Below are 57,671 nucleotides of genomic sequence, written 5' to 3'. Positions count from 1 at the left end.
TTCGTGTATAGCCGCATGATCATCGGCTGTCGCCCGTAGCTACAGAACATGATTGTCATCCGTCCGTTCTCGGTGACATGGGCTGCTGTTTCATTTCCGCTACCGGTCAAATCAAGATAGATCACTTGGTTTGGGTTGAGTACGCGAAATGTGTCCATGCCCTTTGGAGAAACATTTACGCGTCCGTTAGCCGGCGCGGTGGCAGTAAAAAAAAGTTGTTGGTCTTCGATAAATTCACGAAACTGACCATCGATCGCTGGATAGAATTTAGACATCTCGACTCCTCGCTGTGTGGATGTAATGGAATTATTCAACGAAAAGAGATGCTTCCGTTCGCATATTTCTCAACCACCCTTGAAATTTCCAGAAGGCTAAACGCGAGTTGAATTTAATTCTATGCACTTGCAATTTTTTGATTTGCTAGAGGTTTTTTGATCCTCTATAGTCATCTCATCGGGTTCTATGTGATGCCAATCGTGAGTTCAGGGGGGAATTAAATGACTATCAGATGTACCAAAAAAATCAGTATCACCATGTTTGCCGCACTATCACTTATCGTCAGTGCAACGGCGATCTCTGCTCCTGCAGAAGTACGTCTTGGTATTGTCCAGGTCCTCAGCGGCCCGAATGCCAAATTCGGAGGGCAGACCTACAAAGGCATTCAACTGGCGGCCGAGCAGGTCAACGCCCGGGGAGGTGTAAAAGGTATCGGTCCTTTAAAACTCGTTGTAGAGGATTCGGCCGGTAATCGGGATCAGGCGGTTAATGCCTTCCGACGCCTTATTGCGCAAGAAAAAGTGACGGCTATCATCGGACCTACCTTAAGTAGCGAGGCCCTTGCTACTGGCCGAATTGCTTGTGAGCGAGAAGTGCCGATGTTGACGGTCAATGCGACTGCAAAGGGTATCCCTGATGTTTGTTCTTATGTGTTCCGCACGTCGCTGGCCGAGCAACTTTTGATTCCGCTTTCGGTGAGCAGGGCCAAGGCGAAGTACAACATCAAGCGCGCTGCCATCTTCTACGCCAACGATGATCCCAATATGGTGCAATCGCTAGAAATCTATAAAGCCATTGCCGCCAAGGAAAAAATCGACATTGTCGATATTGAGTCCTTTTCTACGAAAGACACTGATTTCTCAGCCCAACTTACAAAAGTGAAATCGATGGACGTTGATGCAATCTTCACCGGCGCTTATCCTGATACCGGTGCATCCATTCTGACGCAGGCCGCCAAGCTCGGGTTGCCGAAGAAAACGGTCTTTGTGGGTGGAAATGGCTTCAACTCGCCAAAAATTATTGAGCTGGCCGGCGCGAGCGCAGAGGGTCTGGTGGTCTCAAGTCCATGGTTTATCGACCGCAAAGATCCCGAAAATGTCGAATTCATATCCCTCTATCGGAAAAAATTCAAAGAAGATCCAGATACGTATGCGGCACAGGGCTACCAAGGCTTGATGCTCATGGTGACGGCAATCGAAACTTCTCCTTTAAAGACGCCAGCCAGCATTCGCGATACCTTGGCCAAGTCGCGCATTCATGGACTATTCGGGGATTTTTCTTTTGCCCCTAATCGGGATCCGAGTGGTGTGGGTAACGCAGTAACGCTGCAAGTCAAAGATGGCAAATTTGCACCGATGTAGCAGGGTTGGGCGATGTCTTTGGCATCGTCAAAGTATTTCTATCCAGACAAAAAATGAAGAGGGCCAACTGCACGGGTCGTGATATTTCGGATTTGTTCGCGCCAGTGTATTGATATGTTGTGGGGAAAGAGGAGCCGCGCAGGTTGCCGCTTTGCTCTTTCCCATAATGTTCGATTTGTTCGTTGGCTGCAATGCTTTACAGGGCTGCATTTTGCCCTGTGCAAAAAGGAGATAACGTGTTCGCACAACAATTGGCAAATGGTCTCGTACTCGGTGCTGTATATGCCTTGTTTTCCCTAGGTTTTACAATTATTTTTGGTGTTCTGCACGTCATTAATCTGACTTACGGTGTTTATTTTGCCGTAGGCGCTTACGTTTCCTTGTGGGCTGCCAAAGCATTGGGCGTCAATCTGTTCGGTGCGCTGCTGATATCGGCCGTTACAACTGGCGTCTTTGCAATCTTGCTCGATAGTATTATCGTGACACCGCTGCGCCGCCGCACGGATCGATATCTCGCATCGCTACTGGCAACAACAGGGTTGTCCTTATTCGCTTATTCACTATTAACACGCTTAGTCGGCGCGGAACCGCTTCGGTTTCCGCCAAACTTTGGTGGAAACACTATCGTGAATCTGGGAGCGATCACGCTCAGCCAGCTGCAAATCAGTATTGTCGGGATTGTCCTCGTGATCGTCATAGCCTTGTTTTGGTTTCTGAAAAAGTCGAGATGGGGTATTGCTGCGCGAGCGGTCGGCGATCTTGAAATCGCGGCGCTGCTGGTTGGTTTGTCGCCATTTCGGATCACGGCCCTTATTTCCTGTATGGCAGGCGTTTTGGCTGCAGTGGCCGGTACGCTTATCGGCATGAACACCAACGCTGTGGAACCGTTTATGGGCGAAGGAATGATGCTTCATGGTTTTGCCGTCGTGATCATTGGCGGCCTGGGTAGCATCCCTGGAGCGCTGGTCGCAGGCTTGCTGCTCGGTGTTGTCGAAATCATGACTAGCGCCTATATCAGTTCTGCATATCGGGATGCCGTGACATTTTCGTTACTACTTGCCACCTTATGGTTCTTGCCTACCGGCCTGATTCCATTGAAATCAGCGAAAAGGGTCTGACATGAACGTGTTTTTTGATAACCTTTTATGGACCTACCAGACCCTGCTTACCCAAGTTGGTATCGGCTGTTTGCTGGCATTGTCGCTTTATTGGGTAATAGCAACCGGGCAATTGTTTCTTGGGCAGGTCGCATTCATGGCGATGGGCGCCTATACCAGTGCCACGTTGTCGATGCAGTTTGGCTTACCTCTGTGGATGTCGGTGTTGATGGCGATCGCCTTTGCCACGGCAGTCGCTGCATTGATTGTTTATCCAATGCTGCGTCTGTCCGGGGTTCATATGGCCATCGGTACTATCGCATTTGTTGCCGTCGTCAGGTCGGTGGTAATCAATATGGAATTTCTCGGTGGTGCGTTAGGCATTTCCGGCGTTCCGCACCCTGTTTCTTTAGCTACTCTGTATCTCATCGTGTGTTTGGTTGCCGCGGGAATGCTGTGGATCTCAAAATCACGCATTGGACGCAACATGGAGGCGGTGCGGACGGATGAAGTTGCGGCAGCAGTCATGGGAATCAATGTAGGGAAAGTGAAACTGACCTGTGTATTGATTTCTTCCGCCTTAGCAGGCCTGGCGGGAGCCCTCAATGCGCATGCGATGGGTAGTATTTCTCCCAATGAGTTTACTTTCCAATCGTGTGTCACGGTATTGAGCTATGTCGTGCTAGGTGGAATCGCCTCGCCACTGGGTGGAATTCTCGGCGCCATCGTCTTGATCGCCTTGCCGGAAATGCTCAGTGGGCTGGCCGAATACCGCACCATGTTTAACGGCCTAGTGATTGTCGTCGTCGTCATGCTCCTGCCATCGGGACTGTTTCCAATCAAAACTCTTAGGATACGTGGATATGTTAATCGTCGATAAAATCACGATGAAATTTATGGGGCTAACTGCGCTGAACGAGGTTTCCTTTACGGTCAAGCAAGGTCACATCCATGCATTGATAGGGCCGAACGGTGCAGGTAAAACTTCCCTGTTCAACATCATATCCGGAGTGCAGCGGCCGACGTCTGGAACTATTCACATGGACGGTGTGGGCGATTTAAGTGCCATACCTCTTCGCGACCGAGCCGGAATCGGCATGATGCGCACCTTCCAGAATATTCGACTTTTCAGTTCGATGTCGGTCCTCGAAAACGTCATGCTTGGTGCCACCGCGCTCGCTTCTACAAGCGTATTCTCGGCTGCACTGGGATGGGGACGGGGACGCGATGAGGAAAAGAGTGTGGTCGCCGAGGCACTGTCGCTGCTTGATCGGGTGGGATTAGCCGATCATGCACACACGCAAGCAGCCAGTTTGCCCTACGGCGCGCAACGCCGACTGGAGATTGCGCGGGCGCTAGCCGCCCGGCCCCGTCTGCTGTTGCTGGATGAGCCGGTGGCAGGGATGAACGACGTAGAACGCGATACGTTAACCACATTGATCAGGGATATTAATGACCAAGGCGTCACCATCCTGATCGTGGAGCACGACATGCCTTTCATCAAATGCTTGAGCGACCGGGTTACAGTGCTCAATTTTGGTCGACTAGTGACCTCCGGTATTCCAGACGAGGTCACCAGCGACCCTGCGGTCATCGCCGCCTACCTGGGAACAGAAGTAGAGGACGCCCATGCTTGATATCAATGAACTTTATGTGTCATATGGCGCAGTTGAGGCGTTGCGCGGCATCTCCCTGTCCGTCAAGGCTGGCCAGACTGTGGCGGTCATTGGCGCCAACGGAGCGGGAAAATCAACACTGATGCGCAGCTTGTCTGGATTGGTCCAGCCCCGGTCCGGTACGTTGAATTACCAAGGGAAGCCGCTCAGTGGGCGGTCCGCCGCCGCAATCGCTCGCATGGGTATTTCTCAGGTGCCTGAAGGTCGGCAAATTTTTCCAAGCCTGTCCGTGGATGAAAACATGAGACTCGGTGGCTTTTGGCTACCGACTTCACGCTACAAAGCAACGCGTGCGCGTGTTCTATCTTTGTTTCCGCGTTTGCAGGAGCGCCTCCGGCAACAAGCAGGTTTGCTCTCTGGAGGTGAGCAGCAGATGCTTGCCATGGCGCGCGCAATGATGGCGGAGCCGAAACTGTTGCTGTTGGATGAACCAAGTATGGGTTTGGCACCACTGATCGTTGACGAAATTTTCAAAGTGATCGCCGAACTGAAATCCGCCGGTACGACGATTCTCCTGGTCGAACAAAGCGTCCAGCGGGCGTTGAAGGCGGCGGACTATGCCTACGTCGTCGAGTTGGGAAAGATCGTCGCGCATGATCAGCCCGCAAAGTTAATCCAGAGGACGGATATCGTCGACGCCTATCTTGGACAGAAATCCGAACAACCACGAAAGGTATCAAATGGCTAAATCAGTTCTAGTAACGGGGGCTACCCGTGGTATCGGACGGGCCATCGCGGAACAAATGGCTGCGGACGGTTACGAGGTCATCGGTATCGCGCGCAACCCGGTCCCCGATTTTCGAGGACATCTTTATCAGTGCGACCTGGACGATCCGATAGAAACTCAGGTAATTCTTGAAAAAATCTGTCGCCTTCATGAGATAACTATCGTTGTTAATAACGTTGGTGCGGTTGCTGTCGAGACCGTCGGAACGATCACGTCAACTGCACTGAGCCAGCAGTGGCGGGTCAACGTTGAAGCTTCTGTGATGACCATCCAGGCGGCCTTGCCAGCCATGAAGAAAAATCAATGGGGCCGTATTGTTAATATCGCGAGTGGTGCGGTCTTGGGTAAGGCTGGCAGAGCTGGCTATTCAGCTTCGAAGGCGGCGCTCCTTGGATTGACGCGCACCCTCGCGATAGAACTTGGGCCGTTTGGCATTAGCGCTAACTGTATCGCACCCGGCCAGATCCTGACCGAGTTGTGGGCGTCGAACAACCAACCGGACAGTCAACAAACTCGCGCTATGGTCGCTTCCATTCCCAGACGAAGGCTGGGAAAGCCCGAAGACGTCGCAAGCGCGGTAAGTTATTTGGTGTCAGAGCAAGCAGACTACGTGACCGGGCAGACCTTGTATGTTTGTGGCGGCCTGACGGTTGGTCGCAATTACGGCTAGTTGCTGTTCGTCGGTAAATTTTTAATGAATAGGGAAAAATTATGGAATCATCGGCAGTTTTTCAATTATTGTCCTACATCATCGATGAGGGTGACGCAAAAGACGTGCTCAATCATGTCTATGTCATCCCCACGCTGACAAATCGCCCGGCGCTCGGTACTGTTGACCGCGCGTCGATTGCACAGACGCTCGCTCTGGTCCTGTTCCATGACTTATTGAGGCGTGTACCTGCTGCCAAACGATACGTCTATGAATTCAAGAGCGAGGACACAAAAATTGTATTGGATCATGGTGCAGCGCGTACCGTCTTAATTGACGGAATCGACGGGTTTCCTTCGGGCGAAGCTGCGTTGACGCGGCTCTTGATTCCGTTGGGTTATCAGCTTAACGGAGAATATCCTCTACCGCGCCTGAAGATGATGGGGCGCTCATATGCGCACCAGGATTTCCCCGAGGACATCCCGCAATTTTTTATTAGTGAGATATTTACCGACCAGCTTTCTGATGAATGCCAACAAGCGGTCTACAGAACGATCGCTACAAGTCGTGATCCGGTCACATCCGCTCTTCAAGGTACTCTGGATCGACTGGAAAGAGATATGTCGCTGCCCTTTCATGACGCAGCCAATGTCGTATTAGGCATTGCTGCCTGCTTTGGTCGTCAACACGAGCTGCCCTGCATCGAGGATTATCGTACGATCGTCGCGGAATCGGCGGAGATGGGTTGGATTACGACTGAAGGAAATGCCTTTAACCATGCTACTGCGCGGGTCGGCAATTTGTATGAGCTGCATGCTTCCTTGAAAGCCGCTGGCTTTTCAATCAAGCCGGAAGTGGAAGTATCGAAGAACGGCAGGGTTCGCCAGACGGCCTTTCTTGCGGATTCAGTATCAAGACGGTTCAAAGGTGCTGTCAGCAGTTTCGAGCAAATTGATGTGCCTGGTTCGTTCTATGAATTCATTGAACGCGACCAGATAGTTCATGGAGACGGCGATGAAAAGCTCGATTTAAGCTTCGATAGCAATAATGCGACCGCTATTTTCAAGATGACGGCATAACCACGGGCCTCAATAGTCAACCATGATTCCACGACTTTTAGAATCGTTGCCGGTAGAGTCTATCTACCTCGACTTCATTTCAGAGCTTCAAGTGCGCGGGTTTGAAGGAGAGGTTAGTGCCCGCTTCGCGGACCGTACAGTGTTTTCCACGGATAACTCGATCTATCAGCGCTTGCCAAATCTGGTCGTATTTCCTAAAACCGTGGATGATGTCGTGCGTATTACCAGCTCATCGGCAGATCCTCGGTTTTCTGCGTTAGCGCTTACGCCGCGAGGTGGTGGCACGGGTACGAACGGGCAAGCCCTGAGCGATGGCATCGTAGTAGATATCTCACGCAACATGAACCGCATACTTGAGATAAACGTGGCAGAACGCTGGGTTCGTGTTGAAGCGGGTGTTGTTAAAGACCAGTTGAATGCGGCATTAAAACCGCACGGCCTTTTCTTTGCTCCAGAGTTGTCCACCTCGAACCGCGCTACGATTGGCGGCATGATCAGCACTGATGCCAGTGGCCAGGGATCTTGTCTGTATGGAAAAACAAGAAATCATGTGCTTGAATTGTCGACAGTGCTGCTTGACGGCACGCTGTGGCATTCGCGGGCGCTGAGGCCGACTGAACTGGAGATATTGAAGTGTCGCACCGACAGAGTGGGAGCAATACATCGGGTGATCGATGCGATCTACCGTAACAAGAAAGATCTCATTGCTTCCATTTTCCCAAAACTGAATCGCTGTTTGACCGGCTATGACCTTGCGCACATCAGGGATGAAAACGGACTATTTAACCTCAATAATATTCTTTGTGGCTCTGAAGGTACGCTCGGTATGGTGGTGGAAGCCAAGCTCAATGTCTTGCCGATACCCCGATGCAGTGCGTTGGTTAACATCCGTTATAAAACTTTCGATAACGCATTGCGTGATGCTCCGAATTTGATGGCACTTAGTGCTTCATCAATCGAAACCATTGATTCCAAGGTGTTGGGACTGGCAAGACAGGATGTTATCTGGCTGGGCGTTAAGGATTTTTTTCCTGAAGATGAAGTGCCGGCGATGGGAATCAATCTGGTCGAATTCCTTGCAGACTCCGTAGAAGAATTAAATGTAATACTCAATCGTGTCGAAGCTTATTTTCAGGACGATACGCGCAGCACAGGCAGATGCGGATTTACGATGGCGAAGGACAACGCTTCTGTGGAGCGTATCTGGGGAATGAGAAAAAAGGCGGTAGGTCTGCTTGGAAACACGAAGGGTGAAAAGCGACCTATACCGTTTGTAGAAGATACAGTCGTTCCACCGGAACATCTTGCCGATTACATTGCGGAATTCCGTGCTTTGTTAGATAGCCATAAGGTGGACTACGGTATGTTTGGTCATGTCGACGCAGGAGTACTGCACGTTCGGCCGTTCATAGATATGAAGGACCTTCAGCAGGAAAAACTGATCAGGCTGATCTCTGAAGAGGTTGTCGTGTTGACGAAGAAGTATAAGGGTCTATTGTGGGGAGAACACGGGAAGGGAATTCGCTCAGAATTTTCACCGGATTTTTTTGGACCACTTTACGCGTGTCTTCAGGAGATCAAGGCTGTTTTCGATCCCGAAAATCGCCTTAATCCAGGCAAAATCGTCGCGCCTGATGATGCCCGGCTACTGCGGATAGATTCGGTCCCGACACGTGGGCAATTGGATCGGGTTGTACCCCCGCACGTCCGCGCGGCTTTTACGGAGGCGCTTCATTGCAATGGCAACGGCGCATGTTTCAATTACAACCAGGACGACGCGATGTGCCCCTCCTGGAAAGCGACGCGTGACCGCAGGCATTCTCCAAAGGGAAGGGCGTCATTGCTGCGGGAGTGGTTGCGCCAGCTTGCTATGCACGGTGTCGATCCTTTGGCAGAAACTGCAAGACTTCGTAAAGAGAGCGTGATCGCCAAGCTACCAATTCGACTCGCCAACTCCGTTACGAAACGATTTGGACGCTACGATTTCTCGAATGAGGTTTTTGAAGCCATGGACGGGTGCCTGGCATGCAAATCATGCGCCGGGCAATGTCCTGTCAAGGTGGATGTCCCGGAATTCAGGGCCAAGTTTCTTGAACTATATTACAGCCGCTACCTAAGATCGCCAAAAGATTATCTTATTGCTTCACTGGAGAGCATGCTGCCGGCTGTCTCAAAGATTTCGACGCTTTACAACGCACTAATTGGGAGTCGCGTTGGTAGGAAAGTATTGCGTGTATTCAATTTGGTGGAGACGCCGGTCTTGACTGGTATCGACTTGCAAACAGAATTACGGCGTAGGGGTTTTTCCAACGCAATAGCCAGTGATCTGAACCAACTGTCTCCCCTCGAAAAATCCAAATCTGTTATTGTTGTTCAAGACGCGTTTACCAGTTATTTTGAGACGCGACTTGTACTCGATCTATTTGAGCTTCTCCGCGAGCTTGGATTCACACCATTTCTCGCTCCCTATGCCGAGAATGGCAAGCCACTGCACGTAAATGGGTTCTTAAAGCGCTTTCAGCGTGTAGCAGCACGTACTGCGGATAAACTCGTCCAGCTTGAAAAGAGTGGAATTAATCTGGTGGGAATCGATCCTTCGATGACACTTGCATATCGTGCGGAGTACGTAAAAGTACTGGGAGAAAATGCCGGGCCTTCCGTGCAGCTGGTGCAGGAATGGTTAGCAAATCATGTCGCCGATTTGAGAAGAGTTCCCGCGACGCGATCTCCCGATTTTTTTCTGCTTCCACACTGCAGCGAAAAAACTAACGTTCCTTCAGCGATCACAGACTGGCAAAAGGTTTTTGAAGCGTTGGGTCTGCGGCTAGAAATCAAAGCAAGCGGTTGTTGCGGAATGGCCGGCACATATGGCCATGAAGCTAAAAAAAGATCTATTTCTGAAACGATTTATGGTCAAAGCTGGGGACCCATCGTACGCGCTCAAAAAAAGGATGAGGTGTTGCTGGCAACGGGTTATTCGTGCAGATGTCAGGCTAAGCTTATCGATGGGATTGAAATTCAACATCCTGTGACAGCACTATTAACATTTTTCTCAGCCCGGTGATTGTTGTCGTGATCTAATAAAAACAGACAGCTCAATAGGAGATGACGCAACTATTGAGCGACATTTAAAATATGACAGGGAAATGCAGAGCGTTTGAGCCTGGTTTAAAGCTGGAAGAGACTGAGCAAGCGTACACGAAGCACCAACCGTTTCAGTGGTCGATGAATCAAGCGATATCAGAGGTCTGCACCAAACTCTTTGCACGCCTGCGACTAATTCCACTTTTGGCCTATGTCTGGCCTAAGTTTTCTAAGTCATGCTCTGGGTTATATCCATTCGGTTTCGGAGCGTACCTTGAATACTCTTGCCACACGATCAACATCCCATTGGGCTAATAAAGTGCCAGCCGTCACGCTAATTTTCTGGGTGATCAAAGTGATGTCTACGACGGTGGGCGAGACTGCCGCCGATTATCTTAATGTCGATCTGCATTTTGGATTAATCGGCACGTCCGTTTGTACGGGAGTATTGCTTGCCATCGCGTTGGCTTTGCAAATTCGCGCAAAGCGTTATATCCCTTCGCTATATTGGGCAGCCGTCGTATTAATTAGCGTATTTGGCACACTCGTTACCGATAACCTGAGTGATAACTTCGGAGTGCCGTTGGCTGTCTCGACCGGCGCATTCAGCGCGGTACTGATCGCGACGTTTGCCGTGTGGTATTTCAAAGAGAAAACGCTATCGATTCATTCCATTAATACCGTTAAACGTGAGTTTTTTTACTGGACGGCTATTTTATTCACGTTTGCTTTAGGCACTGCCGCAGGTGACTGGATCGCTGAAGGTTTGAGGCTTGGTTATCCTAAAGCGACGCTATTATTCGGCACACTTATTGCTGTTGTAGCGCTGGCCCGTTACGCTTTCAAAGCCAACGCTGTTGCATGCTTCTGGATCGTTTTTATACTCACTCGTCCGTTTGGCGCATCTTGCGGCGATCTGTTATCTCAGCCAATAGTAAATGGCGGTCTTGGTTTGGGAACGGCTGGCATCAGTGCCTTATTTTTAGTGATCATTACGAGTTTGGTGATCTATCTGTCGATCTCCCGGAATAACGACATAATTGGCAAACTTAATAAGGATCAGACGCATGGTTAACCCACTAAATAATACTAATTCACATACCTTAAGTAAGGTTCCTGAGGTGACTTTAGTTTTCTGGATTATAAAAATAGCCGCGACCACACTTGGGGAAACCGGTGGCGATGCGGTGTCCATGTCGATGAATCTTGGTTATCTTGTCGGAACGATTATTTTTGCGGCTGTATTTTTGATTGCTGTAACCGCTCAGATTAAGGCAAAGAGCTTTCACCCATTTCTCTACTGGATAACGATTATTGCTACGACAACGGTCGGCACGACGTTGGCAGATTTTGCTGACCGTTCGCTTGGAGTTGGATATGCAGGCGGATCATCCTTATTATTTGCGTTATTGATCGCTTCGCTGTTTTTCTGGTACCGCACGTTTGGGTCTGTATCGGTCAACGCCATCAGTTCTCCAAAAGCCGAGATGTTTTATTGGGTGACTATTATGTTTTCTCAAACGCTAGGAACTGCGCTTGGTGACTGGACGGCAGATACGGCAGGATTCGGCTACGGCGGGGCTGCGTTAATATTCTCCGGTCTGCTGGCGCTTGTTGTCGCGGCATACTACGGGACAAAAATAAGTCGCACCATCTTGTTCTGGGCAGCATTTATTTTGACACGTCCACTTGGCGCTGTGGTCGGTGATTTTTTGGATAAGCCGCTCCATGCCGGTGGTTTGGCTTTAAGCCGCTACACGGCGTCGGCTTCGTTGTTCGCTTTCATGCTGATCGCAATGTTGGTTTTTCAGCAAAGACCGGCTAAAAGGGCGCACTAATCGGGGCGCTAGAATGGATCGTCATGCGTTATGACAAATCATTCTCATGTTTCATTTTTTATGGATACGCTCGGCTTCGGCGCTTTCGACAGAATAAAAGTTAACTTATTTCATGACCGGGCATTAGGCAAAAAAAGTCTCGGCTACAAAACGTAGTCGAGACTTTTTTAATTCAAATAAGAACCAAATTATTCAGCTTACTTGTTGTTAGCCAACAAACTCAATGCCTTCGCAACACCAGCGCCGTACGCAGGATCAGCTTTGGTGCAATTGCCAATATGACGCGCCTGAATTTCTTTAGATGCACCACCAACAGAACGTGCTGTGTTATCGAACAACACCTGCTGTTGAGCTGGCGTCATTAATTGAAACAATGCCCGCGGTTGGGAATAATAATCGTCATCAACGCGATGATTCCAATGATCCGCTGCACCTTCTAGTGCCAATGGCGGTTCGGAGAAATCTGGCTGCTCTTGCCATGCGCCTTTGCTGTTTGGCTCATAGCCGATTGTGCTACCAGCGTTACTATCGACGCGCATAGAACCATCACGGTGATAGCTATTGACCGGACATCTTGGCGCGTTCACCGGAATCTGGTGGTGATTGACGCCCAGGCGATAGCGTTGCGCATCGCCGTAAGAGAATAAACGGCCTTGCAGCATTTTGTCTGGCGAGAAGCTGATACCCGGCACAACGTTGGCCGGAGAAAACGCCGCTTGCTCAACATCGGCAAAATAGTTCTCTGGATTGCGATTCAATTCCATCACGCCGACTTCAATCAGCGGATAGTCCTTACGTGGCCATACCTTGGTCAGATCGAAAGGGTTAATGTGATAAGTACCAGCATCTTTTTCCGGCATGATCTGAACAAATAATTTCCAGGTAGGGAAATCTTTTTTGTCGATACTTTCGAGTAAATCGCGCTGTGCGCTTTCGCGATCGTTACCGACTAATTCAGACGCTTCGGCGTCGGTCATGTTCTCAATGCCCTGCATCGTCTTGAATGTGAATTTGACCCAATTACGTTCATTTTTTGCATTGATAAAACTGAAGGTGTGGCTGCCGAAACCATGCATATGGCGATATGACCTTGGCAGTCCACGGTCACTCATCACAATGGTCACCTGATGCAGTGCTTCAGGCAGCAAGGTCCAGAAGTCCCAATTATTATCAGCGCTACGCATGTTGGTTTTTGGATCGCGCTTGACAGCACGATTCAAGTCAGGAAACTTCATCGGATCGCGCAAAAAGAACACAGGCGTGTTATTGCCGACCAAATCCCAGTTACCTTCTTCCGTATAAAACTTCAACGAGAAACCGCGGATATCGCGTTCTGCATCAGCCGCACCGCGTTCGCCTGCCACGGTCGAGAAGCGTGCAAACATCTCAGTTTTTTTGCCGACTTCAGAGAAGATCTTTGCTTTCGTGTACTGCGTAATGTCATGCGTGACGGTAAATGTGCCGAAAGCGCCCGATCCCTTAGCATGCATACGGCGCTCAGGGATGACTTCACGGTCAAAATGGGCAAGTTTTTCGAGAAACCATACGTCTTGCAATAGAGCAGGACCACGTGGACCAGCCGTCTGGATATTTTGATTGTCCGGTACTGGTGCGCCGGCTGCAGTTGTAAGCTTATTCATACGATTCCTTTTAATGTTCGGGAAGAGTGAAGCCTCTGAAACAGAGTATTGCAGAAATTTAATGATAGTAAAAATTAATTTATTTTACTAACTCAATAGTTTTTATGATTTTAGTTATTTTTTGACTAAGGGCATTTCACGAGGAAAACGGGATCGCTTCCTCAAAGCCTTAATGGTGGACATTTTGGTAATAGATGTCACTAGTGCATCAGTGCCCAAAGTAAATGTTTCCGCTTGGTACCAATAATGTACATCATCCGGGAGGAATATGTAGCGCACTGGGGGCCAACTTCTATACCGATTTTGTGGGCTCGGCATCTGGCTTACACGAATTGGCCCGTGTGGGTAATAAATCTTAATAAAGTTATAGAAAAGTCTCTCTTATTTTGAGCGTTATCTGATATCTATTGGAGGTTATTGCTTTGTAGAATGATGTCATTGAATCATTTTCAAAAAGGCAATCTTGAAACAATACGCCATCATTCCCAGCATTGCTTACCTTCAACGGCCTGCTGCCTTTAGCTTAACGGCAAGCTTGTTATTCACCTTTAGTATTGTGGTCTTTGGTTCCCAGACGGCGCAAGCGGAGGCACTTCAAACTTCCTCTACAGAAGAGCAACGGCGTCGCAGTCAGGCCGAAGCCCTATCACGTCAGCGCGCCTTGCAACTTCCCAAAGTTGACCTGGACGCGTTAGCGCCCTTTGTCTCTGGCGCTGTGGAAAATAATAATGACCCGAACCTATTGTCGCTGCCGGTAGAGTCGCCGTGTTTCACAGTTGCGCAATTTGTACTTCGCGTTCCGCAATCGCTTTCACCCGTTATGCAATTGGCTGGCGCGAGTAATTTATTGTTTGACCCGTTCCATTTTGCGCATGATTATCTGCGCCGTTACGCTGGCGCATGCCTTGGCAAAGACGGTGTGAACCTGATTGTAGAACGTTTGACCAACCGAATTCTGCAGCAAGGCTATAGCACAACCCGTATCGGCATTCCGGTCCAAGATTTATCCACTGGAACTCTTACCCTCGCCTTGGTGCCGGGCCTTATTCGAACGTTGCGTTTTTCTGATCCGGCGACTTATGGAACCGTCAGAAATGCTTTTCCTACCAGCCCGGGGCGGCTGCTTAATTTGCGCGATCTGGAACAGGGACTGGAACAGATGAAGCGCGTCCCAAGTCAGGATGTGACGTTGGAAATCGTACCCGGTGACGTCTCCGGTGAAAGCGACGTTGTCATCGCTGTTGATCGTGACAAGTCGTGGAAATTAAGCGCACACATGGACGATAGTGGCGCGCAGGGCACTGGCAAATTGCAAACGGGCTTCAACCTTGGCGTCGACAATCCATTAGGCTTAAGCGATATGGTGAACATCGGCATCAATACCGATGCCGATCGCAAATCAGGGCAGCACGGCACCAGCGGCAATAGCCTTTATTATGCCGTTCCGGTTGGGTACTGGCGTTACGCGCTCAGTGCCAGCAGCCTTGACTATCATCAGCAAATTGCAGGCGCTTATCAGAACTTCGTGTCAGCTGGGAAGTCGCGTAATTTGGAATTTAACGTGACGCAGTTATTTCAGCGAAATCAGTTCCAAAAAAATAGCTGGCAATTTAAAGTCGGCAAACGTTGGAGTCATACCTATATCGACGCCACCGAAATCGACGGTCAAAAGCGTAATACCACCTTTGCTGAACTAGCCTGGGTACACCAGCACTATTTCGGCAATGCCCAACTTGATCTGACTTTCGCCAACCGCTGGGGCGTGTCATGGTTTAACGGTCAGGCAGACGAGGATTGGCGTAGCGATAGCGATCCTACGTTCCGTTATTCACTGCAAAGTATCGACGCCACTTTGGTTGTGCCTTTCAGTATTGCGCTGCAACCGTTGACATACATCGGCACGTTACGTGCTCAAAATACGCGTTCCCCGTTGTATATGACAGACCAACTGTCGCTCGGCAATCGCTATACCGTACGCGGTTTTGACGGCGAGTTGACCCTGGCGGGTGAACGCGGTTTCTTCTTCCGTAATGAACTCGATATTCCGCTGACGCAGAGCGGCCAGTCGGCTTATCTCGGCATCGATGTTGGCAAGGTATTCGGCCCGAGCGTGCAGTATCTGTTGGGCGACAAGATGGTCGGGGCCACTGTCGGTTTGCGTGGCGGCTATCGGGGGATCAGTGTCGATCTTTTCTCCAGTTGGCCGCTTTATAAGCCCGCAGGTTTTGTCACTGCGACGCCAGCGGTTGGTTTCAATCTCAGCTATCAATATTAAAAAAGGCGTTCGCATGTCGTCCGGTACAAAACGTCACTGGATCATTTCGCGCACGCTTCAACACCTTGACCGACATTTTTTCTCTGGTCATGCTTTTCCTGAATCGGATACTTTATGAACAAACAAGCCTACCGCATCATCTTTAATCACGCTCGTGGCGAACGCATGGTCGTTGCAGAGAATGTGTCGGGAGGCGGTGGAAAGTCCAAACGATCTTCCGGTCCGGTTCGGGTAACTCAGTGGTCTGGTTTGCGCTTTATTCCTTTGAGCCTGATCATTGCTGCTTTATTTGGAAGCGTCACCGTGGTGCAGGCCCAGATTATCGCCGACCCTAACGCTGGTGCGCACCGTCCCACGGTCGACCAGACCGCCAACGGGCGGCCACTAGTCCAGATCACCGCGCCGAACGCATCAGGACTCAGTCACAATCAATACCGCCAGTTCGATGTCAATAATCACGGGGCGATTCTCAATAATGCACGCGGTATTACCGGTACTCAGCAAGGCGGTTTGGTCGATGGCAATCCTGCATTACGCCGTGGCAGTGCGCGCATTATTCTTAATGAAGTACGCGGTGGTGGACGTAGCCAACTGTCGGGTTTTACCGAAGTTGCCGGTCAGCGCGCCGAGGTAATTATCGCCAATCCGAACGGGATCACGTGCAGTGGGTGCGGCTTCATCAACACGACGCGCGGCGTGCTGACCACTGGCACGCCGATGTTTGGTGGCGATAGTAGTTTGCAGGCATTTCGCGTCACCGGTGGCGATATCCGCATTGATGATTTGCAGGGTACAAATACCAGTCAGCTTGATCTTATAAGCCGTAGTGTTCAGGTGAACGGGCAATTATGGGCTGACCGCCTCAACGTCGTCGCGGGTACTAATCACGTCAATTATGCCGATCTGGGCGTGCAGGTGATGCAGGGCGATGATCACAAGCCAACCGTCAGTATCGACGTGGCCTTGTTGGGCGGTATGTATGCCAACAAGATCCATTTGATCGGTACCGAAGCCGGTGTCGGCGTGGTCAGCATGGGCACGCTAGCCGCGCAAGCGGGAGATATCAGCATCGACAGCCATGGCAAGATTACGCTTAACGGCCAGACGAATGCCAGCGGTCAGATTACCCTGCGCAGTGATGACGATGTGACCAACACCGGCACGCTGTATGGTCAGCACAGCGTCCACCTCGCCAGTGCCGGTAACGTCAGCAATACCGGCACACTAGCGGCCCAACATGATATGACGATCCACGCAACCAGTCTTGATTCGACTGGCATTCTAGCTGCGGGGATTGACGCTAATGGCCACGCTACGCTAGCTGGAAATCTCCATCTAAGCGCCAGCGGGATGCTATCGGCGACCGGTCAGAACAGCGCTGGCACCAACATCGCCATGAGCGGTGGCAGCTTGTATTTGGCGAATGCACAAACCAGTGCCGCGGGCAACATCACGCTGACCGCCAGTGCCGGTGATATCGATCACACGGGCGGCAATCTGCAATCAAGCGGTGTGGCAACGCTGAGCGCCACTGGTGCGCTGATCAACGACCACGGTGTTTTTAGTAGTGGGCAATGGCGCAGTCAATCGGCGCGCCTCTCCAATCGGGGCGGCACGCTTACCCAGTCGGGCGCTGGTGAGGGAACCCTCGCCACCATCAGCACGAACGCGGACATTGATAACAGCGGCGGCGTACTATCATTCAATGCCGACCACCTCACACTGCAAGCCGGTAGTCTGCGTAACGATGCTGGTACGATTCAGCATGCCGGTTCAGGCGTCATGCGCCTAGATAGCGGCGCATTGCGCAACGTCAACGGCAGCATCGGCAGCAATGGGCAACTGACACTCACCGCAGCCGGTATCGATAATCGGGGTGGCATGCTGTTTGCACAAGGGCGCACCCGCATCACCACCACCCAAGGCGGGTTTGACAACCGCGCTGGCTATCTCGGCGGTAGTCAGTTGGCACTCCACATAGCCGCACAACTGAACAATACCGCTGGCAAGATTGAAGCCACCCAAAATGGTCTTAACATTACCGCGCAGAGTCTGCAAAACGCGGGCGGTACTCTCCAAAGCCTGGCTCAGGGAACAGGTTCGGCGGCCCTGTCACTTTGGGTGACGCAAGGTATTGACAATGGCATCGCCAACAATACTGGCGGCTTTATCGGCAGCGCCGGAATGCTCGATCTGCATGCCGCTAACTTCGATAACAGCGGTGGTACGTTGTACGCCAACGACGACTTGACGTTGGTAGTAGATGGTGGCGGAGCCGACGATGCCGACGCGCAAATCACCGGCCAAGTCGACAATACCGATGGCGTCATCCAAAGTGGCGGCAACGTCAACGTCCAGACTAGCGGCGGGCTTACCAACCGGAATGGCCGTATCGAAGCCAACGGCAGCGCCGCCACACTGCGCATAGCGAGTAGTAATCTGGATAATAGCGCCGGACGCATCGCCAACAGCGGAACCGGAGCGACGCAGATCGATGGTAGCGACCAAATTATCAATGCCCATGCCGGTACTATCGGCGGCAATGGCGACGTGATACTCACTAGCGCACATCTCGATAACAGCGCGGACGGCCAAATCGTCGCGGCTGGCAACCTGACCCTCGCCACGCGGGGGCTGTTCAATAACAATGCCGGTTCCGTCTACGCAGGCCGCGACCTGCGCGTAAGTGATAGCCATCACAACACCGCCTTGACCAACATTGGGGGCCAACTCGGCGCGGCTGACACGATCGCGCTTGCCGTTGCTAGTCTCGATAATAGCGCTGGCGTGATCGCCAACACGGGCGGTAACAAGGCAAAAGAAGGGTCAACCAGTGACATTCTGTTGTCCACCAGCGGAAGCCTGACCAATAACGGCGGGACCATCGCAAGCGGGCGTGATGTGACAATTGATGCGGCGACCCTGACCGGCGAAGGCACGCTCATTGCAGGACAGGACGCGACATTACATTTGCAGAGCGATTACCGTCATACCGCAGGCAATACGTTTCTGGTCAATCGTGATCTGACACTGACCACGACCGGTACGCTGACAAATAGTGGTGATATCACCGCAGTACGCCACTTGCACCTGCGTGCTGACATGATCGACAACCAGCACAACGGCCTGATCAACAGTGGCGAGGGCAGCGCCATCCTGCACGCAGTCCACACTCTCCACAATACCGGACGTATTTACGGCAACGATATCGTGATCGGCGCGCACACGCTGATCAATGCGTCGGACCCCAGCAGCCAGCAGGCCGGTGTAATTGCCTCGCGTAATACGTTGCAGATCGGCGCTGACACGATCATCAATCGTGAGCACGCTTTACTTCAGAGCATGGGCGACATGGTGCTGGGCGGCGGACTCGATGCCGATGGGCACGTCACTGGCAACGCCACAGTAATCCGCAACAGCTCCGCCACCATCGACGCCGGTGGCGCTTTAAGTCTTTCCACCGCCGCATTGATCAATGAAAATAATCACTTCAGCACCGGTTTGCAGAACGATCCCGCGTTGACCCGTCACGTTACAGAATACCGCTCCTGGAACAGCGACATCTGGTATCGCGCCGATCAGATCAGTTTGACCGAAACGGGTAAAGGCGGCATCGTGCTGGTGGTCCCGGGTGGTGCGCGTTTTGAGAAGTTCTACAAGCGCGACTACCAACAGACCGTGCAGCACACAGTGGTAACGCATAGCGATCCCGGCATGATCACGTCCGGCGGCAATATGCTGTTATCTGGCACGATTATCAACGATAAAAGCACCATCATTGCCGGTGGTACGCTCAGTGGCAATGCCGAAGCGATCCACAATCTTGGCGCAGCCGGAGAAATCCGTACCACGCAGACGATGACCGCCGGCCAAAACTACTATCATTGGGTCAGCGGCAGCCATCACGACAACCACTATCAGTACGACAATGACGGAGCCGCCTACGATGTCGTTCTGCCTTCGGTGCCGCTGGCGTTAGCGGTATGGACCCAACAAGATCATACGCAACCGGTAACTGGTCCCAACCATGCCGTTGGCAACGGCGTTGATAGCGGTGATGTCCCCCTCATCGACGGCAGCGAGTTAGACGCTAATGCCGCCGATAAGACACTCGACGACGGCGCACGCCATACAGTGGGCACGGCTACTACGCCGCTACCCAATTTGGTGCTACCCAACAATGGTTTGTTTATTGTCCATCCACAACCGGGGCAGCCGTATCTGATTGAAACCGATCCGGCGTTTACCAACTACAAACAATTTATTTCCAGCGACTATCTTTTGCGTCGCCTCTCATTTGATCCGCAACGGCTGCAAAAGCGCTTGGGTGATGGCTATTATGAGCAGAAGCTGATCAACGACCAGATCGCCGAACTGACCGGCAAGCGTTTTCTAGGTGACTACACTAACAACGAAACCCAATATCAGGCCTTGATGGAGGCCGGAGTCGCCAGCGCTGATGCCTTCCAGCTGACACCCGGCATTGCATTAAGCGCCGCACAAATGGCCGCGCTCACTACCGACATGGTGTGGCTGGTCAGTCAAACAGTTACCTTGGCAGATGGCAGTCAGACCCAGGTATTGGCGCCCGTGGTCTACCTCAGTCGCGCGAGCGCTGGCGACATTGCGCCCACTGGCAGCCTGATCGCCGCCCACGATATCGACCTGACGGTAAACGGCAGTCTCAACAACGGCGGCACGCTGCAAGCGGCAAATAATCTGGTCGTCCATGCCGCCGACATCGCTAATAGCGGCAAGCTACGCAGTACCGGAAAAACCGGCAGCACATTATTAATTGCCCAAAATGACATCCTTAACAGCGGCGGCAGCATCAGCGGTCACCGCGTCGGACTTCTCGCCGGTCACGATGTCACGCTGCGTACAGACACCACAACCAGCAACAGCAAAAACGGCACGACGATCGGCATAGGAAGCATCGCCAGCATCACTGCCGATCAACTATCGATACAAGCCGGACGTGACATTAATCTGGTAGCGGCTACGCTCAACACAACCGGCGACGCGGCACTGGTAGCTGGTCGTGACCTGAACCTCGATACCGTCACCACGCAAGCCACCAGCAATGTCCGTTACAACGATCAAAATCACCTCAATGAACGTCAGACGCAAGTCAATGGCAGCGCGATCAATGCGGGTGGTAATCTGGCCTTGATTGCCGGTCAGGATATTCACGCCAGCGCCGCCACCGTCAATGCTGCGGATCAATTGACTGCCGTTGCAGGACGTGATATCACGATCGGTACGGGGCAACAAAGCGGCAGTCTCGATCAGGCCATCCACACCACATCCAAAGGCCTGTTGTCGTCTTCCAGTAGCCGTTCGCAAGCGAATGCCCAGACCACAGAGGCGATCGGCAGCAGCTTCACCGGCAAGACAATTGCCATGCAATCAGGGCGCGACACCACCATCCACGGCAGTCAGATGATCGCCGAGAACGATCTGACCTTGAATGCAGGACGCGATGTCAACATCACCAGTGCGCAACAAACCAGCCAAAACAGTTTCTCTGCCGAGGAAACCAGCAACGGCCTCTCTGCCAACTTCATGTCAGGACTTAGTTATAGCAAGACTGCGCAGGATCAGGCCCAGACCGATACAAGCATCTATCAGATTGGCAGCGATATCAGCGGCGCCAATGTACATATCAACAGTGGGCGCGATACCACCATCACCGCCAGCGCGATTACCGCCGATCAGGATATCAGCATCGGCGCTGGACGTAACATCAACGTACTCGCCGCTGCCAACACGCAAACGTCCGATACCAGCAGTCACAGCAGCGGCACCAGAATGGATATCACAGGCGGAGCTAATGCGCGCTTCACTAATTACGGCACCAACAGTGCACTACAAAATAGCAGTGCAGACACGACCGATTACAGCACCAGCCTGCTATCGGCCAATGGCGGCAATCTCAACCTGCAAGCAGGTCTGGATTCGCAATACCGCGGCACAGGGCAAGGCAATGTCACCACACAAGGCGCGGAACTGTTGGCAAAAGACACGCTCAACATTGGCGGCAATGCCGTCGATTTGCAAGCAGTGCACAACAACAGCATCAGTCAATATCATGCAGAAAGCCACAGCGTGACCTTAGGCAGCAGTTTAACCGGCAGCATAGGTGGTGCGGTCACGCGTATCGGTGACATGGTGGCCGAACGTCAACACACCAGCAATCATCGTCTCAAAGGTGCACTTGCCCTCAAAGCCGGTTATGACGCCTACAAGCTGTCGGCGGCATTGCCGGGATTGGCCGATGCCGCTAATGGCAGCATTCATGCGACTCAAGATGTACTCGCCAAAAAACCGCCTGATCCGGATGCGAAGGGTGAGGGTTTTGGCGTCAGCGTCAGTCTGGGTGTAGGTCAAAGCAAGCAGGACAGCAAGAACAGGGCAACGCAAGCGCGTGGCACGACAGCGCAAGCCAGCACAATCAACATTACCAGTCGCGAGGGTGATATCCGTATGGAAGGCGCTAAACTACAAGCACACGACATCAGCCTCGACGCGGCTCGCAATATTCATCTGATAGCCGCCACCAACACCACCGATGTGCAATCGACCAACAGTGGCAGCAACGTGGGACTTGGGGCTACGCTCGGTTCCAACGGTCAGCAAACCGGACTCAGCTTTCAGATCGGGGCGTCTGCTTCCAAAGGGCACACTAACGGTCATGAGACCACCTACGACAATACCCAGATCAGCGCCACCAATCACCTCCGCGTTAAAAGTGGCGGCGATCTGAATATGATCGGTGCGCAACTGGCGGGCAACAAAGTCAATCTCGACATTGGCGGCAATCTCAACATCTTGACGCAACAGGACATCAGCAACTTTGACAGCAAACAAGAAAATGGCGGCTTCAGTCTCAGTCTATGTATTCCACCCATTTGCGTCGGCGTGCTGGCTAGTGGCGGTGTCAGTTACGCACGCCAAACGGTAGACCACAACTATCGCAGTGCAGTCGGACAAAGCGGCATCGCCGCTGGAAAGGGCGGCTTTGACATCAACGTCAAAGGCAATACCGACCTGACCGGTGCTGCCATCACCAGCCAAGCCGACGCCGACAAAAACAGTCTGCGCACCGCCAGCCTCACCAGCCGCGATCTCGTCAATACCCAGCACACCGACGCCGAAAGCATCAGTGTGAGCCTCTCCACCGGCAGCATCGCCAGCAACGTGATGGGCAACGTTCTAGGCAATCTTAGCGGTATCGGCATGCCCAAAAACGGCGATGACCGCAGCAACACCAACAGCGTCATCAGCCCCGCCACGGTCACCATCACCGGCAGCGGCGACGCCACCACGGACGCCACCAGCAAAGCCACCGCAACCACACTCACCAAGCGCGACGCGACCACCGCCAATGCAACGCTATCCAATACGCTCACGCTACAACAAGCGCAGGATCTGCAACTACAACAACAGCAAGCACAAGACAATCAGCGCATCGCGGGTCTGGTTGGCGCAGTGCTGACCAACATGGTCGGCGATCTGGCGCAAGGCAAATGGCCAGACGGTTCCCCACAAAAGATCGCCCTACACGGCATCGTCGGCTTGATCGAAGCCAGGATCGGCGGCGGCAGCGCAGCCGCCGGACTTGCGGCTGGCATGATGCATGAAGCGATGGTACCGGTATTAAGTGATTATTTAATTAGTCAGGGTTATGAACCGGGAACACAGGATTTTAATGACATGATGAGTTTGGGTGCATCTTTGGTCGGCGCGGCGTCGGGGGCATTGGCTGGCGGAAGCGTGGGGGATGCGGGGATTGGGGCGAATGTGGGGGTGATTGCTGATGTAAATAATCGGCAGTTGCATCAAGGTGAATATAATTTAGCAAAGAAGAATGCCAAGATAGTTGCCAAGAAACTCGGGATTAGCGAGGAGGAAGCTGAAGGCCGGATCGTAGCCGAAATACTAAGCAATTCTGATGCGGAGACTGCGAATGCTGCCGGTGGCAAACATGACTATGAACTACGCAGCATCATCGGTTGCCAGAACCTGAACTGTGACGGTGACGTCAATGATCCCGAGTATGCGAATCATGATTACAACAGCGAGTTTACTGCTGAAAATCAGGCTGGCTACGACGCCGGGCAAGGACAACTTGGTAAAGGGCAGACTTATAATGATCTGGTGGCCGACAATATTAGAAAAGATCCGATAGGGGCTGCTTTGGCTGGTTTGGGGATGGTCGGATTCGGGCTAGTGACAGGAACTGGACTTCCCGCCCTAGGCATGGCTGGTACGGGTGCTGGGATTGGCATGGGCGTTAATGGGGTAGCTCAATGGATTATGGGTGATTCGTTTGATGGCTGGAGTTTCGCTATGGCGGGTATAACGGGTGCAGCTTCTAGCGGACTGGGCTTTTTACCGGCGATGTTTATTAATACAGGCGGCGCATTAGCGAGATCGGGGATGCAAGGTCGGAATCCGAATGGGTCCATGACCGGCGCTGCCATTGGGACAGCGATTGGTTATCCGATTGGTTCTAAAATTGAAGGCGGTTTGAATAATGTACTTAATCCATGGTATCGACAGGACTGGAAAGATGTTGGGATGGGAGTATCAAAATGGGCACCGAAAACTCCAATTCCTTCTTGGTTCGGGGGAATGATTTCTTCTGGGATGCAAGAAGTCACAGGTAGCGCCGCGCAAAAAGCAGCGGAGGGTAAACAATGAAATCCAAGATCAATTTTGAATTATGTCGTTGGCTTCGTCATGTGATTTTATTTTTTTTAGGAACTGCTGTTGGAATACTAATTGTCGAATTAGTAGCCGCTCCGTTATTGGTTTGGCTGCTTTACGACATCCCCTACCAATTACCCACATGGAATCGGATTGGACGCTGGTCGCTAGGTATTTTATTCATTGGTTTCTTTGCAGGATCCCTAAGCTGGTTTTACGAGAAGCGCAGTTCCGGCCGTTAAATTCACTTCTCTTCTTTATTCATTAAATCAAAAAAATCGACTCCCAATCCCGTTAGATTTAGGTGGGGCTGGAAAGCATTTGTAGGCAGGGCAACGCAAGCGCGTGGCACGACAGCGCAAGCCAGCACAATTAACATTACAAGTCGTGAGGGTGATATCCGCATGGAAGGCGCTAAACTGCAAGCACACGACATCAGCCTTGACGCGGCTCGCAATCTCCACCTGATAGCCGCCACCAACACCACCGATGTGCAATCGACCAACAGTGGCAGCAACGTGGGACTTGGCGCTACGCTCGGTTCCAACGGTCAGCAAACCGGACTCAGCTTTCAGATCGGGGCGTCTGCTTCCAAAGGGCACACTAACGGTCATGAGACCACCTACGACAATACCCAGATCAGCGCCACCAATCACCTCCGCGTCAAAAGTGGCGGCGATCTGAATATGATCGGTGCGCAACTGGCGGGCAACAAAGTCAATCTCGACATTGGTGGCAATCTCAACATCTTGACGCAACAGGACATCAGCAACTTTGACAGCAAACAAGAAAATGGCGGCTTCAGTCTCAGTCTGTGCATTCCACCCATTTGCGTCGGCGTGCTGGCTAGTGGCGGTGTCAGTTACGCACGCCAAACGGTAGACCACAACTATCGCAGTGCAGTCGGACAAAGCGGCATCGCCGCTGGAAAAGGCGGCTTTGACATCAACGTCAAAGGCAATACCGACCTGACCGGTGCAGCGATCACCAGCCAAGCCGAGGCCGATAAAAACAGTCTGCACACCGCCAGCCTCACCAGCCGCGACCTCGTCAATACCCAGCACACCGACGCCGAAAGTATCAGTGTCAGCCTCTCCACCGGCAGCATCGCCAGCAACGTGATGGGCAACGTTCTAGGCAATCTCAGCGGTATCGGCATGCCCAAAAGCGGCGATGACCGCAGCAACACCAACAGCGTCATCAGCCCCGCCACGGTCACCATCACTGGCAGCGGCGACGCCACCACGGACGCCAACAGCAAAGCCACCGCAAACACACTCACCGAGCGCGACGCGACCACCGCCAATGCAACGCTATCCAATACGCTCACGCTACAACAAGCACAGGACCTGCAACTACAACAACAGCAAGCACAAGACAATCAGCGCATCGCGGGTTTGGTTGGCGCAGTGCTGACCAACATGGTCGGCGATCTGGCGCAAGGAAAATGGCCAGACGGTTCCCCACAAAAGATCGCCCTACACGGCATCGTCGGCTTGATCGAAGCCAAGATCGGCGGTGGCAGCGCAGCCGCCGGACTTGCGGCTGGCATGATGCATGAAGCGATGGTGCCGGTATTAAGTGATTATTTAATTAGTCAGGGTTATGAACCTGGAACGCAGGATTTTAATGACATGATGAGTTTGGGTGCATCTTTGGTCGGCGCGGCGTCGGGGGCATTGGCTGGCGGAAGCGTGGGGGATGCGGGGATTGGGGCGAATGTGGGGGTGATTGCTGATGCTAATAATCGGCAAATGCATCCGGCTGAGGTTGACCTGATCAAAAAAAATGCTGAACGATTTGCAAAAGAGTTTTATAAAACAGATAAACCCACGGCAGAACAATTGCAAGGTGCAGTAGCCATGTTAGCCAATACCGCGCAAAATCTGATTGATTACAATCTTGGCTACGACGTGCCTTACTTTAAACAGGCAGAATCTTTTTTACATACGCTGCAATCAGAGTACGCATCCACCGATCCAACACTATCCATCGGGAATGGACAATACCTGTTCTATGCCACCAATGACCAAAAAAATTCACCGTATATCAACAGCGGTTACGTTGATAAAGAAATTGCCGGTGTGATCATTAAAGCGCCGATCAGAAAACCTGAAATACCCGGCGAAAATAATAGCAAACGCGATCCTGCGACCAACTTGCCGTTGGATGAAGAAGGACGCTATGCGCAACAGATTGTAGTCGATGGAAAAATGCATGCGCCGAAATACTTCCCGTGTCCGCGGGCTTCCGCTGGCTGTGGCGGGCAGAATCTGGATATGTCTGACCCGGGGACGGCGGCTTATGTGAAGGCCTTGGATCAGAAGATACTTAATGATATTGGAACTGCGGCGACGGTCGTGGCGATTGTTAATCCAGTGGGCGCTATTGGAAATGCCGCTAGTGTGACTGGAATGTTGGTTACGTTGGCCTCAGCAATTATTGACGATCCGCTAGTAGTGGGAGGTGCGGAAGTAACGTCTCAGGCGGCACAAAAATATATGCAGCTTGTGCTTAAGATTCCCGCAGCTACTGCGATTCGTATTACTGCTGCAATTCAACTTTCTGGAGGATGGGGAGCATTCGCAAAAAGAATGAAGACAGAATCGACAATAAATAAATCGACAAAAGGAGAAAGATAATGTGGATTCGAATTTCGATTTTATCGATGCTTCTTATTGTCTCTATTTTAAATGCATGCCTAAGACGCTGGGAGGAACAATTTGACTTTGTTGGAATTTTAATACTCCAATTAATGGCAATTAGAGAAATATGGGCGTACTTGTTTAATAAAACTATGTGGCTCTGGAATGGTCCCGATATCAAAAACGATAGTCAATCACTTGGAAGAATATTTTTCTGTAGCTTCTATGTTTTATGCTATTTAATATTATTTTTTAAGAACTAATTTTTTTAACTGCACTGCCGCTATTGACAGGGGAATCACAACCAGACCAGCGCACCGCCGGTCTGGTCGGCGCCTCACTTGCCAACATGGTCGGTGAGCTGGCACAAGACAAGTGGGCCGACGGTTCGCCACAAAAGATCGCCCTGCACGGCATCGTCGGACTGATCCAGGCAAAGATCGGTGACAGCAGCGCTGCTGGCGGCGTCGCAGCAGGCATGAGCGTTGAAAAGATGTCACCGCTCATTAGCGACTACCTGCTCAATAACGGCTACGACATCAGCAGCAAGGAAGGACTGCAGGCCTACAACGACATGATGGGACTGGGAGCCACGCTGGTCGGTGCGGCTGCCGGAGGATTGGCAGGCGGCGGGATGGATAGCGCTGGCATGGGCGGGATGATGGGGAAGAATGCGGACGTAAATAATCGGCAGTTGCATCCTGATGAGAAAACGTGGATCAAAACGAATGCTGAACGTTATGCGGCCCAAAAAGGTATATCGTTTGACCAGGCGCAGCAGGAATTAACTGCACAGGCAGATCGTCAGGTGCAGGCAGGTTCTCCCGGCGCATGGGATAAAAGTGCGTATACTTTTTTACAAGAAGCAGGGCGTGGTTTACTGCCATCAGAAGGCAAGAGTGGAACGGGATTTATGTTCTACACCACACCTGAGCAGAAAGCGAATGCCGATATGTATGCAGGTTATGGAGGAACCAACAATCCATCAGAGAGTGATATTGCTGCTGCAATGCAGCGCGAGCAAACCTTTAAGGAACTGGCAAGAAAAGCGACGCTTGCCGCTGCTGCAACCGCTGCCGGGGTGGCAACTGCTGGCGTGGGGGGCGGCTCAGTGATGGATGTTTATGCCGCTTATAAGGCGGCTACGGCGGCGTATTCGGCGGGGGCTGCTTTGGGGACGGGGATGGCTGTTTCGGGGACGATTTATACGGTTGGCGCAGGAGTTGGTGCAGGTTATGATCAATATCAGAATATACAAAATTTCGGTATCAGTTTCGATCAGCGTTTCTCTATACCGGGATTAACCGCTGCAATGGCTATAGGTGGCTTAACTGGCATGTATAGTACGGCAATGTTCAAATGGGCTGGCACACCTAATACTATAAAAAATTGGGCAACAGTGCCAGGATTTATCACGCGCTTTAATAGCGGAGTATTTGGGAAGGTCGCAGGCGATGCTGCGCAAGGTGCGGTTAATTCATCCAAAAAATAATAATCGGAGGTGATATGTTTGACGGATTCTGGTCTGGAATAGTTGGTGGCTTATTTGGCCAGGTGATTACGCAATGGTTAAGCCGATTTAAGTATTGGGTAATTTTTTTAGTCGCAATGATGAGCATTCATATTGGATTTTTTACGGCACTGGTTTATTCAAAGGGGTTAGCGTTCGCTACTCAAGCAATGCTAGAAAACACCTTTACTCCAGTTGGCATACTAGTCCCAATGAGCGCAGGCGTAGGTGCTGTCTTCTTAGCTTTTATCGGTTCACTGAACACCACTAAAAAACCAGGCGAAGACGATAAAAATAGCTCGTAGTATTTAGTTTTTTATAAACACAAAAATCCCCACCATCATCTAGCCGTAACCAGATGTTGTTGCGTCGGACTGTCCTGATGTTAATAACCGGCAGTTGCATCAAGGTGAATATAATTTAGCAAAGAAGAATGCGAAGTTAGTTGCCAAGAAACTGGGGATTAGCGAGGAGGAAGCTGAAGGCCGGATCGTAGCCGAAATACTGAGCAATTCTGATGCGGAGACTGCGAATGCTGCCGGTGGCAAACATGACTATGAACTACGCAGCATCATCGGTTGCCAGAACCTGAACTGTGACGGTGACGTCAATGATCCCGAGTATGCGAATCATGATTACAACAGCGAGTTTACTGCTGAAAATCAGGCTGGCTACGACGCCGGGCAAGGACAACTTGGTAAAGGGCAGACTTATAATGATCTGGTGGCCGACAATATTAGAAAAGATCCGATAGGGGCTGCTTTGGCTGGTTTGGGGATGGTCGGATTCGGGCTAGTGACAGGAACTGGACTTCCCGCCCTAGGCATGGCTGGTACGGGTGCTGGGATTGGCATGGGCGTTAATGGGGTAGCTCAATGGATTATGGGTGATTCGTTTGATGGCTGGAGTTTCGCTATGGCGGGTATAACGGGTGCAGCTTCTAGCGGACTGGGCTTTTTACCGGCGATGTTTATTAATACAGGCGGCGCATTAGCGGGATCGGGGATGCAAGGTCGGAATCCGAATGGGTCCATGACCGGCGCTGCCATTGGGACAGCGATTGGTTATCCGATTGGTTCTAAAATTGAAGGCGGTTTGAATAATGTACTTAATCCATGGTATCGACAGGACTGGAAAGATGTTGGGATGGGAGTATCAAAATGGGCACCGAAAACTCCGCTTCCTTCTTGGGCGGGCGGCGCGGGTTCAGGAGGTATTCAAGAGGTATTAGAAGGACTTGTACAAAAAACTGGAGAGAACAAAAAATGAAATTAAAAACATACTTTGAATTATCAAGATGGGTTTATTACGTACTCTTCTGGTTGATTACAATGGGATTAATCGCGGTGATTGGAGAGTTCTTAGCCGGACCATTTATGGGCTGGCTGTTATACGACATCCCCTACCAATTACCTACCTGGAATCGGATTGGACGCTGGTCGCTAGGTATTTTATTCATTGGTTTCTTTGCAGGATCCCTAAGCTGGTTTTACGAGAAGCGCAGTTCCGGCCGTTAAATTCACTTCTCTTCTTTATTCATTAAATCAAAAAATCGACTCCCAATCCCGTTAGATTTAGGTGGGGCTGGAAAGCATTTGTAGGCAGGGCAACGCAAGCGCGTGGCACGACAGCGCAAGCCAGCACAATCAACATTACCAGTCGCGAGGGTGATATCCGCATGGAAGGCGCTAAACTGCAAGCACACGACATCAGCCTCGACGCGGCGCGCAATATCCACCTGATCGCCGCCACCAACACCACCGATGTGCAATCGACCAACAGTGGCAGCAACGTGGGACTTGGCGCTACGCTCGGTTCCAACGGTCAGCAAACCGGACTCAGCTTTCAGATCGGGGCGTCTGCTGCCAAAGGGCACACTAACGGTCATGAGACCACCTACGACAATACCCAGATCAGCGCCACCAATCACCTCCGCGTCAAAAGTGGCGGCGATCTGAATATGATCGGTGCGCAACTGGCGGGCAACAAAGTCAATCTCGACATTGGTGGCAATCTCAACATCTTGACGCAACAGGACATCAGCAACTTTGACAGCAAGCAAGAAAATGGCGGCTTCAGTCTCAGTCTATGTATTCCACCCATTTGCGTCGGCGTGCTGGCTAGTGGCGGTGTCAGTTACGCACGCCAAACGGTAGACCACAACTATCGCAGTGCAGTCGGACAAAGCGGCATCGCCGCTGGAAAAGGCGGCTTTGACATCAACGTCAAAGGCAATACCGACCTCACCGGTGCAGCCATCACCAGTCAAGCCGAGGCCGACAAAAACAGTCTGCGCACCGCCAGCCTCACCAGCCGCGATCTCGTCAATACCCAGCACACCGACGCCGAAAGTATCAGTGTCAGCCTCTCCACCGGCAGCATCGCCAGCAACGTGATGGGCAACGTTCTGGGCAATCTCAGCGGTATCGGCATGCCCAAAAGCGGCGATGACCGCAGCAACACCAACAGCGTCATCAGCCCCGCCACGGTCACCATCACTGGCAGCGGCGACGCCACCACGGACGCCAACAGCAAAGCCACCGCAAACACACTCACCGAGCGCGACGCGACCACCGCCAATGCAACGCTATCCAATACGCTCACGCTACAACAAGCACAGGACCTGCAACTACAACAACAGCAAGCACAAGACAATCAGCGCATCGCGGGTCTGGTTGGCGCAGTGCTGACCAACATGGTCGGCGATCTGGCGCAAGGAAAATGGCCAGACGGTTCCCCACAAAAGATCGCCCTGCACGGCATCGTCGGCTTGATCGAAGCCAGGATCGGCGGCGGCAGCGCAGCCGCTGGACTTGCGGCTGGCATGATGCATGAAGCGATGGTACCGGTATTGAGTGATTATTTAATTAGTCAGGGTTATGAACCGGGAACACAGGATTTTAATGACATGATGAGCTTGGGTGCAACCTTGGTCGGCGCGGCGTCGGGGGCATTGGCTGGCGGAAGTGTGCGGGATGCGGGGATTGGGGCGAATGTGGGGGTGATTGCGGATGTAAATAATCGGCAGTTGCATCCTGATGAAAAAACGCTTGCCAAGCAATTGGCCGCGAACAGCGATGGAAAATACACTGTCGAGCAAGTTGAAGATGCCATGCGTTCGGCAAACAACAAGGCGTTGGGAGAAGGCGTCGATGCAGGCGCAATTGTCGATGTGAATGGCGATACGGGGACGGTCTACGATGATGGTGCGAAATGGTCGGTCGTGTGAAAAGATGGCAAGCAACAATTAGTACAGCAGATTCCTTCCAATATTTCTCCAGATTTGATGACATACATTGCACAAAATTCCGGTGGTAATTATGGGTGGTCTCCGACAAAAAATATGGCGTTTAACATGAACAATTCGTCGGGGATATTTAATCCATTTGCAAAGGCACATTGTGTCGGAGCGCAATGTTCGGTGGTGAGGGTAGATCCTCCGTTGCCGACTAGAGATCAGATGGCAGATGTTGCGGGTTATACGGCTACGCAGTCAGGGCGGTTCGCTGCGGCCGCTACTGCGTATGCAACATTTTTAGCAGGCAACCCGAATCTTGCATCACAGGCAGGGGCAGCTACGCAAATTAGCATGGCATGGACGGCGACTTTAATTGGATTTGGGGCGTCGACGTTTGAACAGTTATTGAGGCCTAATGCTGGTCAATTAGCTACCAGTAGTTTCACAGATATATTCAGTATAGGTTTCGCTAAAAGGTTTCCTCTCGCTGGACCCGCTATCAACGAAGTGGCAGAAGTTATAAAATCTAGCAAAGCAGAAAATGACGTTGCAGAAAAATTAAATAATGCAATAGGACACAAAAATGAAACTCATTAAAGACGGGAATTTTTCTCCATGGCTCAGAGCGTTAATTTGGGCCACTGGCCTCATACTGGCCGCTTTATTTTATTGCTTCGCGACCGGAGAAATTATGTTTTGGGGAGTGATCATAAGTACAGCTATTGCAGCTATTGGGGCTTATTCTGAAGCAGCAAACACCTTAAGATTAAAGCCCTTCGACAACGAATACAAAAAGGCAAAAAGAAGCTACACGAATAAAGAAGATCACTCTTGAAACGTGTTGATTCATGCTGTCTTCCGCGGACGCGAATAATCGGCAGTTGCATCCTGATGAAAAAACACTTGCCAAGCGACTGGCCGCGAACAGCGATGGAAAATATACGGTCGAGCAAGTTGAAGAGCAAATGCGGGGTATGTCGATGACAAAAGATGGTCAGATGGAAGCAGGTAGTCCAGATACGATCATTGGTACAAATCTAGGTGACGGCACATGGATGAGGGTTGGAACAACCGCAGAGGGAGAGCCCATCTTTACGCAACAAATTGCAGCGGACGATGCGGCATTACGTGCCTATATTGTAGGCAATACCAATAATAATGTTGTACCGAGTTTGATCACGTATGCTGGCAATAGTGAATACACAGCGCCAGTGACGAGAAATATACTGCCAATTCCTACCGCACATTGCGGCGCAGCTGCCGCCGATTGTGCTGCTGGAATTGCGCCATCATTAACTTCAAAGCAACGGCATGAAAATAATACTCAATATGCTGATTACTTTTCTCAAACAGGTAATAATTTTTCTCGTGTAGCTGCCATTGCTACAGCAGCGGGAAATTTAGAAATTGCTATACCTTTGAAGCAGCCGCTGGTGTTTTAAGTTTCTTAGAGCAAGTAATTCGCCCAGATATGGGGCAAGTAGTCGTCGACTCAATATTGGTCGATCAAGCGGCAAAACAGGTAGCTGATCGTTTGCATATTCCGTTGCCTGTGGTTATTGAGGCAATCGAAAAATATGTCAAACCACAATTGCAACCGCTGAGAGACTCAATTAATAATAAATTTGGAAGTGAAAGTGGAAGTGGAAATGGAAATGGAAATGACTGAAAAAAATATAAGACGGTTTATGACATTATTATTTTGTTTGGGAGCGGGAATTATTTATCTATCTATTCAATATATAGAGAATAAATATCTTTCTTATGCTGGTTTATTGCTAGGTGGAATTTTCACTTGTATATCAGGATACTCCGCACAAGCTCATATGTTAAAAATAATGCCATTCAAAAATTCATATAAAAAGCTAAAGAAAGTTATGCAGAGGATGAGAAAAATCATGAATAAAAATAAAAACTAAGAGATATTCCCAGGTAATTGGTATAGCTGGTACGGGTGATGGCATGGGTGTGACCGCGATCACTGGTGTATTTGGTTTAGGAATACAACACGACACCCGCGTCCTTGATTTAAGACGGTAAAAAAAATGATCCGTAGTATTCAGTTGTTTTTAAAAATAAAAGACTCTCATCAGCATCTGGTTGAAACTAGATGTTATTGGAGATTTCGGAATAGAAAGACATGGGCAAGGCAAGCAAAAAACCTAGTAGATAATGTTCTGAACAATCTTAACAGCGGCGTTGGTATGTCGGAGAAAGTGGATGAATCCAGACATACTAATAGCGTTATCAGCCCCGACACGGTTAGCATCACCGGCAACGGCGACGCCACCACGGACGCCACCAGCAATCATCGCCTCAAAGGTGCACTTGCCCTCAAAGCCGGTTATGACGCCTACAAACTGTCGGCAGCATTGCCGGGATTGGTCGATGCCGCTAATGGCAGCATTCATGCGACTCAAGATGTACTCGCCAAAAAACCGCCTGATCCGGATGCGAAGGGTGAGGGTTTTGGCGTCAGCGTCAGTCTGGGTGTAGGTCAAAGCAAGCAGGACAGCAAGAACAGAGCAACGCAAGCGCGTGGCACGACAGCGCAAGCCAGCACAATCAACATTACCAGTCGCGAGGGTGATATCCGCATGGAAGGCGCTAAACTGCAAGCACACGACATCAGCCTCGACGCGGCCCGCAATATCCACCTGATCGCCGCCACCAACACCACCGATGTGCAATCGACCAACAGTGGCAGCAACGTGGGACTTGGCGCTACGCTCGGTTCCAACGGTCAGCAAACCGGACTCAGCTTTCAGATCGGGGCGTCCGCTTCTAAAGGGCACACCAACGGTTACCGATTTCAAGAACGGCAGAACATACCGCGAAGCGATTTTTTCCAGAACCTACATTCCGATTTTGTTGGAGATATTTGCGGAGCATTGCAATGGGGTGGACGAGATTGTAACCGAGATCGGCATGTGTTTTCAAATCAACCTGAATGGTGGCGGAAAAATTTATGACTATGGTTGTCAAATAAAAATAGCGAGTAGCACGGACGACGAAATCAAGGTCGCTATCAAATTGGCTGTAGAGAAGGGATGGCAGCGACTTCACTTGACTGGCAGCGAAGAATTCAAGTCACAAGTTTTTCTGGAGGCAGTTTTATCAGGTGCATTCCGTCCAGAACAAATCACGGGCTATAGACCGAGCAAAGCCGATCTGGAAGTCATCCGCGATTGCAAACCAGCAATGAAGATTGTCAATGATAGCAATGTCATTAAAAGTTATTTCGTTGAAAGATCAGACGGCAGTGGTACGGGTAGTGCAGAGCAGGTTCATCTTCCAAGGCTGAAGATTTAGTCGGTCCAAGCTGTCCAAGCTGTCCGGGCAGTCCCTGCATATTTGCATTCTTCGCGGGTGCAAATGCCACTAATTTCATTTTAAAAATACGAATTCCGGCTATGTACATGAGTCTTAATTAGGACTAAAATTGGTCCTCATTCATTTGCAATAGAGGTCTGATCATGAAATTCTCAACTCAGGTAAAGCCTATCAGCTACCTCAAGAGTCACGCCGCTGAAATTATCAAAGACATCACCGAAAATCGTGAGCCTATGCTCATTACGCAAAATGGTGAAGCCAAGCTGGTTGTTATGGACGTGAAGAGCTTTGAAGAACAAGAAGAAACGCTCGCGCTGCTAAAAATTCTGGCACTCGGTAATCGTGAAATTGAGCAAGGTAAATTTCGTGACGCTGAGGATGTGTTCGCTGAACTGGATAAGGCTGATCACTAATGGGCTTCAGAGTCGTCATACTCGATTCGGCTGAGCAAGATATGAATGAACTCAGAGCCTATATTATCAAGAATTTTTCCGCTGACACTTGGCGCACTACTTACGCGAAAATAAAAGACGCCATTCGTAATCTGCAAAATTTTCCGCAGGCTGGTTGCATTCCAGGTGAAATTGAAAAGCTAAATCTCACACAGTACAGGCAAGTCTTATCTGGAATGAATCGCGTCATTTACGAAGTAAGGCAAGACACCATGTATGTGCATGTCATTGTCGATGTTAGAAGAGATATGGAATCATTACTTACCCGACGACTTTTGAGGGTTACGTAATCGGACCAATACAATATTTAAGAAGCAGCTATTAATGTATTTTCTAATCAATTGAAAGTCTGTAGGTGAATTGACGCCAGATACAACGCCCGAGCAACATCATGACAATATGGTGGACTTTACTGATAAGGCTGCGACAGGATTAGGTGCGGCGTCTATTTGGACACCTTCCCCTTTAAATTTGGGACTCGCCGTACTGGCTGGCGCATTTAAAACGACTAATTATTTGTTAAAACCAGCCAGTTCAGGAACAGCTCTTTACGATTCCGCTTCGATTCTTATTCCCGCATATGTGATTTCACAAAATCCTTGGGTGCAAACAGGTTTCTCGATTGGTAGCTTATGGCTACAACCAATTGTTACGCCAATTATGGATAGTCCATTTAAATCACCTACTTTATGCAACCCACCAAAAACATGCTAAATCATAAAAAAGATAGTTTGATAAAATTTGAAGTAAAAATTTATACTTTTATTAGCTATGCAACGACAGCTTGTGTTTTTGCTTCCATGGTTATACATCCTTAATGCAAACAGTTCTTGAAAAAATATTGTTGTTATAACTGGATTTATATTTTTAGGGGTTGGCGCTGTATTTGGCTTTGCGGTAAAAAATGATGTGAGAGTTCTGGATTTAAGGCGCTTTAAAAAATAGGCCATAGCCGCACCCCGCCTAGGTCGGCGGCGTTTGGCGGTGAATATTGCGTCGGACTGCCCTGATGTTAATAATTGGCAGTTGCATCCGAAAGAAGTTGAACTTATTAAAAAAAATGCCAGCCGTTATGCGAAAGAAGTGTACAACACAGACCATCCAACACCAGAGCAAATACAAGGTGCGTTATCCATGCTGGCAAATACTGCGCAAAATCTGGCTGATTATAATCTCGGCTACGACGTGCCTTAATCAGCACAGGCAGAAGCGTTCTTACATATTTTGCAATCCGAATATGTCGCGACCAATCCAAGCCTGTCTATCGGTAAGGGACAGTTTCTGTTCTATGCGACGAACGTTCAGAAAAACTTAGCCTATATCAACAGTGGTTACGATAAAGAAATTGCTGACGTCATCAGCAAGCGCCCATCCAAAAATCTTGAATTTCAGCGAAGATTCAATCTGCTCGCGATGGTTGCTCAGGGCATTGGTTAAGTAATTCACCTAACTAATATAAGAAGGAAACAGTTTAACAAAAAAGAACGCTACTCTAGACTTTGTGGTCCCTTGAGGTCCTTTCTAAGTAGAGAAAATTTTGAATACAAACCAGTACGAAAAAAGCATTATTTCTGAAACCCCATTAGAAGTACCTAGCTCGTTTAACGGTAAAGCGGAGATGCAAACACCGTTCTTCGCTGTTTCAATTACCAAGCTTTTAGTGTTGTCGTTTTGTACGTTTGGGCTTTACCAGATAGTCTGGCTCTATCGAAATTGGCAGCTTGTTAAGGCGCGGGAAAAGATCAATATTGTGCCTTTTGCGCGAGCACTCTTTGCTTTTTTGTTTTGCTATCAAATGTTTAAAAAAATACGTGATTTCAAAACGCCGAATACTAGCCAGGGTAAGCTACATGCAGGTTCGCTCACTATCGCGTGGATTGTTGTGGCATCTATCTCCAGGCTCGGACATATTTGTTTACTTATTTCATTGATGGCACCAATTTTCTTCGTGCCTGTACAAATCCGTGTGAATCAAATCAATCATGCAGTCACACCTGATCATGATAAAAATGATCGTTTTAGTGTATTGAATTGGCTAACTATTGTTATAGGCGGTGTTTTATTTATGGCGGTGATTATCGGTAGCCTCGTGCTCATGAAATAAAACTACATTTCCCGATGGTGCATCAACGGTTCCCGATATTAATAAAAAGCGTAATCATTAGGCAAAAAAAGAGCATAAATTAAGACAGGTTTCCTTTCCCCAATTCCTGCAAATTCAAATGAATTTTTTTGTACTTAAGCCTGAAATTTCAGCTCTGCAATTATGTTATTTTCGTAGCTGACCTATCTGAACCAAAAATTTATTTTGTCATTGATTTCAATTTTAGCTAACAGGCTCTATTGGTGTAGTCGCTATCAATCTGCGCAATAAATTCATCGCGCATTTCTGACTCGGGTCGACGCAAAAAAGCCGCTCCTTCTGCATTTATTGTGCGGAAGGAGCGGCGTTTTGTTGACTGAATAAAGTGGTTTTAGCTTTGGGTTTCTTTACGCGTGATGACTGGTGGCTTGTTCTCGAAGCCATACACTGATCGTAGAGGGCACTGCGATTGCATCTTTGCCTCCGTCGGATTTCGCTGCAATGGCTTGCTTCGACGCCAGTTTCTTAGGGCGCTCAATACGCATCTGGAGAAACTCGGAAAGTGAGGCGATCGGCAAAAGTGGCTCCATAAGAAAATTGAAAGTGGCACTATATTATAGATCCACGGCAGCCTTAGTATTCGTTATGGATTTTAGAATACATAACCAGACACTAACGGAGCTTTCATGAAAAACGATGGTTTTCACGCCACTACAGTACCAATTAACAACTCCACCAACGCGCAACTTCACCAACGCAAGAATGCTGCGACGCCACGCGGGGTCGGCGTTATGTGTGATTTTTATGCTTCACATGCGTTAAATGCAGAGATATGGGATGTCGAAAATCGCCGCTTTATTGATTTCGCTGCCGGTATCGCGGTACTGAATACCGGGCATCGCCATCCCAAACTGGTGGCCGCTATTCAGGAGCAGTTAGGTAAATTTACCCATACTGCCTATCAAATTGTGCCGTATGAAAGTTACGTTACGCTGGCAGAGCGCATCAATGCGATCACGCCGGGCACTCATGCCAAAAAAACAGCATTCTTTTCTACTGGCGCCGAGGCTGTAGAAAATGCGGTCAAAATCGCCCGTGCTGCAACGGGTCGCACAGCGGTGATCGCTTTCTCGGGCGCTTTTCATGGTCGCACTATGATGGGAATGGCGTTGACCGGCAAGGTCGTTCCCTACAAGGTGGGCTTTGGACCATTTCCTTCCGAAATTTATCATGTCCCATTCCCGGTCGAGTTGCATGGCGTCACAACAAAAGATTCACTGGCAGCCTTGCAAATGCTGTTCAAGACCGATGTTGATCCGCAACGTGTAGCGGCGATTATTTTGGAGCCGGTGCAAGGTGAGGGCGGATTTTATTGCGCACCTGTCGAACTCATGCAAGCGTTGCGTAAGTTATGTGATGAGCTGGGTATTTTGCTAATCGTCGATGAAATTCAGACTGGCTTTGCGCGCACCGGCAAGCTCTTCGCTATTGAGCACTACAATGTAATTCCTGATCTGATGACGATGGCCAAGAGTTTGGCTGGTGGTATGCCTTTGTCTGCAGTGTGCGGACGGGCCGAGATTATGGACGCAGCAGCGCCTGGTGGTCTGGGCGGTACCTATGCCGGTAATCCGCTGGCGGTTGCATCCGCGCTGGCCGTACTGGAAGTGATCGAGGAAGAGCAACTGGTCGACCGTGCCAATATCCTCGGCAAAAAGCTCAAGAATCAACTTGAAATTTTGGGTGCAGAGGTACCTCAGATTGCCGATATTCGTGGGCTTGGTGCAATGGTGGCAGTTGAATTTCTGAAGCCGGGCACCCGCGATGCTGATGCCGATTTCGCTAAACGGGTCCAGACAGAAGCACTTAAAAAAGGCTTGTTATTATTAACCTGCGGCGTCTACGGTAACGTTATTCGTTTTCTCTTTCCATTGACGATTCCTGATGCTGTGATGGATGAAGCGCTGGCTATTCTGGGCACCGTGATGCGCAGTGCGTAGTCTTTGATCTGTCTCTGGCGATCAAAATGACGCATTCGGGCGTGTTGACATATAAAGCTTAAAGTGAGGTTGGTGCAAACTGAATCACATACGTTATGAAGGCTGTTGCGGTAGTCTTTGAATTTGTTTTGAATTTTTTTTTGACCTATCGTCATTGACGCTGCCAAGTATTTCAGCTGTCAGTCGGGATTATTGGAAGACATGTTTGAGTGTAGCGAGTTGGTCTTTCAACCTGACTGAAAGTCAAAAAACTTGGTGATCTGAGGGCGGCGTCTCTGGGGTCGCCTTCTTTTTGGTTAGTTTCTTTTGGCTCGATCAGGGACAAGGGAATAATCCCGCCTAAAGTCCCGATATATGGATGCAATCTTGACCGGTTTCTGATCATCGATTGAATGCTTGTCAAACTGAGAGTGTCCATATATGACTGGCTGTCGGGCCACCCCGACAAGCATCTGGAGCACCAACCGTTTCAGTCGTCGACGAATCGAAACCATACCAATAACATCTAACAAACCATTTATAAATCAACATTCGAACGTTAACACGCTCTGGTTAAAATTCAGTAATATTCGCAGCTGCGGCTTGAGAGTTTTCAGCCGCCTTAATAATGTCATCCCCGGCTTACTTTTTCGTGTTGCTGTATTGCATCTTGACTGTATTGCGATAGCAACGCCCATAAACTCCCTGTCTTAACTACCCGCTAAGGATTTTTTATGTTGCAATTAAAAGACGCTTCTTTATTTCGCCAGCAAGCTTATATCAACGGTGTCTGGTCCGATGCCGATAACGGTGAGACTTTTCCTGTCACTAATCCCGCTACTGGCGAGACTATCGGCACGGTTCCTCTAATGGGTACGACCGAAACCAGACGTGCGATTGCTGCCGCTAACGCGGCCTGGAAATCATGGCGTCGTAAAACGGCCAAAGAGCGCAGCGTGGTTTTGCGTAAATGGAATGATCTGATGTTGGCGAATGCGGATGATCTGGCGCTGATCATGACATTGGAACAAGGCAAGCCGCTGGCTGAAGCCAAGGGTGAAATCACTTATGCAGCCTCTTTTATTGAATGGTTTGCTGAAGAGGGTAAACGCGCTGGCGGTGACACCATTCCATCGACCTCGCCAAATAATCGTATTGTTGTGATCAAGGAGCCGATTGGCGTTTGCGCGGCGATTACGCCTTGGAATTTTCCCGCAGCGATGATTACCCGCAAAGTTGGCCCGGCGTTGGCTGCGGGATGTCCGATGGTGCTGAAACCTGCGGAATCCACACCTTTCTCAGCGTTGGCGCTGGCAGTACTGGCGGAGCGCGCCGGTGTTCCAGCGGGTGTGTTTAGCGTTGTCACAGGCGCTGCCCGTGTCATCGGTGCAGAAATGACCAGCAATCCGATTGTGCGTAAGCTGACGTTCACCGGTTCAACCGGCGTCGGACGTTTGTTGATGGAGCAATGTGCGCCAACCATTAAGAAACTATCGTTGGAACTGGGTGGGAACGCACCATTCATCGTCTTCGACGACGCTGATCTGGATGCCGCTGTCGAGGGCGCAATGGCGTCCAAATACCGCAATGCCGGACAGACCTGCGTCTGCGCCAACCGCTTGTACGTGCAAGCTGGCGTGTACGATGCATTCGCTGAAAAACTGGTAGCGGCAGTTGCCAAGTTGAAAGTCGGGGACGGTCAGCAAGAGGGCGTGACCCAAGGGCCGTTGATTGATCAAAAAGCAGTTGAAAAAGTCGAGCAGCACATTGCGGATGCCTTGAGCAAGGGCGCGCGCATCCTTGCGGGTGGCAAGCGTCATTCGTTGGGACATAGTTTTTTTGAGCCAACTATTTTGGCCGATGTTACTTCCGATATGGTGGTGGCGCGCGAAGAAACGTTTGGCCCGATGGCACCCTTGTTTCGCTTTACCACTGACGACGAAGTGGTGGCGATGGCCAACGATACCGAATTCGGATTGGCCAGTTATTTTTATTCACGCGATATCGGCCGTATCTGGCGGGTGGCGGAAGCGCTTGAGAGTGGCATAGTCGGTATCAATACTGGTCTGATTTCTACCGAAGTCGCGCCATTTGGTGGCGTCAAGCAATCCGGTCTGGGCCGCGAAGGTTCTAAATACGGCATCGAAGACTATCAGGTCATCAAGTATTTGTGCATGGGCGGAATTTGATTCGTTGAAATACGTATCCTAATAATCCGGAAAAAATCGACCGATTGAACTGACTGATAACGGGCGTTCCGCGGCTTTAGTCGTGTTAATCCATGCACGGCTAAAATGGCTCCGGTATTGCCTGTTCATTCGTCCCGCAATATTCAATGATCCAGGCACGGAACGGTGCGACTTTTTCCTGGTTCGCGACGCTTTCGAGGTAGACAAAATAACAACTCTAGCTCGGCATGCTGCAACGGCCGATTCAATGGCTGTATCGTAAAAACCGCGTCCTGTTGGGGTTGATACAGACCGCATTTCCCTTGGCGGTTCTGCCGATGGCGAGCGCCTTAAAAGTAGCTTCCAGTGCGTATGAAGAAGCCGCGGCCACGCTAGGTGCTACGCGCTGGTAATTATGCGTCACATACTTTTTCCGATGGCAATGGCGGGGATTCTATCCTGCGCCTTGTTGTTGTTCGCCCATAGCGCCAGCGCGTTTGCGATGCCATTGTTGCTTAGCGGTCGTCGCGTTATGGGGATTTACTTAACACCCTACAAGCGCCATATCTTATACAAATTCACAGCAACGTCGCGGCCCCCTTGACATCGGACAACAAACTATCTATCCTAATAGGAAGGTAAGCTTCGTAGATTAACTTTGTAGTTAAGCTTTGTAGTTTGCCCTTGTAATCCGTAGTTGTAAGCTTGGAGATTGAGGATGGAAGTTTTTTTATCGTTTATCGAAATGAGTCTATGAACCAACACGAACAACAAGCCCATGATGATGAGGCGGCGCGCACGTTGATGCTTGCCGGTGAGATTCGGGTGTTAATGGGTAAACTAAAGCGGCGCTTGCGCGAAGAGGTGTATCCGGGGGATTTCACGGCATCGCAAATGTCGGTTCTGAGTCGCTTGGAGCGCGAGGGACCAGCAACGGTGACAGCGCTCGCCTTGGCGGAAGGTGTGCGGCCGCAATCCATCGGTGCAACCGTCGCCGTATTGACCGCAGCCGGGATGGTGAGTGGGGCGCCGGATCCAGCAGACGGGCGACAAACGATCTTGTCGCTCACGACGGCGTGTCGAGAATGGGTCAGCGCGGCACGGTCGGCGCGGGAGGATTGGCTGTTCCGTAGCATCAACACCAAATTGTCGGCGGAAGAACAAGCAACACTTGCTGTCAGTATCAAGCTGCTTAGTCGCCTGGTTGATGCATAACCTGTGCTTCTCTCTGTATTAATTAAATTGCGAAACGAGAATGCCGGTGGCTTTGCGCGAAGGTGCTGAGTCGGACTGCGTCCGTTGGTTTTCGACTTTCACGAAGTAGGGAAGTCTTATTTGTAATCATTTTGTAATCATTTTGTAATCAATGTGTGTTGTGCGCCGAGCGTCGTGCGCCGGTTACCATTTAATCATCTTGAAGTTCACATCAAAAAAGGAAAACATATCATGACAGTCACTACACTTGATCCTCAGACCGCACTTATCGTTGTCGACTTGCAGAACGGCATGGCCGCTCTGTCGGCCGTCCCTCCTATGAGCGAAGTAATACAGCGCGCCGCGATGTTGGCTGATGCCTTTCGCCGCCATGGTTTACCCATCGTATTGGTCAACGTAGCGGGTGGTGCGCCGGGGCGAACAGAACAAGCGCGTCATATGGGGACGCCGCCTGCGGGATGGATCGATATTGTCTCGGAGCTGAAACAGCAGCCGGATGATGCCGTGGTGACGAAGCATACTTGGGGCGCATTCACCAACACCGACCTTGCTTCGTATCTGAAAGACCGTGCTGTGACACAGGTGGTGATCGTCGGCGTGGCGACCAGCATCGGTGTTGAGTCGACCGCACGTCAGGCGCACGAGCTTGGGTTCAATGTCACGCTGGCTATCGACGCCATGACTGACCGGAGCTCCGAAGCGCACGCCAATAGCATCACGCTGATTTTTCCACGGTTGGGCGAGACCGGTTCAGTGCGAGAGATCATCGAATTGCTCGATAAGGATCACGAATGAGTAGGTTTGCGGCGCAGGTTGCCGCACAAGCAAAGCTTGCGATAGTGGTACGGTGATGGGTACTTTCCGGTCATTAAATAATGTCAATTATCGGCTTTGGGTGGGTGGTGCCCTTGTGTCTAATGTCGGCACCTGGATGCAGCGCACCACGGAGGATTGGTTAGTGCTGACCCATTTGACGCATAAGAATGCGACAGCCCTTGGGATTGTGACGGCGTTGCAGTTTGGACCGCAGCTGCTTTTGTTGCCCTTGACGGGTTTCGTTGCTGACCATTTCGACAGGCGAAGACTGTTGATCGCCACGCAGGCAATGATGGGGGTGTTGGCGCTCGCGTTGGGGTTGCTGACACTTTTCGGGCTGATTCAGTTGTGGCACGTGTATTTGTTGGGATTTTTGCTTGGCTGTGTCACTGCATTTGATGCTCCGATACGCCAGACGTTTGTGTCGGAACTGGTTGGAGAAGCCGATCTTGCGAACGCGGCGGCGTTGAACTCGACGTCATTCAATGCGGCACGGATGATCGGACCGGCCCTCGCCGGTCTGTTGATTGCGGCGGTTGGTTCGGGATGGGTTTTCCTGATTAATGCGGTCTCTTTTGTTGCTGTACTTTGCTCGCTTACATTCCTCCGCGTGAGTAATTTGCATCGGTCCGAAAGAGCGCCGCGGACGCCCGGTGGATTAGTCGAAGGATTTCACTATGTATGGCGGCGTCCCGATTTGAAAGCGGTGCTTCTCATGCTGTTTTTGATTGGTACTTTTGGACTTAACTTTCCAATTTTTATCTCGACCATGTCAGTGACAGTCTTCCATGCCGGATCGGGGCAATATGGTTTGCTGACGTCGACGATGGCGATCGGTTCTGTGGCGGGCGCGTTGTTGGCGGCCAGAAGGGCGCAACCGCATATCGGGCTGCTGCTCATTGGCGCTGTGGTCTTTGGGATTGGTTGCACGTTAGCGGCGATCATGCCTAACTATGTGTTTTTTGGCCTTGCGCTGATTATCATCGGCGTGTCGACGCAGACTTTCACCACGTCTACCAATAGTTTGGTGCAACTATCCACCGAGCCTGCGATGCGTGGGCGAGTGGTGGCTATAATGCTGGCGGTGGCGTTGGGCGGCGCACCGCTTGGTGCGCCAGTGGTGGGTTGGGTAGCAGACCGATTCGGCCCGCGTTGGGCGCTTGGTGTCGGCGCGGCTTCTGGCTTTGCGGCTGCAATGGTTGGGATCTATTATTTGAGAAAGTACCGACACCTGCGTGTGTCGTTTCGCGCTGGACGGTTTCGCTTTAGCGTAGACGAGCTTATAGCATGGCGTGATCCAGTTCCATCGAAACAACATGCCGACGCATCAACTTAAGCTAACGCGTCGGCGTGTATCAATTTATGATTTTGCGCGGTCCAGCAAACCTTGCGTGCGAATGAAGGCGACGACTTTTTCTACGCCATCGCCGCTGCGCAAATTGGTGAAGAGGAAAGGGCGGTCGCCGCGCATGCGTTTGGCGTCATGCGCCATGACATCAAGGTTGGCACCGACGTAAGGTGCGAGATCGGTTTTGTTGATGATGAGAAGATCCGAGCGCGTAATGCCGGGACCGCCTTTGCGTGGGATTTTTTCGCCACCGGCGACGTCGATGACATAGATCGTGAGGTCGGACAATTCAGGACTAAAAGTGGCGGCTAAATTGTCACCGCCGGATTCCAGCAAAATCAGATCAAGGTCAGGAAAGTCGGCGCTCATGCGGGCAATCGCTTCCAGATTGATCGAGGCGTCTTCGCGAATGGCTGTGTGCGGGCAGCCGCCGGTTTCCACGCCCATCAGGCGTTCGGCTGGCAATGCATCGGCGCGCAAGAGGATTTCCATGTCTTCTTTGGTGTAGATGTCATTGGTGATGACCGCCATTTCATAGTCGTCACGCATACTTTTGCATAACATCTCGCACAGTGCCGTTTTGCCGGAACCGACGGGGCCACCAATGCCGACGCGTAATGGGTTTGGGGTGGCAATAGTATTGGTACTGGTCGTGTTGCTCATAATAGAAATCTCTTACAAAAAATGGTTGAATTCGGTATCGCTTGCTGACGCCTAAAACGGGGCATTATTATGCACAACTCAGGATCGATAAAGTCGGCTGTATTGCTCTTCATGTTGCATCGACAGGAGCGATAATCCTGGTGACCAATTGGATAAGTCGTCGTCCGCCACTTGTTGCGCAAGCTCGGCGGCACGTTGTAGTTCTGGCTGTAAGGATAGTAATAAACGCTGTCCCGAAACCTGCCCCAAAGGTACGGATTTAACACAGACCAAGACCTGATTTTCGGCCCATGTAAACAGCATTCCCAGCAGCGTGGCTTCGTGCGGTATGTTGAGTGCCACAGCGGCAAAGGCGAATGCGGTCGGTAATGGCAATTCAGGTTCTGCCTGCAATAGGGCGATCAACGTGGCATCACCAATGTGCAGATCAATCACCAGCTTGCCTAAAGAGTAGCCCATTTGAATGGTCTCAGCGCGGAACTCGGCGGTGTCACGTGCGGCAATAAAACGTTCGGTCCAGACACGCACCGCATCAGCATCACGCAGTTCAAAAGCCTGTAACAAGCGCCATAAAATCGGTGCTTCAAAATAGGCCACAACGTGATGTAGATGATCAATGATCCAGTCCCGCGCGGAGGCCTGATCTTTTACCAGCCCGCGTTCTATCGCCGATTCCAGACCTTGCGAATAACTATAGGCACCAATCGGCAGCGATGGGCTGGATAGTTGCAGCAAGTGGAGCAGAGCGGTCGCTTGCATGGTGGCGATCCGTTTAGGTTGTGGTTTCTGGCTTGTCGCCGGGCCGATGAATTTTTTGGCGCAGCGGGACGGGGGCTAATAAGCCATCATTGTGGTGATGTCCGCCGCCATACGCGCCGGATTCTGGTTCGAATGCGGCGAACTGCTCAATCACATTTGCGCCAAGACCTTCCAGCATTTCTCGCAATACGGTATCTTTGCGAATGCGTAGAAAGCCATCTCCCACTTGTGCCTGTGTATGGCGATTACCAAGATGGAATGCGCAACGTAATAGTGCGAATGGCGTCGCGCATTCAACGCGATACGTGGCCTCGTCAGCGGCGATTATTTTTATCACCGATTGCGTACCGTCGTCGTCTTCGCCAGCGATCAGATCGCCATGGCGCAGGACTGTGCCGCGGACGGTAAAGACGCCAACTTCCTGCCCGGAAGTAAGTGCGGCGCGCAGACGGCTTTTTTCACGCAGGTCGTAGGGCAATACCAGTTCGCCATCAATGCGGTCGGCATGGTCGATTTTTGTATTAAGAGTTAGCATAAATGTTTGAAACAATCAGAATAAAAAGTAACGTTGCGCCATCGGTAAGATGATTGCCGGTTCGCAGACTAATAGTTCGCCATCGGCGCGCACTTCGTAGGTTTCCGGGTCGACTTCCATATGCGGCGTGGCGCTGTTGTGGATCATGTGATGCTTGCGTAAGTGACGCATATTTTTAACCGCAACCACCGGTTTGTTTAGTTTAAGCAAGTCGCCGATGCCATCGTCATACGCCGCTTGCGAAACGAAGGTTAATGAGGTTTTGAGGCCGCCGCCGTACGCACCAAACATCATCCGATAGTGGACCGGTTGGGGCGTAGGAATGGAGGCATTTGGATCGCCCATTTGTGCTGCCGCAATCATGCCACTTTTTAGTATCATGGATGGCTTGACGCCGAAGAAGGCTGGTTTCCACAGGACTAAATCAGCGATCTTGCCGACTTCAATGGAGCCGACTACATGAGAAATGCCGTGCGTTATGGCCGGATTAATCGTGTACTTGGCGATGTAGCGTTTGGCGCGGAAGTTGTCGTTGCGACTGCTGTCTTCCGGCAACGAACCGCGTTGGGTTTTCATCTTGTGGGCGGTTTGCCAGGTGCGCATGATAACTTCGCCAACGCGGCCCATTGCTTGCGAGTCGGACGACATCATACTGATGGCACCGATGTCGTGGAGGATGTCTTCTGCGGCAATGGTTTCGCGCCGAATTCGGGATTCTGCAAAGGCGACGTCTTCTGCAATCGACGCGTCAAGATGATGGCAGACCATCAGCATATCCAGATGTTCGTCCAACGTATTGACGGTGTAAGGACGGGTCGGATTGGTGGAGGACGGTAACACATTGCCTTGACCGACTGCGGCGATAATATCCGGCGCATGGCCACCGCCCGCACCTTCTGTATGGAAGGTATGGATGGTGCGGTCTTTAAACGCCGCCAGTGTGTGCTCCAGAAAGCCACCTTCGTTTAAGGTGTCGCTGTGGATCGCAACCTGCACGTCCATGCGGTCTGCGACGTTCAGGCAATTGTCGATGGCCGCTGGGGTGGAACCCCAATCCTCGTGCAGCTTCAGGCCGATTGCACCAGCGCGCACTTGTTCTTCTAATGGCGTTGGCAGGCTGACGTTACCTTTACCAAGAAATCCCAGATTCATGGGGAAAGCATCCGCGGCCGATAGCATGGCGTGCAAATGCCATGGTCCCGGCGTGCAGGTTGTCGCTGCCGTACCAACTGCCGGCCCGGTACCACCGCCTAGCATGGTGGTCACGCCGCTCATTAATGCTTCTTCAATTTGTTGCGGACAGATGAAGTGAATGTGTGAGTCGATGCCGCCAGCGGTGACGATCATGCCTTCGCCAGCAATGATTTCGGTTGCTGCGCCAATTGCCATGGTGACGTCGGGTTGGATATCGGGATTGCCCGCTTTGCCGATGGCGGCGATCCGGCCACTTTTTAGGCCGATATCGGCCTTGACTATGCCCCAATGGTCGAGAATGACGGCGTTGGTGATGACGGTATCCATGACGTCACGGTGATTGCGTTGCGACTGACCCATGCCGTCGCGGATGACCTTGCCGCCGCCGAATTTAACTTCTTCGCCGTAAGTTGCGTAATCCTTTTCGATCTCAATGAACAATGCCGTGTCTGCCAGGCGGATACGGTCGCCGGTAGTCGGACCAAACATTTCGGCATAGGCCTGACGTGAAATTTTGCTCATTTGGCTTCCTTCTGAATCTGTGGAATTTTTTCTTCTTTTTGGTCCATTTTTTTGTCCAGTGAGCCCATGACTTTGCTATTGAAACCGTAGACCTTGCGTTCACCCGCTAGCGCGACCAGTTCAACGGTCCGCTTCTGGCCCGGCTCAAAACGCACGGCAGTACCGGCAGCAATATTGAGGCGCATGCCATAGGCGTCGTCCCGCTCAAAAATAAGCGCTGGATTGGTTTCATAAAAGTGATAGTGCGAGCCAATTTGAATCGGTCTGTCACCACTGTTGGCGACTGTGACAATGGTAGTTCTGCGGCCGACATTGAGTTCGATGTCGCCGTCTTCGATCAGCATTTCGCCGGGGATCATGGTGATTTCCAGTGTCTAAAATGAGGGAACAAAATAGGGTAAGTGAGCAAACAGTAGCGCTGAAATCACGGAATCGGGTGATGCACCGTCACCAGCTTGGTACCGTCCGGAAAAGTGGCTTCCACCTGGATGTCGTGGATCATCTCGGCGATACCGTCCATCACGTCCGCCCGACTGAGAATTTTAGTGCCTTCCGACATCAGCTCAGCGACCGTTCTGCCATCGCGTGCGCCTTCCATGATCGCGGCAGTAATCAAGGCAATTGATTCTGGATAATTCAGTTTCAATCCACGGGCTTTGCGTCGTTCCGCCAATAACGCGGCGGTGAAGATCAATAGTTTGTCTTTTTCGCGGGGAGTCAGTTCCATTTGGCTCTTTCCTTCTTTATCTTGTTACGTTTTTTGTCTGATTGAAACGCCATATTCAGGTATTCCAGATACGGGGAATCACGGCTTCTCGTCCTAATAACTCTGGCCTGATCTGTTGCCACGCCTGCGTCATCCATTGTCTGGCAAGTTCGCTGGAATGACCAAGAAATCGTAGCACCATGACTGATTTCATTTGTGTTGCACCGATCATCGCCTGACCGTCGACCAACTGGTTGCTGGCCTCGCGCAGGTCATTGATGACCTTGGCTGGTAATGCTTTCCCCACGGCGATCAGCGTGGCGCAGACGGTATAGTTGGCTAGCCGCAAAGGGCTGCGCATAGCTGCCGTGCCTCCGCTTAATGTGCCTTGCTCGAACCAGATCAGTTTGCCTCTGCGACGAATACTGGTGCGCTGCATTATTTTGCCATCATCAAATGACTCGCCTGATGCGGTACGCCCGAAGCATAGTATTTCGCTGCCGATGTAGTTGGCATCGGCGGCGAGCGTAACCTGATGATCTAGTTTGACAGCGGCGTGGTTAAAGAAGATGGTTTCTTGCGGCAGCCATTCAAGCGTCGCACCCTCATCGACGGTGAGATTTACTTGCTGCTGCGACACGTTGCCGTTGGCTTTGTACCATTTCGCTGCGCCGGGTGTGGTGATGAGCGCGTGCGCGTGGTCACCGACTGTGGCTGAGACTGTCAATTGATCACCGCCAACGACGCCACCGGGTGGATGGATAATGATCGCGTGGCAGACTGAAGGGTGTTCTGGGTAAAGCGTTTTTTGTACCCGCAACGGTCCAAAATGGCTGCGTTCGATGAGGCGCGTTGTGCCTTGATCGTTGGCAAATCCCAGCGTTAGCCGGGCCTGCCATGGAGCGGGTTTATTGGTTTGCAGAGATAACGTTGAATCCGGAAATACGCGCTGATCTGCTGCGGAGACGAGTGCCGCGGATACGGTTGGGCCGAGCGTTTTGGTCGGTATTGGAAGGTCTGGGGCATCAACAAATTTCATTTTCGAGACTATACCGCCAAGTGTCTTTTAACGCTCGGATCATCCATTTGTGCCTGTGTTCCGGATGCAACAACCTCTCCACGCGACATGACGATAAAGTTATCAGCCAGCTCCTGAGCAAAGTCGAAATATTGTTCGCATAGCAGAATACCGATGTCGCCCCTTTGGCGTAAAAGCCGGATCACGCGACCAATGTCTTTAATGATTGACGGTTGAATGCCTTCGGTCGGCTCATCAAGGATGATCAGTTTTGGTTCGGCCAGCAAAGCGCGGGCGATGGCAAGTTGCTGTTGTTGGCCGCCGGACAGATCGCCGCCGCGCCGTTGCAGCATTTCTTTTAATACCGGAAAAAGTTCGTAGACTTCACCTTTGATCAGCGAGGCTTTCTTGCCGGATTTGGTCGCCATGCCCATCAATAGATTTTCTTCAACCGTCAGGCGGGCAAAAATCTCGCGACCTTGCGGGACATAAGCGATGCCAAGGGCGGCGCGCTGATGTGGTTTTAACTTGGTAATGTCGCGGCCTTCCAGCGTCACTTTGCCGGTTGCAACTGGCAATACGCCCATCAGACATTTCAGCAAGGTTGTTTTGCCGACGCCATTGCGTCCCAGCAGACTCAGGCATTTGCCTTTTTCCACGTTTAATGACACGCCCCGCAAAGTATGGGAGGAACCGTAATATTGGTTCAGTTGCTCGACGTTTAACATATGCAATTTTCCTGATGATCTTTTTCGGACTTACGTAGAACCGCACCGAGCGGTAATTTGCGCAATCCAGTTTTGAATGGTCGCCGCCATTTTTATATTGTCTGGCGTCAACGATGCCACTTTGAGTGATATTAACGTCCCAAATAAACTTCGATGACGCGCTCATCTGCCTGGACTTCGGACATCTTGCCTTCGGCAAGGACTGATCCCTCGTGCAGGACGGTAACTTTGTCTTGTTGGGCAATTTCGGTGACAAAGCCCATGTCATGCTCAACCACGACAATCGAATGTTTGCCGCGCAGTTCATTGAGTAGTTCAGCGGTGCGAGCAGTTTCGGCGTCCGACATGCCGGCGACCGGTTCATCCAGTAATATTAATTGCGGTTCTTGCATCAGCAGCATGCCGATTTCGAGCCATTGTTTTTGACCGTGGGAAAGCAAACCTGCTAATCTGCTTTCCTGACCGTTGAGACGGATCAGTCTTAGAATTTCATCGATCTTTCCCAATTGCTCCGATGTTAATTTTGCGAACAGCGTGATTCGGACGCGCTTGTCCATTTTCATCGCCAGTTCCAAATTCTCAAACACGGTATGTTGCTCAAATACCGTAGGGCGTTGAAATTTGCGACCAATGCCTAAGTGGGCAATCTCATATTCGGTGAGTTGCGTCAGGTCGATGGTCTGGCCAAAAAAAGCTGTACCAGAACTGGGCCGGGTTTTCCCGGTAATCACGTCCATCATCGTGGTTTTGCCAGCGCCGTTAGGGCCGATGATGCAGCGTAATTCGCCGACCGAAATATCCAGATTTAGATTATTCAACGCCTTGAAACCATCGAACGAAACGGTAATATTTTCTAAATACAGAATCGCGCCGTGGCTGGTGTCAAGGCCCTCGGGTTTGAGCCGAGCGTATGATGTGCCATGGTCGGAGTGTCGGCTGTTGTCGACAGTGCCAGTGGGCAATTTTGGATTAAAGAGCTCGGTCATGCAGACTCCTTAGAGGCACTGAATTTTTGTTTTAATTTGACTGCGACGCCAACCATTCCCTGTGGCATAAAGAGGGTGACCAGAATGAAGATGAGGCCGAGTACATATAACCAGAGTTCGGGAAATGCGCCCGTGAGCCAGCTCTTCAAACCGTTGACGGTGAAGGCACCGATGATCGGACCGATCAACGATCCACGACCGCCGACCGCTGCCCAGATTACCATTTCGATTGAGTTGGCGGGCGACATTTCGGATGGGTTAATGATGCCGACTTGTGGGACATAGAGCGCACCGGCAATGCCGCATAACACTGCTGAAAGCGTCCAGACAAATAACTTGAACCATAGCGGGTTATAGCCGATGAACATCAGACGTGATTCGGAATCACGGACGGCTTGTAACACGCGTCCGAGGCGGGAGTTGACGATCCAGCGGCACAACACCAATGTGCTTAACAAAAACGCAAAGGTAATCAAAAAGAGCACGGCCTTGGTAGATGGCGCGGTAATCGAGTAACCTAGAATCCGTTTGAAGTCGGTGAAGCCATTGTTGCCGCCGAAGCCGGTATTATTGCGGAAGAACAGCAACATAAAGGCAAAGGTCATCGCTTGCGTAATGATTGAAAAATAGACGCCTTTGATCCGCGAGCGGAACGCAAAATAGCCGAATACAAACGCTAATGCGCCCGGCACCAACACGACCAACGCCATGCAGTACCAGAAGTTGTCAGTCATCGACCAGAACCATGGATAGGTTTTCCAATCCAGAAACACCATAAAATCAGGCAAGTTGCTTTGATAGACGCCGTCGCGGCCGATCGCCCGCATGAGGTACATGCCGTGCGCGTAACCGCCCAGCGCAAAAAAGACGCCGTGACCGAGGGATAAAATACCGGCGTAACCCCACACCAGATCCAGCGCCAACGCCGCCATGGCGTAGCACATGAATTTGGCGATAAGGGCGACGGTGTAACTTGAAATATGCAGCGGGTGTCCGTCAGGAAAACTCAGGTTGAGTATCGGGAGCAGGCACAGAATCACGCCGCAAATCCCAATGCCGATCCATGCTGGTCGCGAGAACAGTGATGTTTTTGCAGGCATGACCGGGAATGAGGTTTGCGGTTGCGCCTCAACTTTGGTTATAGAGTCGCCAGACGCCAACGGGGGCGGAATAATGGTAGAGCTTTTCATTCGACACTCCTGCCTTTCAGTGCAAATAAGCCCTGTGGACGTTTTTGAATGAATACAATAATGAATACCAGAATCGCGATTTTGGCCAGCACTGCGCCCGCGACCGGTTCAAGAAATTTATTTACTTCGCCTAGGCCAATGGCGGCAATCACCGTTCCAGCCAGTTGACCCACGCCGCCGAGGACCACGACCATGAATGAATCGACGATATAACTTTGACCCAGATCTGGACCAACGTTGCCGAGTTGGGAAAGCGCAACGCCGCCCAGCCCAGCGATGCCGCAGCCGAGGCCGAAGGTCATCATGTCGATCTTGTCGGTAGCGACCCCGACGCACGCCGCCATACGACGATTTTGCATGACTGCGCGAACAAATAAGCCAAGGCGGGTTTTGTTTAGAATCAGCCAGACTGCAAATACGACAAACAAGGCGAAGAAGATAATGACAATGCGGTTGTATGACAGAACCAGCGAGCCGAGCACAGTGACACCGCCCGACATCCAGGATGGATTGGCGACCTCGACGTTTTGAGCGCCAAAAATTGTGCGTACGGTTTGCATCAGCATCAAGCTAATTCCCCATGTGCAGAGAAGTGTTTCAAGTGGCCGACCGTATAACCAGCGCAGGACCAAGCGTTCTAGCGCAATGCCGACTGCGGCGGTGACGATGAATGCGGCTGGCAAGGCCGCCAACAAATATCCGTCCAGCGCACCGGGTAGAAACTTGCGAAATAACATCTGGATGACGTAGGTGGTGTAAGCGCCGATCATCAACATTTCGCCGTGCGCCATGTTGATGATGCCCATTAGCCCAAAGGTAATGGCGAGACCCAGCGCGGCTAGCAATAGGACACTGCCGAGAGAGATGCCGTAAAACACTTTTCCGATGAACTCAGTGGTTGCCAACTGGCGATCCAATGCGCCCAGGGTACGAACCGTTTCAATTCGGATGGATTCATCTGGCTCGATAAAACTGCCATCGGGATTTTTATCCAATAGTCTTTCCAGCGCTGGTTTGATGCTGGCGTTGGTGCTGGTGGCAAGGGTTTTAATTGCCGCTTTGCGCAATGCGGGATCAGTCGCATGCAAGTTGGCGGTGGCGATGACCTGTTGCAAAGTGGCCTGAATGTCAGGATCGTTTTCTTTTTGTAGGGCTTTGTTGATGAGCGGAATCTGGGCCGGATTGGCGTCTTTCAACAAATCGATTGCTGCTGCCATGCGCCGTTTGCTATCTGGAGAGAATAGCTTCAATCCCGATAGCGCACCTTCGACAGCGCCGCGTAGTCGGTTGTTGACACTGATACCTTCTGCATCATCTGGTGTTGCGCCGGATTGATCGGTCGCAGGATTAAACGCCGGGTTGTCAGTCTTCGTGTCGTCGATGATCAGTACATCACCGTTGGGTCGGGAATACAGCGCATCGGTATTAAGCGCATTGAGGATTTTTGCGGCATCTTCGTTAGCGAGTGCTGCAATCTTGTTGACAGCCTCGATACGGACATCCGGATCGTCTCCGGCTAATGATTTTAGGAGTGCTGGATCAACGGCGGCATGTGCTGCCATCGTTTGAATGCAGAGCCAGCCGATGATAAGCGTTTTTTTGAGCCGATTCATTGCATTCTTTTTTGAGTAAGGTAAAGCGTTGTCTGCGGTGACGGACTTGAAGCAAGCCGTCAGAAGCAGTTCATCTCAACAAGAAATGGTGTTGCTAGTGTTTGGTAATGCATCGATACTTTGCTGTATCCTCATTTCCTCATTCGCCGCGCTAAATCTTATGATCATGCGTGGTGAATGAGGCGGTTGACACTTATTGCAATGAGACGATTACAGCTTTTGCTTGCTCTCGTTACCCACGATGTATGGGCTCCAGGGTTGCGCGCGGATAGTGGTCTTGGTCTTGTTGACGACGTTGAACTGACCGTCAGCTTTGATTTCGGCGATCATTACTGGCTTGTGCAGATGGTGATTGGTGGCGTCCATTTCCAATACATAGCCTGACGGCGCATTGAATTTCTGACCGCCCATCGCGGCGATGACTTTATCGGTATCAGTCGATTTCGCTTTTTCTACTGCTTGTTTCCACATGTAGATGCCGACATAGGTCGCTTCCATTGGATCGTTCGTCACGACAGTGCTGGCGTTAGGTAGTTTTTGCGCAACTGCGTAGGCTTTCCATTTTTTGATGAAGGCAGCATTGACAGGATTTTTGATCGACTCAAAATAATTCCATGCGGCCAGATGGCCAACCAATGGCTTGGTATCCACGCCGCGCAACTCTTCTTCCCCGACCGAGAAGGCCACGACTGGAACGTCTGTAGCTTTCAAGCCTGCATTGCCCAGTTCTTTGTAGAAAGGAACATTGGAGTCGCCGTTGATGGTCGAGATAACGGCAGTCTTGCCGCCTGCTGCAAACTTCTTGATGTTAGCAACGATGGTTTGATAGTCGGAGTGACCGAACGGTGTATACACTTCGTCGATGTCAGTATCTTTGACACCTTTGCTATGCAGGAAGGCACGCAAAATTTTGTTGGTTGTGCGTGGATAGACATAGTCGGTTCCCAGCAGTACAAAGCGTTTAGCTCCGCCGCCTTCTTTGGACATCAGATATTCTGTTGCAGGAATAGCTTGCTGGTTTGGCGCTGCGCCGGTGTAGAAAACGTTTTTCTCTAACTCTTCACCTTCATATTGGACCGGGTAAAACAAAAGGCTGTTGGTTTCTTTGAAAACCGGAAGAACCGATTTACGTGACACTGATGTCCAGCAGCCAAATACGACTGAAACCTTGTCTTGCGAAATCAGTTGACGCGCTTTTTCAGCGAATAGCGGCCAGTTGGAAGCTGGGTCGACGACGACCGGCTCCAATTGTTTGCCCATTACACCGCCGTGCGCATTGATTTCTGCGATGGTCATCAGCGCGACATCTTTCAAAGATGTCTCTGAAATTGCCATGGTGCCTGATAGGGAGTGCAGAATACCGACTTTGATGGTGTCGGCGGCAAACGCCGACGGCAGCCAAGATGCTGCGGCGAGTGCGAATGCCCCAAGTGCTGTAGCTTTTAAGACTGTGCGACGTGTCATGTAAATCCCCTTGTTATGTATGGATGAGAGGGCAATCACTATTTGTACTAGCCTCCCACCTGTATTAGCAGGATGCATGCCAATGGCATCACCCTTGGAAATTGCACTGGGGAATCAGTTTTATGACAATAGGGTTATAAGATAGACAGCATTCGAACCGTGGGCCGAAAGTGCGCGTCTTTTGAGTGCGTGTTAGTAAAAGCACAACCTGACTGCGCACTGAGTTAGTGCGGTCGGATTATTTTAGGGCGTGATATTGTTACCACTGCGGCCAGATTGGTGAGCCGAAAACGTGATGAAGTGCTTTGGCGCACGGACTAGCTCCAAAATCCTAACGTAAAAAAACCCGGTTCATAATTTGTGTCACCGGATAGGCGACCAGAGTTTGGAGTACGGGTGGCAGGTCGAGAGGGCGCATCATCATTTTAATAGTCATATCGGCGCGCAGATTGGTGCGCACGGTCGTATTCATCATTGCGCTAATTGTTTTTAAACGTAAGGAGTCGTTGGCGTGTTCTGGTTCGCGGAACTTGAAGACGTGCCGTAAAGCGCATGCACTATCTTCGGTTTTCATTTCAAATGTGCGTCGGCGCAAAGCACCGAAAATATGGCGGCGACTTAAGCCTTCCTTTTGGCGCAAACGGCGAAAATAGCGGAAGAAATGTTTGTAATGATTAACTTCGTCGTTTGCGATCAGCGTTGCTAAATCGCGCATGACAGGCTCATTGGTGCTGCGGGCTAATGCTTGATAGAAAGTGGCAGTGCCAGTTTCGACAACGCAACGGGCGACCATTTCAAGGGCTTTGCTAGGCTCAAGCAGTTCGACCTTGCAATAACGCGAATACTCTTCGAGAAAATCGTTATAGGCAAGTTGCCAGTTGAATTCTGGCCAGACGTGGGCAATGTACGCTTTTAAGGCATTGCCGTGCTGTAGTTCTTCTACTTCCCAATAGTGGGTTAACCAGTCGGCTATTTCTGGATCGTCACCGTAATAAGCAATTAAATTTTGCGTATATAAATCGGAACCGCTTTCTACAAATGAGGCGCAGGCGACGAGATAAAATAGATTTTCGTCCGAACGAACGGCTGGAA

General features: G+C 50.8%; 52 protein-coding genes and 1 pseudogene (2 of these 53 running past the window's edge). 37 read left to right on the top strand and 16 right to left on the bottom strand.

What is annotated here, in order from left to right:
- Positions 1–275 carry the 5' portion of a pyridoxamine 5'-phosphate oxidase family protein gene (locus ACXX82_RS02595; protein WP_322239743.1) on the bottom strand. It extends 274 nt beyond the left edge of the window, so 275 of the gene's 549 nt are visible here — the first part of the coding sequence; it begins with the start codon at positions 273–275; its stop codon lies beyond the left edge, outside the window.
- A gap of 222 nt (positions 276–497) precedes the next feature.
- On the opposite strand from ACXX82_RS02595, the gene ACXX82_RS02590 reads away from it, so the two are divergent.
- The 10 genes from ACXX82_RS02590 (at position 498) to ACXX82_RS02545 (ending at position 11,787) form a co-directional block, all read left to right on the top strand.
- Positions 498–1,637, top strand: coding sequence for an ABC transporter substrate-binding protein (locus ACXX82_RS02590; RefSeq protein WP_322239741.1), 1,140 nt, complete (start codon positions 498–500; stop codon positions 1,635–1,637).
- Between the two features lie 236 nt (positions 1,638–1,873).
- The gene (locus ACXX82_RS02585; protein WP_322239739.1) at positions 1,874–2,755 is read left to right on the top strand and encodes a branched-chain amino acid ABC transporter permease; all 882 of its coding nucleotides are present in this window, start codon (positions 1,874–1,876) and stop codon (positions 2,753–2,755) included.
- 1 nt (position 2,756) lies between these two features.
- Positions 2,757–3,614, top strand: coding sequence for a branched-chain amino acid ABC transporter permease (locus tag ACXX82_RS02580; protein WP_322239737.1), 858 nt, complete (start codon positions 2,757–2,759; stop codon positions 3,612–3,614).
- Positions 3,598–4,371 (top strand): ABC transporter ATP-binding protein, encoded by a 774-nt coding sequence (locus tag ACXX82_RS02575; protein WP_322239735.1) that lies wholly within the window; start codon positions 3,598–3,600, stop codon positions 4,369–4,371. The genes ACXX82_RS02580 and ACXX82_RS02575 overlap by 17 nt, the downstream gene beginning before the upstream one ends.
- Positions 4,364–5,098 (top strand): ABC transporter ATP-binding protein, encoded by a 735-nt coding sequence (locus tag ACXX82_RS02570; protein ID WP_458562345.1) that lies wholly within the window; start codon positions 4,364–4,366, stop codon positions 5,096–5,098. The genes ACXX82_RS02575 and ACXX82_RS02570 overlap by 8 nt, the downstream gene beginning before the upstream one ends.
- Positions 5,091–5,807: an SDR family oxidoreductase gene (locus ACXX82_RS02565; protein ID WP_322239731.1), complete on the top strand. Its 717-nt coding sequence runs from the start codon at positions 5,091–5,093 to the stop codon at positions 5,805–5,807. Before ACXX82_RS02570 ends, ACXX82_RS02565 begins: the two co-directional genes overlap by 8 nt.
- 41 nt (positions 5,808–5,848) lie before the next feature.
- Complete coding sequence (locus ACXX82_RS02560) at positions 5,849–6,865, top strand: 2-oxoadipate dioxygenase/decarboxylase family protein (protein WP_458562344.1); 1,017 nt, start codon at positions 5,849–5,851, stop codon at positions 6,863–6,865.
- 22 nt (positions 6,866–6,887) lie between these two features.
- On the top strand, positions 6,888–9,929 hold the full coding sequence (gene ydiJ / locus ACXX82_RS02555; protein WP_458562343.1) for a D-2-hydroxyglutarate dehydrogenase YdiJ: 3,042 nt from the start codon (positions 6,888–6,890) through the stop codon (positions 9,927–9,929).
- 294 nt (positions 9,930–10,223) lie between these two features.
- Entirely contained in the window at positions 10,224–11,024 is an 801-nt protein-coding gene (locus ACXX82_RS02550) for a COG4705 family protein (RefSeq protein ID WP_458562342.1), read from the top strand.
- The gene (locus tag ACXX82_RS02545; RefSeq protein ID WP_322239724.1) at positions 11,017–11,787 is read left to right on the top strand and encodes a COG4705 family protein; all 771 of its coding nucleotides are present in this window, start codon (positions 11,017–11,019) and stop codon (positions 11,785–11,787) included. The genes ACXX82_RS02550 and ACXX82_RS02545 overlap by 8 nt, the downstream gene beginning before the upstream one ends.
- Positions 11,788–11,984: 197 nt before the next feature.
- Here the strand turns inward: ACXX82_RS02545 and ACXX82_RS02540 are convergent, their stop codons facing one another.
- Positions 11,985–13,427 (bottom strand): catalase, encoded by a 1,443-nt coding sequence (locus tag ACXX82_RS02540; protein ID WP_322239722.1) that lies wholly within the window; start codon positions 13,425–13,427, stop codon positions 11,985–11,987.
- Positions 13,428–13,890: 463 nt separating this feature from the next.
- On the opposite strand from ACXX82_RS02540, the gene ACXX82_RS02535 reads away from it, so the two are divergent.
- From ACXX82_RS02535 to ACXX82_RS02435, 21 genes are all read left to right on the top strand, one after another.
- Positions 13,891–15,702, top strand: coding sequence for a ShlB/FhaC/HecB family hemolysin secretion/activation protein (locus ACXX82_RS02535; RefSeq protein WP_322239720.1), 1,812 nt, complete (start codon positions 13,891–13,893; stop codon positions 15,700–15,702).
- 114 nt (positions 15,703–15,816) lie between these two features.
- Complete coding sequence (locus tag ACXX82_RS02530) at positions 15,817–24,408, top strand: hemagglutinin repeat-containing protein (protein WP_458562341.1); 8,592 nt, start codon at positions 15,817–15,819, stop codon at positions 24,406–24,408.
- The gene (locus ACXX82_RS02525) at positions 24,405–24,656 is read left to right on the top strand and encodes a hypothetical protein (RefSeq protein WP_458562340.1); all 252 of its coding nucleotides are present in this window, start codon (positions 24,405–24,407) and stop codon (positions 24,654–24,656) included. Before ACXX82_RS02530 ends, ACXX82_RS02525 begins: the two co-directional genes overlap by 4 nt.
- Positions 24,657–27,056 carry a hemagglutinin repeat-containing protein gene (locus ACXX82_RS02520; RefSeq protein ID WP_458563949.1) on the top strand — a complete coding sequence of 800 codons (2,400 nt, stop codon included), beginning with the start codon at positions 24,657–24,659 and terminating at the stop codon, positions 27,054–27,056.
- Between the two features lie 289 nt (positions 27,057–27,345).
- The gene (locus ACXX82_RS02515) at positions 27,346–28,551 is read left to right on the top strand and encodes a VENN motif pre-toxin domain-containing protein (protein ID WP_458562339.1); all 1,206 of its coding nucleotides are present in this window, start codon (positions 27,346–27,348) and stop codon (positions 28,549–28,551) included.
- 14 nt (positions 28,552–28,565) lie between these two features.
- Entirely contained in the window at positions 28,566–28,874 is a 309-nt protein-coding gene (locus tag ACXX82_RS02510; RefSeq protein ID WP_458562338.1) for a hypothetical protein, read from the top strand.
- Positions 28,875–28,968: 94 nt separating this feature from the next.
- A complete protein-coding gene (locus ACXX82_RS02505; protein WP_458562337.1) occupies positions 28,969–29,838 on the top strand; it encodes a hypothetical protein in 870 nt (289 codons plus the stop codon).
- Complete coding sequence (locus tag ACXX82_RS02500) at positions 29,835–30,086, top strand: hypothetical protein (RefSeq protein WP_458562336.1); 252 nt, start codon at positions 29,835–29,837, stop codon at positions 30,084–30,086. Before ACXX82_RS02505 ends, ACXX82_RS02500 begins: the two co-directional genes overlap by 4 nt.
- Before the next feature lie 26 nt (positions 30,087–30,112).
- On the top strand, positions 30,113–31,798 hold the full coding sequence (locus ACXX82_RS02495) for a hemagglutinin repeat-containing protein (protein ID WP_458563948.1): 1,686 nt from the start codon (positions 30,113–30,115) through the stop codon (positions 31,796–31,798).
- Between the two features lie 231 nt (positions 31,799–32,029).
- A complete protein-coding gene (locus tag ACXX82_RS02490; protein WP_458562335.1) occupies positions 32,030–32,404 on the top strand; it encodes a hypothetical protein in 375 nt (124 codons plus the stop codon).
- Complete coding sequence (locus tag ACXX82_RS02485) at positions 32,391–32,642, top strand: hypothetical protein (RefSeq protein ID WP_458562334.1); 252 nt, start codon at positions 32,391–32,393, stop codon at positions 32,640–32,642. Before ACXX82_RS02490 ends, ACXX82_RS02485 begins: the two co-directional genes overlap by 14 nt.
- Positions 32,643–32,688: 46 nt before the next feature.
- A complete protein-coding gene (locus tag ACXX82_RS02480; RefSeq protein WP_458562333.1) occupies positions 32,689–33,249 on the top strand; it encodes a hypothetical protein in 561 nt (186 codons plus the stop codon).
- Positions 33,250–33,462: 213 nt separating this feature from the next.
- Positions 33,463–33,726 carry a hypothetical protein gene (locus ACXX82_RS02475; protein WP_458562332.1) on the top strand — a complete coding sequence of 88 codons (264 nt, stop codon included), beginning with the start codon at positions 33,463–33,465 and terminating at the stop codon, positions 33,724–33,726.
- A gap of 285 nt (positions 33,727–34,011) precedes the next feature.
- Positions 34,012–34,779, top strand: coding sequence for a hemagglutinin repeat-containing protein (locus ACXX82_RS02470; protein WP_458562331.1), 768 nt, complete (start codon positions 34,012–34,014; stop codon positions 34,777–34,779).
- Entirely contained in the window at positions 34,736–35,119 is a 384-nt protein-coding gene (locus tag ACXX82_RS02465) for an LPD7 domain-containing protein (RefSeq protein ID WP_322239710.1), read from the top strand. Before ACXX82_RS02470 ends, ACXX82_RS02465 begins: the two co-directional genes overlap by 44 nt.
- A 164-nt stretch (positions 35,120–35,283) precedes the next feature.
- A complete protein-coding gene (locus tag ACXX82_RS02460) occupies positions 35,284–35,553 on the top strand; it encodes a type II toxin-antitoxin system Phd/YefM family antitoxin (RefSeq protein ID WP_322239708.1) in 270 nt (89 codons plus the stop codon).
- The gene (locus tag ACXX82_RS02455) at positions 35,553–35,882 is read left to right on the top strand and encodes a type II toxin-antitoxin system RelE/ParE family toxin (protein ID WP_458562330.1); all 330 of its coding nucleotides are present in this window, start codon (positions 35,553–35,555) and stop codon (positions 35,880–35,882) included. The genes ACXX82_RS02460 and ACXX82_RS02455 overlap by 1 nt, the downstream gene beginning before the upstream one ends.
- A gap of 70 nt (positions 35,883–35,952) precedes the next feature.
- Complete coding sequence (locus ACXX82_RS02450) at positions 35,953–36,306, top strand: hypothetical protein (RefSeq protein WP_458562329.1); 354 nt, start codon at positions 35,953–35,955, stop codon at positions 36,304–36,306.
- A 270-nt stretch (positions 36,307–36,576) separates the two neighbouring features.
- On the top strand, positions 36,577–36,786 hold the full coding sequence (locus ACXX82_RS02445; protein ID WP_323507721.1) for a hypothetical protein: 210 nt from the start codon (positions 36,577–36,579) through the stop codon (positions 36,784–36,786).
- A gap of 30 nt (positions 36,787–36,816) precedes the next feature.
- On the top strand, positions 36,817–37,029 hold the full coding sequence (locus ACXX82_RS02440; protein WP_322239700.1) for a hypothetical protein: 213 nt from the start codon (positions 36,817–36,819) through the stop codon (positions 37,027–37,029).
- A gap of 100 nt (positions 37,030–37,129) precedes the next feature.
- Entirely contained in the window at positions 37,130–37,696 is a 567-nt protein-coding gene (locus tag ACXX82_RS02435; RefSeq protein ID WP_458562328.1) for a hypothetical protein, read from the top strand.
- 386 nt (positions 37,697–38,082) lie between these two features.
- Here ACXX82_RS02435 and ACXX82_RS02430 read toward each other — a convergent pair whose 3' ends face one another.
- Entirely contained in the window at positions 38,083–38,253 is a 171-nt protein-coding gene (locus ACXX82_RS02430; RefSeq protein ID WP_458562327.1) for a hypothetical protein, read from the bottom strand.
- 108 nt (positions 38,254–38,361) lie between these two features.
- Between ACXX82_RS02430 and gabT the strand changes: the two genes are divergently transcribed.
- The 6 genes and pseudogenes from gabT to ACXX82_RS02400 all read left to right on the top strand — a co-directional run bounded on the left by gabT (position 38,362) and on the right by ACXX82_RS02400 (position 45,189).
- Entirely contained in the window at positions 38,362–39,675 is a 1,314-nt protein-coding gene (gene gabT, locus ACXX82_RS02425; RefSeq protein WP_322239694.1) for a 4-aminobutyrate--2-oxoglutarate transaminase, read from the top strand.
- Positions 39,676–40,388: 713 nt separating this feature from the next.
- On the top strand, positions 40,389–41,843 hold the full coding sequence (gene gabD, locus ACXX82_RS02420) for an NADP-dependent succinate-semialdehyde dehydrogenase (protein ID WP_458562326.1): 1,455 nt from the start codon (positions 40,389–40,391) through the stop codon (positions 41,841–41,843).
- A 224-nt stretch (positions 41,844–42,067) separates the two neighbouring features.
- A pseudogene (locus ACXX82_RS02415) lies at positions 42,068–42,354 on the top strand (ABC transporter permease subunit); the annotation flags it as partial.
- Positions 42,355–42,575: 221 nt separating this feature from the next.
- The gene (locus ACXX82_RS02410; RefSeq protein WP_458562325.1) at positions 42,576–43,037 is read left to right on the top strand and encodes a MarR family winged helix-turn-helix transcriptional regulator; all 462 of its coding nucleotides are present in this window, start codon (positions 42,576–42,578) and stop codon (positions 43,035–43,037) included.
- 231 nt (positions 43,038–43,268) lie between these two features.
- On the top strand, positions 43,269–43,832 hold the full coding sequence (locus ACXX82_RS02405; protein ID WP_458562324.1) for a cysteine hydrolase family protein: 564 nt from the start codon (positions 43,269–43,271) through the stop codon (positions 43,830–43,832).
- Between the two features lie 52 nt (positions 43,833–43,884).
- A complete protein-coding gene (locus ACXX82_RS02400; protein ID WP_458562323.1) occupies positions 43,885–45,189 on the top strand; it encodes an MFS transporter in 1,305 nt (434 codons plus the stop codon).
- 24 nt (positions 45,190–45,213) lie between these two features.
- Here the strand turns inward: ACXX82_RS02400 and ureG are convergent, their stop codons facing one another.
- The 13 genes from ureG to ACXX82_RS02335 all read right to left on the bottom strand — a co-directional run.
- Positions 45,214–45,864: an urease accessory protein UreG gene (gene ureG / locus ACXX82_RS02395; protein ID WP_322239684.1), complete on the bottom strand. Its 651-nt coding sequence runs from the start codon at positions 45,862–45,864 to the stop codon at positions 45,214–45,216.
- A 78-nt stretch (positions 45,865–45,942) separates the two neighbouring features.
- Positions 45,943–46,623, bottom strand: a complete 681-nt coding sequence (locus tag ACXX82_RS02390; RefSeq protein WP_458562322.1) for an urease accessory protein UreF — start codon at positions 46,621–46,623, stop codon at positions 45,943–45,945.
- Between the two features lie 13 nt (positions 46,624–46,636).
- Complete coding sequence (gene ureE / locus ACXX82_RS02385) at positions 46,637–47,158, bottom strand: urease accessory protein UreE (RefSeq protein WP_458562321.1); 522 nt, start codon at positions 47,156–47,158, stop codon at positions 46,637–46,639.
- A 15-nt stretch (positions 47,159–47,173) separates the two neighbouring features.
- Complete coding sequence (ureC, locus tag ACXX82_RS02380; RefSeq protein ID WP_322239678.1) at positions 47,174–48,874, bottom strand: urease subunit alpha; 1,701 nt, start codon at positions 48,872–48,874, stop codon at positions 47,174–47,176.
- On the bottom strand, positions 48,871–49,233 hold the full coding sequence (locus ACXX82_RS02375) for an urease subunit beta (RefSeq protein ID WP_458562320.1): 363 nt from the start codon (positions 49,231–49,233) through the stop codon (positions 48,871–48,873). Before ACXX82_RS02375 ends, ureC begins: the two co-directional genes overlap by 4 nt.
- Before the next feature lie 65 nt (positions 49,234–49,298).
- The gene (locus ACXX82_RS02370) at positions 49,299–49,601 is read right to left on the bottom strand and encodes an urease subunit gamma (protein ID WP_205320292.1); all 303 of its coding nucleotides are present in this window, start codon (positions 49,599–49,601) and stop codon (positions 49,299–49,301) included.
- Positions 49,602–49,656: 55 nt separating this feature from the next.
- Positions 49,657–50,619, bottom strand: coding sequence for an urease accessory protein UreD (locus ACXX82_RS02365; RefSeq protein WP_458562319.1), 963 nt, complete (start codon positions 50,617–50,619; stop codon positions 49,657–49,659).
- 8 nt (positions 50,620–50,627) lie between these two features.
- Positions 50,628–51,326, bottom strand: coding sequence for an urea ABC transporter ATP-binding subunit UrtE (gene urtE / locus ACXX82_RS02360; protein WP_458562318.1), 699 nt, complete (start codon positions 51,324–51,326; stop codon positions 50,628–50,630).
- 131 nt (positions 51,327–51,457) lie between these two features.
- Positions 51,458–52,312, bottom strand: coding sequence for an urea ABC transporter ATP-binding protein UrtD (urtD, locus tag ACXX82_RS02355; protein WP_322239668.1), 855 nt, complete (start codon positions 52,310–52,312; stop codon positions 51,458–51,460).
- Positions 52,309–53,412, bottom strand: a complete 1,104-nt coding sequence (gene urtC / locus ACXX82_RS02350; protein ID WP_458563947.1) for an urea ABC transporter permease subunit UrtC — start codon at positions 53,410–53,412, stop codon at positions 52,309–52,311. Before urtC ends, urtD begins: the two co-directional genes overlap by 4 nt.
- Positions 53,413–53,498: 86 nt before the next feature.
- Positions 53,499–55,115: an urea ABC transporter permease subunit UrtB gene (gene urtB / locus ACXX82_RS02345; RefSeq protein WP_458562317.1), complete on the bottom strand. Its 1,617-nt coding sequence runs from the start codon at positions 55,113–55,115 to the stop codon at positions 53,499–53,501.
- A 210-nt stretch (positions 55,116–55,325) separates the two neighbouring features.
- Complete coding sequence (gene urtA / locus ACXX82_RS02340) at positions 55,326–56,579, bottom strand: urea ABC transporter substrate-binding protein (RefSeq protein ID WP_458562316.1); 1,254 nt, start codon at positions 56,577–56,579, stop codon at positions 55,326–55,328.
- Between the two features lie 331 nt (positions 56,580–56,910).
- On the bottom strand, positions 56,911–57,671 hold the 3' portion of the coding sequence (locus ACXX82_RS02335) for a ferritin-like domain-containing protein (protein WP_322239663.1). The gene runs 100 nt beyond the window's last position; 761 of the gene's 861 nt are visible here — the last part of the coding sequence; its start codon lies off the right edge, out of view — the gene reads right to left on this strand; it ends in the stop codon at positions 56,911–56,913.

It is taken from the genome of Glaciimonas sp. GNP009 (genome assembly GCF_054343755.1).
The sequence above is the reverse complement of the archived record's forward strand: the minus strand, read 5'-3'. Positions and strand labels throughout refer to the sequence as shown.

Excerpts from the sequence above, each read along its gene's own strand:
- ACXX82_RS02590 (WP_322239741.1), top strand. The coding sequence starts at position 498 with ATGACTATCAGATGTACCAAAAAAATCAGTATCACCATGTTTGCCGCA.
- ACXX82_RS02580 (WP_322239737.1), top strand. The coding sequence starts at position 2,757 with ATGAACGTGTTTTTTGATAACCTTTTATGGACCTACCAGACCCTGCTT.
- ACXX82_RS02575 (WP_322239735.1), top strand. The coding sequence starts at position 3,598 with ATGTTAATCGTCGATAAAATCACGATGAAATTTATGGGGCTAACTGCG.
- ACXX82_RS02570 (WP_458562345.1), top strand. The coding sequence starts at position 4,364 with ATGCTTGATATCAATGAACTTTATGTGTCATATGGCGCAGTTGAGGCG.
- ACXX82_RS02565 (WP_322239731.1), top strand. The coding sequence starts at position 5,091 with ATGGCTAAATCAGTTCTAGTAACGGGGGCTACCCGTGGTATCGGACGG.
- ACXX82_RS02560 (WP_458562344.1), top strand. The coding sequence starts at position 5,849 with ATGGAATCATCGGCAGTTTTTCAATTATTGTCCTACATCATCGATGAG.
- ydiJ (WP_458562343.1), top strand. The coding sequence starts at position 6,888 with ATGATTCCACGACTTTTAGAATCGTTGCCGGTAGAGTCTATCTACCTC.
- ACXX82_RS02545 (WP_322239724.1), top strand. The coding sequence starts at position 11,017 with ATGGTTAACCCACTAAATAATACTAATTCACATACCTTAAGTAAGGTT.
- ACXX82_RS02540 (WP_322239722.1), bottom strand. The coding sequence starts at position 13,427 with ATGAATAAGCTTACAACTGCAGCCGGCGCACCAGTACCGGACAATCAA.
- ACXX82_RS02530 (WP_458562341.1), top strand. The coding sequence starts at position 15,817 with ATGAACAAACAAGCCTACCGCATCATCTTTAATCACGCTCGTGGCGAA.
- ACXX82_RS02525 (WP_458562340.1), top strand. The coding sequence starts at position 24,405 with ATGAAATCCAAGATCAATTTTGAATTATGTCGTTGGCTTCGTCATGTG.
- ACXX82_RS02510 (WP_458562338.1), top strand. The coding sequence starts at position 28,566 with ATGTTTGACGGATTCTGGTCTGGAATAGTTGGTGGCTTATTTGGCCAG.
- ACXX82_RS02500 (WP_458562336.1), top strand. The coding sequence starts at position 29,835 with ATGAAATTAAAAACATACTTTGAATTATCAAGATGGGTTTATTACGTA.
- ACXX82_RS02490 (WP_458562335.1), top strand. The coding sequence starts at position 32,030 with ATGGCAGATGTTGCGGGTTATACGGCTACGCAGTCAGGGCGGTTCGCT.
- ACXX82_RS02485 (WP_458562334.1), top strand. The coding sequence starts at position 32,391 with ATGAAACTCATTAAAGACGGGAATTTTTCTCCATGGCTCAGAGCGTTA.
- ACXX82_RS02475 (WP_458562332.1), top strand. The coding sequence starts at position 33,463 with ATGGAAATGACTGAAAAAAATATAAGACGGTTTATGACATTATTATTT.
- ACXX82_RS02470 (WP_458562331.1), top strand. The coding sequence starts at position 34,012 with ATGTCGGAGAAAGTGGATGAATCCAGACATACTAATAGCGTTATCAGC.
- ACXX82_RS02465 (WP_322239710.1), top strand. The coding sequence starts at position 34,736 with ATGTGTTTTCAAATCAACCTGAATGGTGGCGGAAAAATTTATGACTAT.
- ACXX82_RS02460 (WP_322239708.1), top strand. The coding sequence starts at position 35,284 with ATGAAATTCTCAACTCAGGTAAAGCCTATCAGCTACCTCAAGAGTCAC.
- ACXX82_RS02455 (WP_458562330.1), top strand. The coding sequence starts at position 35,553 with ATGGGCTTCAGAGTCGTCATACTCGATTCGGCTGAGCAAGATATGAAT.
- gabT (WP_322239694.1), top strand. The coding sequence starts at position 38,362 with ATGAAAAACGATGGTTTTCACGCCACTACAGTACCAATTAACAACTCC.
- gabD (WP_458562326.1), top strand. The coding sequence starts at position 40,389 with ATGTTGCAATTAAAAGACGCTTCTTTATTTCGCCAGCAAGCTTATATC.
- ACXX82_RS02410 (WP_458562325.1), top strand. The coding sequence starts at position 42,576 with ATGAACCAACACGAACAACAAGCCCATGATGATGAGGCGGCGCGCACG.
- ACXX82_RS02405 (WP_458562324.1), top strand. The coding sequence starts at position 43,269 with ATGACAGTCACTACACTTGATCCTCAGACCGCACTTATCGTTGTCGAC.
- ureG (WP_322239684.1), bottom strand. The coding sequence starts at position 45,864 with ATGAGCAACACGACCAGTACCAATACTATTGCCACCCCAAACCCATTA.
- ACXX82_RS02390 (WP_458562322.1), bottom strand. The coding sequence starts at position 46,623 with ATGCAAGCGACCGCTCTGCTCCACTTGCTGCAACTATCCAGCCCATCG.
- ureE (WP_458562321.1), bottom strand. The coding sequence starts at position 47,158 with ATGCTAACTCTTAATACAAAAATCGACCATGCCGACCGCATTGATGGC.
- ureC (WP_322239678.1), bottom strand. The coding sequence starts at position 48,874 with ATGAGCAAAATTTCACGTCAGGCCTATGCCGAAATGTTTGGTCCGACT.
- ACXX82_RS02375 (WP_458562320.1), bottom strand. The coding sequence starts at position 49,233 with ATGATCCCCGGCGAAATGCTGATCGAAGACGGCGACATCGAACTCAAT.
- ACXX82_RS02370 (WP_205320292.1), bottom strand. The coding sequence starts at position 49,601 with ATGGAACTGACTCCCCGCGAAAAAGACAAACTATTGATCTTCACCGCC.
- ACXX82_RS02365 (WP_458562319.1), bottom strand. The coding sequence starts at position 50,619 with ATGAAATTTGTTGATGCCCCAGACCTTCCAATACCGACCAAAACGCTC.
- urtE (WP_458562318.1), bottom strand. The coding sequence starts at position 51,326 with ATGTTAAACGTCGAGCAACTGAACCAATATTACGGTTCCTCCCATACT.
- urtD (WP_322239668.1), bottom strand. The coding sequence starts at position 52,312 with ATGACCGAGCTCTTTAATCCAAAATTGCCCACTGGCACTGTCGACAAC.
- urtC (WP_458563947.1), bottom strand. The coding sequence starts at position 53,412 with ATGCCTGCAAAAACATCACTGTTCTCGCGACCAGCATGGATCGGCATT.
- urtB (WP_458562317.1), bottom strand. The coding sequence starts at position 55,115 with ATGAATCGGCTCAAAAAAACGCTTATCATCGGCTGGCTCTGCATTCAA.
- urtA (WP_458562316.1), bottom strand. The coding sequence starts at position 56,579 with ATGACACGTCGCACAGTCTTAAAAGCTACAGCACTTGGGGCATTCGCA.